General features: G+C 58.5%; 44 protein-coding genes (1 of these 44 running past the window's edge). 21 read left to right on the top strand and 23 right to left on the bottom strand.

Annotated elements, in window-relative coordinates; translation table 11 throughout:
• On the bottom strand, nucleotides 1-104 hold the 5' end (the start) of the coding sequence (locus tag EKD03_RS11420) for a Wadjet anti-phage system protein JetD domain-containing protein (protein ID WP_161569250.1). Its footprint begins 1,132 nt before the window's first position; the window shows 104 of its 1,236 coding nt (coding positions 1-104); the start codon lies at nucleotides 102-104; its stop codon lies beyond the left edge, outside the window.
• 275 nt (nucleotides 105-379) lie between these two features.
• Here EKD03_RS11420 and EKD03_RS11415 point away from each other — a divergent pair, with 275 nt between their 5' ends.
• Both EKD03_RS11415 and EKD03_RS11410 read left to right on the top strand, forming a co-directional pair.
• On the top strand, nucleotides 380-1,600 hold the full coding sequence (locus tag EKD03_RS11415; protein ID WP_129630683.1) for a DNA cytosine methyltransferase: 1,221 nt from the start codon (nucleotides 380-382) through the stop codon (nucleotides 1,598-1,600).
• On the top strand, nucleotides 1,591-2,658 hold the full coding sequence (locus tag EKD03_RS11410) for a restriction endonuclease (RefSeq protein ID WP_129630681.1): 1,068 nt from the start codon (nucleotides 1,591-1,593) through the stop codon (nucleotides 2,656-2,658). Before EKD03_RS11415 ends, EKD03_RS11410 begins: the two co-directional genes overlap by 10 nt.
• A gap of 25 nt (nucleotides 2,659-2,683) precedes the next feature.
• Here the strand turns inward: EKD03_RS11410 and EKD03_RS11405 are convergent, their stop codons facing one another.
• Nucleotides 2,684-5,947, bottom strand: coding sequence for an ATP-binding protein (locus EKD03_RS11405; RefSeq protein WP_129630679.1), 3,264 nt, complete (start codon nucleotides 5,945-5,947; stop codon nucleotides 2,684-2,686).
• Between the two features lie 18 nt (nucleotides 5,948-5,965).
• Nucleotides 5,966-6,193 (bottom strand): HepT-like ribonuclease domain-containing protein, encoded by a 228-nt coding sequence (locus EKD03_RS19105; RefSeq protein ID WP_420808800.1) that lies wholly within the window; start codon nucleotides 6,191-6,193, stop codon nucleotides 5,966-5,968.
• On the opposite strand from EKD03_RS19105, the gene EKD03_RS11395 reads away from it, so the two are divergent.
• The gene (locus EKD03_RS11395) at nucleotides 6,174-7,340 is read left to right on the top strand and encodes an RNA-guided endonuclease InsQ/TnpB family protein (protein WP_161569249.1); all 1,167 of its coding nucleotides are present in this window, start codon (nucleotides 6,174-6,176) and stop codon (nucleotides 7,338-7,340) included. The genes EKD03_RS19105 and EKD03_RS11395 overlap by 20 nt on opposite strands.
• Here EKD03_RS11395 and EKD03_RS11390 read toward each other — a convergent pair.
• From EKD03_RS11390 to EKD03_RS11360, 7 genes are all read right to left on the bottom strand, one after another.
• Nucleotides 7,323-7,646 (bottom strand): nucleotidyltransferase family protein, encoded by a 324-nt coding sequence (locus EKD03_RS11390; RefSeq protein ID WP_238613497.1) that lies wholly within the window; start codon nucleotides 7,644-7,646, stop codon nucleotides 7,323-7,325. The genes EKD03_RS11395 and EKD03_RS11390 overlap by 18 nt on opposite strands.
• 87 nt (nucleotides 7,647-7,733) lie before the next feature.
• Complete coding sequence (locus tag EKD03_RS11385) at nucleotides 7,734-8,366, bottom strand: DUF4194 domain-containing protein (protein ID WP_129630673.1); 633 nt, start codon at nucleotides 8,364-8,366, stop codon at nucleotides 7,734-7,736.
• Entirely contained in the window at nucleotides 8,363-9,751 is a 1,389-nt protein-coding gene (locus EKD03_RS11380; RefSeq protein ID WP_129630672.1) for a Wadjet anti-phage system protein JetA family protein, read from the bottom strand. The genes EKD03_RS11385 and EKD03_RS11380 overlap by 4 nt, the downstream gene beginning before the upstream one ends.
• Before the next feature lie 13 nt (nucleotides 9,752-9,764).
• On the bottom strand, nucleotides 9,765-10,592 hold the full coding sequence (locus EKD03_RS11375; protein WP_161569248.1) for an EFR1 family ferrodoxin: 828 nt from the start codon (nucleotides 10,590-10,592) through the stop codon (nucleotides 9,765-9,767).
• A gap of 86 nt (nucleotides 10,593-10,678) precedes the next feature.
• Entirely contained in the window at nucleotides 10,679-10,912 is a 234-nt protein-coding gene (locus EKD03_RS11370) for a hypothetical protein (protein ID WP_129630668.1), read from the bottom strand.
• A gap of 69 nt (nucleotides 10,913-10,981) precedes the next feature.
• The gene (locus tag EKD03_RS11365; RefSeq protein WP_129630666.1) at nucleotides 10,982-11,848 is read right to left on the bottom strand and encodes a hypothetical protein; all 867 of its coding nucleotides are present in this window, start codon (nucleotides 11,846-11,848) and stop codon (nucleotides 10,982-10,984) included.
• 15 nt (nucleotides 11,849-11,863) lie between these two features.
• A complete protein-coding gene (locus EKD03_RS11360; protein WP_129630664.1) occupies nucleotides 11,864-12,544 on the bottom strand; it encodes a hypothetical protein in 681 nt (226 codons plus the stop codon).
• Nucleotides 12,545-13,123: 579 nt separating this feature from the next.
• Between EKD03_RS11360 and EKD03_RS11355 the strand changes: the two genes are divergently transcribed.
• The 3 genes from EKD03_RS11355 to EKD03_RS11345 all read left to right on the top strand — a co-directional run bounded on the left by EKD03_RS11355 (nucleotide 13,124) and on the right by EKD03_RS11345 (nucleotide 18,266).
• The gene (locus tag EKD03_RS11355) at nucleotides 13,124-15,151 is read left to right on the top strand and encodes a sensor histidine kinase (RefSeq protein ID WP_161569247.1); all 2,028 of its coding nucleotides are present in this window, start codon (nucleotides 13,124-13,126) and stop codon (nucleotides 15,149-15,151) included.
• Nucleotides 15,144-15,824, top strand: coding sequence for a response regulator (locus tag EKD03_RS11350; RefSeq protein ID WP_129630660.1), 681 nt, complete (start codon nucleotides 15,144-15,146; stop codon nucleotides 15,822-15,824). The genes EKD03_RS11355 and EKD03_RS11350 overlap by 8 nt, the downstream gene beginning before the upstream one ends.
• Nucleotides 15,825-16,067: 243 nt before the next feature.
• Nucleotides 16,068-18,266, top strand: coding sequence for a GAF domain-containing protein (locus EKD03_RS11345; protein WP_129630658.1), 2,199 nt, complete (start codon nucleotides 16,068-16,070; stop codon nucleotides 18,264-18,266).
• 65 nt (nucleotides 18,267-18,331) lie between these two features.
• On the opposite strand, the gene EKD03_RS11340 is transcribed toward EKD03_RS11345, so the two are convergent.
• Complete coding sequence (locus EKD03_RS11340; protein ID WP_129630656.1) at nucleotides 18,332-19,060, bottom strand: response regulator; 729 nt, start codon at nucleotides 19,058-19,060, stop codon at nucleotides 18,332-18,334.
• A gap of 14 nt (nucleotides 19,061-19,074) precedes the next feature.
• Nucleotides 19,075-20,100: a sensor histidine kinase gene (locus EKD03_RS11335; RefSeq protein WP_129630654.1), complete on the bottom strand. Its 1,026-nt coding sequence runs from the start codon at nucleotides 20,098-20,100 to the stop codon at nucleotides 19,075-19,077.
• 199 nt (nucleotides 20,101-20,299) lie between these two features.
• Between EKD03_RS11335 and rpsO the strand changes: the two genes are divergently transcribed.
• From rpsO to EKD03_RS11315, 4 genes are all read left to right on the top strand, one after another.
• On the top strand, nucleotides 20,300-20,569 hold the full coding sequence (gene rpsO / locus EKD03_RS11330; protein ID WP_129630652.1) for a 30S ribosomal protein S15: 270 nt from the start codon (nucleotides 20,300-20,302) through the stop codon (nucleotides 20,567-20,569).
• A 278-nt stretch (nucleotides 20,570-20,847) separates the two neighbouring features.
• Nucleotides 20,848-23,088 (top strand): polyribonucleotide nucleotidyltransferase, encoded by a 2,241-nt coding sequence (gene pnp, locus EKD03_RS11325; RefSeq protein WP_129630650.1) that lies wholly within the window; start codon nucleotides 20,848-20,850, stop codon nucleotides 23,086-23,088.
• Nucleotides 23,021-23,965, top strand: a complete 945-nt coding sequence (locus EKD03_RS11320; RefSeq protein WP_238613496.1) for an alpha/beta fold hydrolase — start codon at nucleotides 23,021-23,023, stop codon at nucleotides 23,963-23,965. The genes pnp and EKD03_RS11320 overlap by 68 nt, the downstream gene beginning before the upstream one ends.
• Nucleotides 23,966-23,979: 14 nt before the next feature.
• Nucleotides 23,980-24,378, top strand: a complete 399-nt coding sequence (locus tag EKD03_RS11315; protein ID WP_129630648.1) for a MaoC family dehydratase — start codon at nucleotides 23,980-23,982, stop codon at nucleotides 24,376-24,378.
• Nucleotides 24,379-24,453: 75 nt separating this feature from the next.
• On the opposite strand, the gene EKD03_RS11310 is transcribed toward EKD03_RS11315, so the two are convergent.
• The 4 genes from EKD03_RS11310 to EKD03_RS11295 all read right to left on the bottom strand — a co-directional run bounded on the left by EKD03_RS11310 (nucleotide 24,454) and on the right by EKD03_RS11295 (nucleotide 28,745).
• Nucleotides 24,454-25,743, bottom strand: a complete 1,290-nt coding sequence (locus tag EKD03_RS11310; protein ID WP_129630646.1) for a DUF190 domain-containing protein — start codon at nucleotides 25,741-25,743, stop codon at nucleotides 24,454-24,456.
• A gap of 206 nt (nucleotides 25,744-25,949) precedes the next feature.
• Entirely contained in the window at nucleotides 25,950-28,229 is a 2,280-nt protein-coding gene (locus EKD03_RS11305; RefSeq protein ID WP_129630644.1) for a heavy metal translocating P-type ATPase, read from the bottom strand.
• 12 nt (nucleotides 28,230-28,241) lie between these two features.
• Nucleotides 28,242-28,460, bottom strand: coding sequence for a heavy-metal-associated domain-containing protein (locus EKD03_RS11300; protein WP_129630642.1), 219 nt, complete (start codon nucleotides 28,458-28,460; stop codon nucleotides 28,242-28,244).
• Between the two features lie 12 nt (nucleotides 28,461-28,472).
• Nucleotides 28,473-28,745, bottom strand: coding sequence for a metal-sensitive transcriptional regulator (locus EKD03_RS11295; protein WP_129630640.1), 273 nt, complete (start codon nucleotides 28,743-28,745; stop codon nucleotides 28,473-28,475).
• A gap of 604 nt (nucleotides 28,746-29,349) precedes the next feature.
• Here EKD03_RS11295 and EKD03_RS11290 point away from each other — a divergent pair.
• From EKD03_RS11290 to EKD03_RS11275, 4 genes are read left to right on the top strand one after another with little or no spacing between them, the layout of a single operon-like run.
• Nucleotides 29,350-31,269, top strand: a complete 1,920-nt coding sequence (locus tag EKD03_RS11290; protein ID WP_129630638.1) for a hypothetical protein — start codon at nucleotides 29,350-29,352, stop codon at nucleotides 31,267-31,269.
• On the top strand, nucleotides 31,266-31,637 hold the full coding sequence (locus EKD03_RS11285) for a response regulator transcription factor (RefSeq protein ID WP_129630636.1): 372 nt from the start codon (nucleotides 31,266-31,268) through the stop codon (nucleotides 31,635-31,637). Before EKD03_RS11290 ends, EKD03_RS11285 begins: the two co-directional genes overlap by 4 nt.
• A 26-nt stretch (nucleotides 31,638-31,663) precedes the next feature.
• Nucleotides 31,664-34,270 carry a response regulator gene (locus tag EKD03_RS11280; RefSeq protein WP_129630634.1) on the top strand — a complete coding sequence of 869 codons (2,607 nt, stop codon included), beginning with the start codon at nucleotides 31,664-31,666 and terminating at the stop codon, nucleotides 34,268-34,270.
• The gene (locus EKD03_RS11275; protein ID WP_129630632.1) at nucleotides 34,260-35,861 is read left to right on the top strand and encodes a response regulator; all 1,602 of its coding nucleotides are present in this window, start codon (nucleotides 34,260-34,262) and stop codon (nucleotides 35,859-35,861) included. Before EKD03_RS11280 ends, EKD03_RS11275 begins: the two co-directional genes overlap by 11 nt.
• A 3-nt stretch (nucleotides 35,862-35,864) precedes the next feature.
• Here the strand turns inward: EKD03_RS11275 and EKD03_RS11270 are convergent, their stop codons facing one another.
• Nucleotides 35,865-36,578, bottom strand: coding sequence for a cysteine hydrolase family protein (locus tag EKD03_RS11270; RefSeq protein ID WP_129630630.1), 714 nt, complete (start codon nucleotides 36,576-36,578; stop codon nucleotides 35,865-35,867).
• A 314-nt stretch (nucleotides 36,579-36,892) separates the two neighbouring features.
• Between EKD03_RS11270 and phoU the strand changes: the two genes are divergently transcribed.
• From phoU to EKD03_RS11245, 5 genes are all read left to right on the top strand, one after another.
• Nucleotides 36,893-37,552, top strand: a complete 660-nt coding sequence (gene phoU, locus EKD03_RS11265) for a phosphate signaling complex protein PhoU (RefSeq protein ID WP_129630628.1) — start codon at nucleotides 36,893-36,895, stop codon at nucleotides 37,550-37,552.
• 67 nt (nucleotides 37,553-37,619) lie between these two features.
• The gene (locus EKD03_RS11260; RefSeq protein WP_129630626.1) at nucleotides 37,620-39,272 is read left to right on the top strand and encodes a right-handed parallel beta-helix repeat-containing protein; all 1,653 of its coding nucleotides are present in this window, start codon (nucleotides 37,620-37,622) and stop codon (nucleotides 39,270-39,272) included.
• A 92-nt stretch (nucleotides 39,273-39,364) separates the two neighbouring features.
• Nucleotides 39,365-43,684 (top strand): adenylate/guanylate cyclase domain-containing protein, encoded by a 4,320-nt coding sequence (locus EKD03_RS11255; protein ID WP_129630624.1) that lies wholly within the window; start codon nucleotides 39,365-39,367, stop codon nucleotides 43,682-43,684.
• 4 nt (nucleotides 43,685-43,688) lie between these two features.
• A complete protein-coding gene (locus EKD03_RS11250; protein WP_129630622.1) occupies nucleotides 43,689-43,907 on the top strand; it encodes a Franean1_4349 family RiPP in 219 nt (72 codons plus the stop codon).
• A 73-nt stretch (nucleotides 43,908-43,980) separates the two neighbouring features.
• Nucleotides 43,981-44,271, top strand: a complete 291-nt coding sequence (locus EKD03_RS11245; RefSeq protein WP_129630620.1) for a nucleotidyltransferase family protein — start codon at nucleotides 43,981-43,983, stop codon at nucleotides 44,269-44,271.
• Nucleotides 44,272-44,398: 127 nt separating this feature from the next.
• On the opposite strand, the gene leuB is transcribed toward EKD03_RS11245, so the two are convergent.
• Nucleotides 44,399-45,469 (bottom strand): 3-isopropylmalate dehydrogenase, encoded by a 1,071-nt coding sequence (leuB, locus tag EKD03_RS11240; protein ID WP_129630618.1) that lies wholly within the window; start codon nucleotides 45,467-45,469, stop codon nucleotides 44,399-44,401.
• A gap of 154 nt (nucleotides 45,470-45,623) precedes the next feature.
• Between leuB and EKD03_RS11235 the strand changes: the two genes are divergently transcribed.
• Nucleotides 45,624-45,845, top strand: coding sequence for a hypothetical protein (locus EKD03_RS11235; RefSeq protein WP_129630616.1), 222 nt, complete (start codon nucleotides 45,624-45,626; stop codon nucleotides 45,843-45,845).
• Nucleotides 45,846-45,960: 115 nt separating this feature from the next.
• Here the strand turns inward: EKD03_RS11235 and EKD03_RS11230 are convergent, their stop codons facing one another.
• Nucleotides 45,961-49,482 (bottom strand): AfsR/SARP family transcriptional regulator, encoded by a 3,522-nt coding sequence (locus EKD03_RS11230; RefSeq protein WP_129630614.1) that lies wholly within the window; start codon nucleotides 49,480-49,482, stop codon nucleotides 45,961-45,963.
• Nucleotides 49,483-49,550: 68 nt separating this feature from the next.
• On the bottom strand, nucleotides 49,551-51,452 hold the full coding sequence (locus tag EKD03_RS11225) for a serine/threonine-protein kinase (protein ID WP_129630612.1): 1,902 nt from the start codon (nucleotides 51,450-51,452) through the stop codon (nucleotides 49,551-49,553).
• 146 nt (nucleotides 51,453-51,598) lie between these two features.
• On the opposite strand from EKD03_RS11225, the gene EKD03_RS11220 reads away from it, so the two are divergent.
• A complete protein-coding gene (locus EKD03_RS11220) occupies nucleotides 51,599-54,613 on the top strand; it encodes a transglycosylase domain-containing protein (RefSeq protein WP_238613495.1) in 3,015 nt (1,004 codons plus the stop codon).
• 77 nt (nucleotides 54,614-54,690) lie between these two features.
• Here EKD03_RS11220 and EKD03_RS11215 read toward each other — a convergent pair whose 3' ends face one another.
• The 3 genes from EKD03_RS11215 to EKD03_RS11205 all read right to left on the bottom strand — a co-directional run bounded on the left by EKD03_RS11215 (nucleotide 54,691) and on the right by EKD03_RS11205 (nucleotide 57,187).
• Nucleotides 54,691-55,461, bottom strand: coding sequence for a ferric reductase-like transmembrane domain-containing protein (locus tag EKD03_RS11215; protein WP_129630610.1), 771 nt, complete (start codon nucleotides 55,459-55,461; stop codon nucleotides 54,691-54,693).
• Between the two features lie 247 nt (nucleotides 55,462-55,708).
• Nucleotides 55,709-56,170, bottom strand: a complete 462-nt coding sequence (locus EKD03_RS18430; protein ID WP_161569246.1) for a hypothetical protein — start codon at nucleotides 56,168-56,170, stop codon at nucleotides 55,709-55,711.
• A 90-nt stretch (nucleotides 56,171-56,260) separates the two neighbouring features.
• On the bottom strand, nucleotides 56,261-57,187 hold the full coding sequence (locus EKD03_RS11205; protein ID WP_129630606.1) for a PepSY domain-containing protein: 927 nt from the start codon (nucleotides 57,185-57,187) through the stop codon (nucleotides 56,261-56,263).
• Nucleotides 57,188-57,671 lie beyond the last annotated feature (484 nt).

Raw genomic sequence — 57,671 nt, 5'->3', positions numbered from 1 at the left:
ACAAGACGCACCCGGATCACCTGTTGGCGCCCCGGCTGTTCGGCGCGATCGAGCAGGGTGTGGAGGAGCAGCGCGGCCACGGCGGGGAGGGGATTCTTGTGCATCACACTTCTCCTACGGGGCAGGGGCGAAACATCATTTGTCATATCGTGTACGTGCGGATAGAACGGTTAGCTGGTGAAGCGGCTTACCGCATTGCGATGAACTGAATGGGTCTCAGTATCCCGGTGAGAGAGAGGGGCAACTATTCCGCAATGTGGTACGTTAAACAGAAAGTTGGACTGTCTCAGCCCGAAATGACAACCCGGCTCTTGTCAGAAAACAGAACATATGTTACTATTTCTCAAGTAAGAGCATGGCATGAGGAGTATACAACTGTATGATGGATTCATCTTACACCGTCTTGGATCTATTCTCTGGAGCAGGAGGTCTGTCTCTTGGTTTTCAAAGAGTTGGATTTAAGATAATACAAGCGGTTGACAATTCCAAACCAGCAATTAGTACTTATAACTATAATCTAGGTTCTCATATAGAAAATCTAGATCTATCACAGGATTACCAATTTCCACATGTAGATGTTGTTATCGGTGGCCCTCCTTGCCAAGGGTTTTCTTCAGCGGGATTGCGAAAAATTAATGATGCTAGAAACAGTTTAGTCGAAAGATTTTCTCGGATTATCGCAGAATTAAAACCTCGTGCATTCATATTTGAAAATGTAGAAGGATTTTTAACATCAGAGCATGGAAATAAGGTTGTAGATTTACTAGATCCTCTTATAGAGGTGGGATATAAAATTCATCTCCGAAAAGTTAACGCTGCGAATTTTGGAGTGCCTCAACACCGAAAACGGGTTATTGCAATTGGTGGGTTAGGGTGGTCGCCATCGTTCCCAGAGTATACCCATACAGCTTATGGTGCGCCGGGAGCACACCTAGCTTCTCAAGAATTGCCATTGACCCCTTCTGTGATGGAGGCTCTAGCAGATCTCCCCGCTGCTAGTACTTCTGCTCCAGGCATAGTACAAGGGCATTTTTTTCGTAAACTTGAGGGGTTAGAATTAAAACGTGCTCTGTCATTAGCTCCAGGTCAAAGCATGAAAGATCTCCCAGAAGAGTTGCAGCATGAGAGTTTCCGACGCCGTGCTTTTCGCCGAGTAAAGGATGGTACCCCATCAGAGAAACGCGGAGGTGCACCATCAGGAGTGAAGCGGCTAAAACCTAATCAACCTTCAAAAGCCGTTACTGGTGGGATGCAAGGAGAATTTTTGCATCCTTTAGAGCATAGGCCGCTTACGATTCGAGAATGTGCTAGATTACAAACCTTTCCTGATGACTTCCTATTTTTTGGAAGTATAGCTGATCAAATGCAATTAATAGGCAATGCTGTTCCACCATTAATGAGTGAAATCATAGCTAGAAGTTTATTTGCTGATCTGCAAAAATATATGTTTAAATCAGATCTTTTTATAGAAGGGGAGATTTTAAGTTTTGTTCCAACTCTCTCTTCTGGTTTTAGCCCTGCTCTTAAACAAGTAATTGCTTTAGTGAAGCAGCGATATTTCAAGCAACCAATCATAGAAAGGCTACCTTTATGGGATTAACTGCGCAACAGCGAGCACTTATCACAAAGGCACGAACAGGAGGGGGAAGTGATCTTGCTGTATCGCTTGATGATGCGGTGTGCTGTTATCTGTTAGCGACAATTGTCAAAGACCTCAACTTAGAAGAGGAATTTCGTGATATTCCTCTAAATGTTGCTCCCTTTTTTGGATCCAAAAGCTTTCAAAATTTAAAGCTAGCCGGAGTAGCGTTCGAAAGTTTTTTTGAAAGGCTTATTGCAATAAAGACAGATGTTGATACATATTTTTTCTGTCTAGCTACTCTTCATAAAGCTCGATTAAAGTATGAAAGAATTCTTCAATCTCAGGCTATTCCTACTGTAGATCAGGTAGGGCCTCGTGGTCTGTTACAGTATGGAACGTTAAGCCCTTCCGCTCTCATTGCACTATTGTTTTGGCGCAAGTGGATGTACGATATTGATAATAGATCCGCTCAAGAAACAGGATATGTCTTTGAGCCAATTATTGCCTATGCAATAGGAGGTGTTCCTTATAGCGCAAAGAAGAGTCCAATAAAACGAGGTGGACAAGGAACAGCGGGTAGACAAGTTGATTGTATTATTAACAAGAAAGCTTATGAATTTAAGATTCGTGTTACTATTGCTGCTTCGGGTCAAGGTAGATGGGGAGAAGAACTCGAATTTCCAAGGGATTGTCAGTCGAGTGGTTATACACCTATATTAGTTGTACTTGATCCTACTCCAAATATGAAATTAGAAGAATTGAGTAGAGCATTTATATCAGTTGGTGGATCTGCGTATATCGGTGAACAAGCTTGGAAACATCTATCAGAAATAGCAGGGCCAACTATGTTTAGGTTTCTAGAACTCTATGTTCATGACCCATTATCAACTTTGGTGAAGGAAAGCCCAGAGCAATTGCCAAGCCTAACTTTAAGAATTGAGTCAGGTAAAATTGTCATGGAAGTAGGTAAGGAGTACATTTATATACAAAGAAATACTCCTGAGGAAATCCCCTCTACTGAAGATGGACTACCTGAAGATATTGAAGAGAGTGGCCCGACACCAGCCTCAGTCTAGCAAAGCTACTAGCCTCGTATCACCATCACATCCCCCCCTCCCCGCTCAGCCGCGCTGCGTAGTTGCGGTATGGCTCGACCCAGACGCCGTCGTCTACCGCTGAGAGCACGAGGCTGGTGCAGATCTTCGGTACGAGGTATTCGCAGCGCTCCAGGGGCGTCGCGGTGATGATCTGGAGGCCAAATTGCTGGAAGAGATCTAGGGTGGCACCGATGCGATCCTGATCCATCTTCGAGAAGGCTTCGTCGAAGGCGACGAGGCGGATGGTGGGGCGGTTCTGGCGCTCACCGATGTGGTAGAGTTGCACGAAGGAGGCCGCAATCGTCAGGTAGAAGGGGGTCTGGGTCTCGCCGCCGGAGGTCTGGCCCATGATGCGGCTCAGGCGCGAGACTTGGCCGTTGGGGTGGGTGATTTCGATGTCGTAGTTGAGGTAGCGGCGGTAATCAACCAGGCGCTCCTGCTCGCGCCGCTCGGCGTCCGACTGGGGAGTGCGGGTGAGCCGTGCATAGAATTCGTCGAAGGTGGTCTTGTGGCGCTGGTAGAAGTCGCTCGCGAAGAGCGAGCCACTACCGAGTAGTTGCGAGTCGTTGATCAGATCATAGAAGTGGCGTGCATCTTCAGAGGGTTGGGAGCGGAAGCGGTAGCGCTCGCCGTGGAAGGCGAGCCGTTCGAGTGCGTCGTTGATCCAATCCAGTTTGCTGCGGGCATGGATGATCTGCTCGCGCAGACGGTGGAGGACGTGTTCGCGCAGTTCTTCCTCGGCTTCATGCTGGGCCTGATCAATACGCTCGATATACTTGGGCAGTTCGGTCGCTTGTAACCGCTCAAGCTCGGTGGTATAGCGCCCTTCATCCACATTGCTCGGCAATGCCGCAAACTGGAAGCGCGTGTTGAAGGCGCTGGCCATCTCGATTAGGCGTTGGAGTTCGTTGTTGGCCCGCGATTCAAAGTTGGTGACGGTGCTCTCGGCGTTGCGCAGCGCCTCCGCCAGATCGCCCCGGGCAAGCCGTTCGGCCAAGCGCTCTTCGGCGGGGACGACGCGCTGCGGGTGGGCCACGCGCAGTTCCTCGGCCTTCTGTTCCGCCTCGGCGAGCCGGGTGGTGTTGCGCTGGATCTTCTCTTCCAACTGGGGTAGTTGGCTCTTCAAGCCTTCTTGGGCGCGGATTGCGGCCTGTTCAGCCTGTTGCTCGTGGTCGGCGAGTGTGCGCAGACGCGCAATCTCGGCCTCTAGCGCGGCTACCCCACTGGTGTCAAGTGCCTGCAACTCGGCCTGAGATTCCTGAATTTCGCTGCGCAACGGGCGCTCATCGAGGGGGGCATCGAGGCGCTGGCGTAGGTTGGAGAGGTTGCGCCCACGTTCAAGACGCTTCAGTTCGGCTTCAGCAGCGGCAAGTTGGGGAGTCAGTGCCAAGAGATCGGCGCGCACCGTATCCAGTTCGCGCTGGCGAATGTCGATCTGCGAACGCTGCGCCCGTTCCCCAATGAACCAGGGTTGGTAACGCTCCGGCGGGATGGCGCGTACTGTCCACTCGCTATAGACCAGCACCTCGGCGGTGATGGCGCGCCGATGGCGGCGCAGATCACGCGGGGCGGCACAGGTGATCACATCGCCCAGCAGGCTATCCACATACTTCTGGATGCGCTCGGCCTTCGCCCGCACCTGCTGGGCCAACGAGCCGGGTTGGGCCGGACGCGCCTCGTGCTGCACCTTGGCCAGATCGAGCAAGCCGACATCGTAGATCCGCTCGTTCGCCCGCGCACTGTCAAGCGTATCGAGGGCGCGTTCAAAATACTCCGGCGGCACAATGATGTTGAAGCGACGGGCACCGAGCATCGCCTCGACCGCATTCTGCCAACGCTCGTTGGGAATTTCGAGCAACTCGCACAGGAGCGGCGGGCGCTCGCCAACAATCGGGGTCAGCAGGTCGCGGAGGCGTTCGAGCGCCGGGGCGTAGGCCAAACGGCGGTTCTCACGCAGCCGCTTCAACTCCTGCTCCAAGGTTGTGGCGCGTTCCTCCCATGTGCGCTTGCGCAGCGTCAGTTCATAACGGCGCTCCTGGGTCGTCGGGAGCAAAGCATCGAGATCGACGACCGCCTGATCGAGCAGATCGGGCAGATCGGGGGCAGGCGGCACCTCCGGGGTGAGGCCACGGATCGCCGCGCACAACCCCACCACACTCGGCAGAGCCAGATCGCCCAGGGCGTCCGCCTCGCGCTGAAGATCCTCACGCAACACCTTGTAGACGTGGTGAATCTGATCGGCATCGCGGCGCAGGTGGGCGATACGCTTCTGCAACTCATCGCGGCGGCGCACCACATCCAGTTGGCCCAGGCGTTTGACCGCATCTTGCCACGCGGTCTCCGCGCCCTGGCGCGCCGCTGCGGCCTCGGTGCATGCCCGTTCCGCAGCGGCAATCCGCTGGAGCAGATCGGACCGCTGGGTCGCTAGGGTCGCCGCATACGAACGCGCATCCTCCAGCCGCAAAAAGGCCACCAGCAACAGGTACTCGGTATGCAGATCGCGCCGGTTACGCACCTCGGCCTGCTGGTTCTCAATCGCCTGCAAAGCGGCGATCTTCTCCTGCACCTCGCGAGCGGTCACCCGCAGTTGATCGAGCCGTTCGACCACCTTCTGCAACGCATCCACATCGAGCGGGCGGCCATCAAGGAGCCACTGTTCAACAAAGGTGTTGATGTTGCGGATCGGCTGGAAGGTGAGCGCACGCAGAAAGAGATCGAAGAAGCGCTCATGCAGACCGCCGAGGCGGTTGAGCAGATCGGCCTGATATTCACCCACCTGATCGTAGATGCGCATGCCGCGCCGCCCACGCTGAACAGCCCGCAGTTCGCGGCGCAGCAGCGGGCGACCCTCGACCACAAAGAGGCCCGGATCAATCGGTTCAAGCAGAATGAAGAAGGTGCGCTCCGGGGTCTGGCCATCAGTCGCCTCGATACACACCCCTAGCGTGATCTGGGTCTGGGCGTGGGTAAACTCTAGCGCAATATAGGCCACGGTATTGCCGGGGCGCAGGTAGCGATTCTCGCCGATCTTGCCGCGCACGTAGCTATCCAGGGTGCGCGCCGAGCGTTCTTGGGCCGAGCTGTTATAGCGAATGCGCTGCTGATCAGCGATCAACACAAACTGAAGCGCATCGAGCACCGATGACTTGCCCGATCCATTATGTCCAGCGAGATAGAGGCCATCCTGCACATCAATCAGGTGGTGATTGAAGCGGTGCCAGTTATGGAGGAAGATGCGCGACAAGGCCAGCACACCATTAGGCTTCATCCTGCAGCTCCCATGCTTTTATACCTCGTTGCCCGATTCGATAGCACTCAGGATGGGAACAAGGCTCGCTTTTAGTTGCGGAAGTTCCTCAATGATTGTTTTCCAGATAATCTGTAGATTGATAGCAAAATACCCATGAACGATGACATTCCGCATCCCAATCATCAGTGACCAAGGTACTAGCGCATACTTGCACGGGCGTTCTAATTGTGGTATACATGGTTTTATGACGCAGACGCTCTCCACACGAACCGTATGCTGCAAGCTGTCGCTTGACGCTGATGCCGCAGCCGCTCTTCAAGCCACGGCTGAAGCGTTCAACGCGGCAGCTACCTACTGCGCATCGGTCGCGTGGGAGGAGCGCATCACCAACAAAAACACGCTGCACCACATCGTCTACGTTCCCACCCGCGTCCAGTACGGGCTGGGGGCGCAACTGGCCTGTTGCGCCAGGGACAAGGCGGCTGAAGCGGTGCGAGCGGTGCGGGCGCATGGTTCGGACACATGTCCTACCTTTAAGCCGGATAGCGCGATCCGCTACGACGCACGCACCTACCGCCTGATGAGCCTCGACCGCGTGAGCCTGAACACCCTGACGGGGCGGGTCATGGGTCAACTGGTGTTGGGCGATTTTCAGCGACGCTACCTGTACGACACGAGTTGGAAGATTGGCGGGGCGGAGCTTGTGCAGCGGGACAGGCAGTTCTTCTTGCACATCACGCAGACCAAGGCCAACCCCGCGCCCGACGAGCCGACCGGCTTCCTGGGGGTTGATTTCGGCATCGTCAACCTTGCCGCCGATAGTGATGGTGAGACGTATAGCGGCGAGGATGTGAAGCGGGTTCGTGAACGGCGTTTCCGCCACCGTCAGCGACTTCAGAAAGCCAACACGCGTCGCGCCCGCTGGCGGTTGCGGAAGAACGCCCGCCGTGAGGCGCGTTTTCAGCGGGATGCGAATCACTGCATCAGCAAGAAGCTGGTGGCAAAAGCGAAGACGGAACGGAAGGCACTTGCGCTTGAAGAGTTGAGCCATATCCGCAAGCGCACAGACAATGGTTGTAGACGTTCGCAGCGTCGTCTTCGCACTAGTTGGGCTTTTCGGCAGTTGCGGAGCTTTGTCACCTACAAGGCGCAGCAAGCGGGCGTACTGGTGATTGCGGTAGATCCGCACAACACCAGCCGTACCTGTGCCGTGTGTGGTCACTGCGAGAAAGCCAACCGTCCCAATCAAGCCCATTTTCGTTGCCTCTCTTGCGGCCATACGGCTGCCGCTGACACGAACGCTGCCGTGAATATCGCCTTTCGGGCCGCACGTCAGACGGCCTATGGTGCTGCGCCACCTTTGGGTGGAGGAGCGAGCACAAGCCCAACAGCTTCAGCGTTGGGTATCTGACAATGGCACAACCTCACGAAGTATCCGCTCACCAATCAACGGTTTCAAATCGGGGCGATGCACCAGATCAACCGGCAGGTGGAGCAAATCAGAGAGAGTCTGTTGCAATTCTACATACGCTAATAGCCCTGGAATCTGATCAAATTCCACGAGCACGTCTAGGTCACTGGTGGCGGTTTGTTCATTGCGAACATAAGAACCAAATAGACCGAGCGATTTGATGTGATAGCGATGCTTGATCGCGGGCAGATGGTGCTGGAGCAGGTCTTTCACTTGCGCAATATCCATCACTGGTCGGGGGAGCATTGAAGACTCCTCTCACGCCTTATATATCTGTGTTTCAATTATAGGCCAAATGTCAAACCTTAAAACCTTTGCGCCTTAGCGTCAACATCACATCTCCCCCTCCTCCTCGCCCCGCCCACGCTCATACTCGCGCAGCCGCTCGGCCAGCGCAGTGATTCCCGCAGCCGGCACGATAATCTCCAGCGTGGGCAGTAGCTCGATCAGTTGTTCAGCCTGACCCGTGCGGATCGCACCGCCACCGGCGACACGCACCAGTTTGAGCGTCTGAAAGGTGCGCAACGCATCGGCCAGACTCGACCGTTTACGTACCTGTTGGCCGGGGAAGAACTCGGCATAGCGGCGCGCCACCTCACCGGTCTCGATCACCGGGTAGCGCGTCAGGATCACCTCCAGACGTTCGCGCTTCTCGGCATAGATCAGGCGCAAAAGCAGCAGCCAGATTGTCATCTCGCGGCTAAAGCGGCGGCGGTGCGCACCATCACGATGCACCACATGAAAGACCCCCACCTGCTCAGCGAAGCGCAACTCCCACCCCACCACCGCCAGATAATCGGCCACCAACTCACGGCGGCGGATGAGGAAGGCGTAGATCGAGCGATCCGCCTCATCTTCGCGCCAGATCAGGCCATCAGCAAGCAAGCGGCGCAGCGCATGGGCAAACTGGGCCTGTTCGGAACTAGCGAGTTGGCTATATTCTTGCGCAAACTGGAGCAGACTCATGAGCGTCGAATCATAAAATCGCGGAATCCAATTCCATCAGTTTCAACCCAAGCCCCATCGGGAAGATCCTCAACCCGATAGCCCAACGCACCATCACCATACTGGCGCAGGTAGATCAAGAGCGGCAGATTATCCGCGTCGGGATGCGCACACGCCCCCACCCGCACCTCGTTCTGCGCACCCAGCAGGTGTTGGGCATACCGCCGCACCCGTTCACGGCTGATACTGCGCTGAAGTTGTTCGAGCGTGCGCTGCTGCGCCGCCGCAATCGCCTGCGCCGAGGGCTGCACAATTGGTACGGGCACAGAGACAAACGGCGTCGCAGTGCGCCCCGGCGCAGCCAGCGATTCAGCATCGGGCCAGCTCAGCGCGAAGAGATCAATCCTCGCATCCAGATCATCATGCAGTTCCGCATCCGAATCAGCCAAGAGATGCGACAAGATCGCATGCAATTGGCCACTCGTGGTCGTACTCGCCGTCAATTGGAGTTCAATGGTGCGCACCGCCGAATCGACAAACTGACTATGACGCACATCAATCGCTTGCAGCAGATAATCGAGCAGTTCAAACTGATCGCGAATCTCGCGGATCTGCTCGTGCAGACGCGCCGCCGCTGCTTCAACACTCGGATCGAGGCCACTCGCACGCAGACTCTGCGCAATCTGAAGCAGTTGCTGATCGGTAGAGAGCTGCGTCAACGCCTCCAACACACCGGGCCGAAAGCGCGAAACATGGTCGGTGGTACGCAACTGATGATACGCCTTATCCATAACCTCGCCGTGATAGAGCGTAAAGACCTGCTCCAACACATCACGCGCCTGCAACTGGCGTAGCACCTGCTCAATATGCACACCGATATTGTGCTGAAGCTCTTTGAGGCCACTCATCAGGCTGGCCGTTTGGCGATGCGCCTCTGGCAGCGAGATATGCGCATTGCCCTCGCGCAACGAGGTTTGAAGCAGACTATAGATCGAAAAGATCAGCCCCTGGATAGGCAGCGGCTCATCAGAAGCAATCTCGTGGAAGACATTCAGCAGGCGGAAGGCATAATCGGGCAACGTATAGGACTGCGTAAAATCGCTCTGGGTCTCGATCCGCAACCACCCCGAACGCGCCAAATAGCGCAGAATCGCCCCGGCGCGCGCATTCAGCGGATCATCATCGGGCGGAGGAGATTCCTCCTCGGCATCCTGGGTCGCAGCGAGACCATCCTCAAGCACCAACAACGTCTCAGCCACGAGATGCAGCGCCAGATCACGCGAGAGTGGCTGCTGATGGCGACGGGTCTCCGCAAAGATCGCCAGCAGCACCCCCGCATAGACCGCCGCCCCCGGTGAGGCGAGGGGCTTAAAGAGGTGGGGCGGGATGGTAGTGAAGAGCGGCATGAACTAGATTGTACTACAGTTCGCCTGGTTTTAGATCACCAAACCAACGCTCAAACGTTGTATTATAGAAGGCCCAAACCGCCAGATTGCTCACCCGCCAATCGGCACGAAACGCATGCTGGGGACAGCCGTTCAGGCAGCGATAGCAGCGAATACACGCATCGCCCAGCGTTGGGTAGGGTTGCAGGCTGATAGTGTGAGTCGGGCACTCGTAGACACACCACTGGCATTGCGTACACAGAGCAGGATCAACATTGGGTTCCGGCAACGTCCGGCGCAAGAACGCATCCGTACTGATCGCCGCCACCAGATCATAGAAACCTCGTCCCGGTGTCAATACATCGGGGCGGTTCACGGCGATAGGGCCGGGGCGGTTCGCGGCGACATGCTCCATGACAGCGGTGGCAAAGTGTTGGGCGTGGGCCAGATCTTCGGCATTCGGGCGATCCGGCATGCGGCCATACAGACAGGGGGCTGGGTGGTGCGACACGCCCCGGACGAGTACGCCACCCACCACATCAACCGCTTTGCGTTGCAGCAGGTGGGCCAGATCGTAGAGTACGCGGCCAGGCGCACCGCCGGATGTCGCAAAGACGAAGGCACGCTTCTTATGCAACATTGGCAGGTTCTGGAGGAAGGTCTTGATCGGCGTAGGGGCTTGGCTAGAGAAACATGGTGTTCCTATCCCCAGCAGATCGCATGCGACAACATCCTGAGCAGACGCCTTCTTCAACGAAACCAACCGTGTGGTATGCCCCGCACCACGAAACACCTCAGCCATCGCCTGGGCAACCCGGCGGGTATTCCCGGTCTGCGAGAAGTAGATCAGCGTGATATTCATGGGGGCCTCCAGCATAGATACGACATGGATCACGAGAAGCCGAGTTTTCTGGTTCAGTGATGCGTCTATCGGAAACCCGCATCGCCTTACGCAGCGTGGAGCAACGCTTCTTGAATGCTTGGGGCAAAATCAACTGGAATGAAATACCCTTGGGGATACAAATAATCCTCACCGGATTCATCAATCACCCGCAACAAGTGCTGTGTTTCGGCACGATCATCCGGGAGCACTTGATAAATCTTCCGTCGCTCAAGAGCAACGGGATACTCGGTATTTTCAATACAAATAACAAAGCGCAGTTCAGGCTGTTCGTTTATCATCGAAACCTCCTTAATCAAACAGGTACTTGATTTTTACTTCCCTGCGACCTAAGCCCTTCGAGCAGTACATCACGAGAACATATCATAATCGTTAAGATTGGGTGCAACCGCAGTAATATACTTCTGTGCGTCTAATTCTTGAGACAATTTACTATTAAGCGGATTGATCTGAAGCGCACGTTCGAGACAATATTTTCGCTCTGGTTGCGTTTTTACAAGCAGCGACAACCATAACCAGCCAAGTTCGTATGATGGATCAGCTTCGCACACCGCTTTGATCAAGAGACCGGCAGCACGGCCAACCATCCCTTGATTATAGGATTCCACGGCACTTGCGGTTACATTAATCGCACGGGATCGCTGGTAGCGTTGCTGTGTTGATCCATGAAACGCTGTCGGATAGGGTACTACTTCATTTTTGAGGATGAACGCAACCCGTAGTGCGCCGCGTTGAAGGGTAACCGATTGCAGGGCTATATGTGATTCATCGGTGCTATTCGCATGTTTCGTTACTGTGTCGATCTGGATAGGAAGTTGGATGATTGGCTTGGAGAATAACTGCTGTACGAGGATATTTACTGCGGAGGTGGCAACTTTCTCGATAAGTTCCGCTCCTTGGATACGCACAACTCCCTCGCCTATTTGAACAAAAAGCTGTCCATCTTGCACCGTAAATGACACTTGGACTTCTGCAACCAGTGGTGCTCGACGCTCCGTAAGAGCTTTGTTCCAGACCTTTACTTGAAATCTACTCAAAACCGAGATAAAGAGTATCGCTTTATCTGATTGTATCTCTAATCGAATATCTTTACCCAGAAACGATACGCCAAGGCTCGTGAAATGAAAAACTTGATCAGTAAAATTCTCGGCGGTGTATGCTTCTAGCGCAACTTGGAGCATGGTTTGCGAGAGGACAATGACGATATCGTCGTGCATATACGAATCACTTTACTATATTACGAGGAAAAAATTATCCTGGCTTCTTAGGAATGTGTCTATCTCGCTGTTAATAGCGTGATAGTCGCGAAGAATCTCACCCTCTACCAACTGTGATCGTATAGCCTCCTGGCCATAGAGCAAAAAGGCTAATTCTGGCATAACATAATGAATAAATGCCAGTACTTGTGGCCAATTGAGCGCCAGTGGGTTTTGCGTCACAGAGACCTTACCGGCATTGATCAGTGTGGCAACACCGTGAGCCAACAAAAGTTGCCGCCTGAGTTTCAATGAGGAGTCCAACGGTGTTGCTTCGGTAAGGGTCTTTCCCTCACTGAGTGATTCAATAACATTTCCAAGTCTGATGATGATTTCTGTGACCATCACGGCTATTGAACTAGCCATAAAGTGACGGAAATCATAACCGCTACGGTACATTTGCCGAGCGACCTCGCCTATTGTGTACTGTTTATTGCCGATGGTTCCGAATTGAAGAAACAAGAGCAGGGGCGTTAAGGGGGCAAACCCGAGAGCGGCACCGGCACCAATGCCGCCCGTTGCGGCGAGGGCTTCATTGATTCCCTGGTCGTCTGATGTCACCCGTAACGGATCAGAGACTGCTGAACTAGCTTCTATGACCAACTTCTCGATGGGCTTGAGCGAATCGATATTCTTGTAGATTGGTTCTTGCCACATGCCGTTACTCCTTCAGAGCTATCTGATAATAAATTCAGTTCACTGTAGCCACATGAAATATACACTTCAACTATTACCAAGGCAAGTAACTTATTTTGGCATGTTACCAACTCCTATTCAACATCGGCGGCACGAACGTTCTTGCGCCACCCAACAAGATCATACGGCCTCTATATTTTAGCTAGATAGAGGCCGTAGATGCTGCTATAGAACGGTATAGCCCGATCATCAGTTCATTCAGGTGCTGGAGTTTCTCCCCCAACAAACTCATCGCGACAGGTAACTATTCACACTTGGGGTAAAAGAAACCCCATCATCACCGAGTAGGGGCGAAGCATCGCCCTTCCAACCTCGTTCGGGTTCCCCTAGCACATGGAGGGCGATGCTTCGCCCCTACACAATGATGTGGCCCTACCCCGTTTCTCCCTCCAACAGACTCATCGCGACAGCAATATCGGCGGGTGGGCCACTATATGGCCACGATGTAGCCAATACATCAACCCCGGTCGCTGCGTAGGCGGCGATATTGGTCGCATTCAGCCCACCCCCACCTGTGCTACACTAGTGACCATGCGCACCATGATCCGCACCACAATCGAACGCCTCACCCCCTACCCTCTGGCTCTCCAGGGGGTTGTTGCGCTGGTGTTGATCATGACCCCGCTGAGTGGCTTGAGCCTGCCCCATGTCGGTAGTTCCCACTATTGGGCCATGTGCCTGCTGGTCGCGCTGCACCTCCTCGCGACACTCACCCTGCCCGCACGCCGTATGCCGCGTTGGGGCCAGATGTTCTATCTCAGCCTTCAGGTTGGGGGCACGGCACTCGCTCAGATGCTCTTTCCTACGCCTCTATTTGATTATGTCTACCTCGTAATTGTCCTGCAAGCCCTGGTGCTCTTCACCCCCTGGCTGGCGCTGATCTTCGCCCTTGGCGTGTGGGCTGTCTGGAGTGGCGGGGTGATGATGGCCACCGCCAGTGCGCTTGCGTGGGTGCAGAGCAATCTCACGCTCGCCTTCCCGGCTACCTGCGCTATCATCGCCGCTACGATCTACCTGCGCCAGCACCGCCGCAGTGAGCAGGCGCAGCAGATGCTTCAGCAGATGCAGCAACGCTACGATAGCCTCTCGACTGCGCTGCGCGAGATGCAACAGATTGTAGCCCTCGAAGAGCGGCAACGCTTGGCCCAGATGATTACCTCTGAGGTGCAAGCGGCCCTAGCACGTACCGAGCAGAGTATTGCCACCACACTCGGTCAGGCGCAGCATAATCTGGCGTGGTTGCAGAGCGCAATTACCCAGACCCGTGATGCGGCGGGGACTGCGGTGGAACGCCTGCGCAGTGCGATCACGATGTTGCGCCGGAGTGAGGAGCTTGAACAGCCGCCCCGCGCACCGATCTTTGCCCTCCATTTCACGACTCCCTTCGATGAGTTGATCATTACCTCGCACTCCTACCGCATCCTCAATTGGGTGTTGCCGCTGATCTTTGTTGCGCTCTCGTTGTTGGTGACGCTGACCCAACATGCATTTACGTCCGAACTTATCCAGGGTTTGTTGCTGCTTGATGCCTTGCTCCTCCTGGCCTATATCTATACCCAGCGCGCACGCCACCCGCTCTTGCTTCAGATTGGCCTCACCGGTCAGACCTTAGCGGTGGTGGCGTTGGCGATCATGACTCAGGCGCTGCCGATTATGCTGGGGCTGTTGCTGGTGCTCTGGCAGATCGCGCTGCGTTTGCCGTTGGCTCAGATCATGCTCTTTCTGACTACGGCTTCATCCCTGGTGGGCCTGCTGCTGGTGCGCACTCAATCCCTGGCCCTCGATGCCACAAGCCTCCTGATCGCAGCCGTTGCGGCGGTGACGGTGCTGGGGCCGCTCTTGTTGGCCCGGCGACAGCTCGAACATCGCCACCAAGCTGAGTTGCGCGCTGCGCTTCTGGCGAGTGAGATTGAGCAACAGACCGCCCAAAACCGCTCGCTGGCCGTTGCTGCCGAGCGTTCGCGCTTGGCCCGTGAGTTCCACGATGATCTGGGATCGCGCCTCATGTTGATCAATCTGCAACTTCAGTTGGCCGAGGAGTTGATCAACGAGAGTTCGGATGAAGCACTGGCCCAACTCCAGGCCAGCCGCGACCAACTGCATGCAGCGTGGCGCAGTGTGCTGGCAGTGGCGGATGCGGAGTTGCCGCTCACTGGGGCGAATCTGCGTAACGCCCTCGAAGATCTGGTGGCGCAATCGCGCCAGGGAACCGCCGGAGAGGTGCGCTTGACGATCCACGCCAAGGTTGAAGATCTGAGTCCGCCGCTGGCCTGTACGATCTATCGCACCGTGCAGGAGGGGCTGACAAACGCATGGAAGCACGCTCGCCCCACGCAGATTACGATTGAGGTGCTTGAATCTGAGGCCCAGATCAGCGTGACGATCTGGAATGATACCCAGCCGGGAACGAGCATTTCTGATCATGAAGCCCGCTGCGGGAGCTATGGCCTCGTGGGGCTGCGTGAGCGCGCCGATGCCTTGCGCGGATCATGTGAAGCGGGACCGCTGGCTGAAGGCGGCTTTCGTCTGCGGCTGGTTCTACCAGTTGAGAGGGCACGCCATGAGTGAGAAGAAGATCCGGGTGCTGATTGTTGATGACCAAGCCCTGATCCGTACCGGTATTCAAACGTTGCTTAACCGCAAGGCCGATATGGAGGTGGTGGGGCAGGCCGCCGATGGTGCCGAGGCGCTGCGGATGGTTGCCACCCACAACCCCGATGTGGTGCTGATGGATGTGATGATGCCCGGCATGGATGGGGTTGAAGCTACCCGTCGCCTGTTGGCTTCGGGTGCCCAGGCAGCGGTGATCATCCTCACCACCTTCCGCGATGATGCATATGTCTTTCGGGGAATCGCCGCTGGTGCCCGTGGCTACCTGCTCAAGGACGTAGACCACCGCGCCCTCGCCGATGCCATCCGCACCGTCGCCGCTGGGGGTGCCTTGCTCAACCCGGAGATTACCGCCCAGATCTTGCCCTACCTCGGTCGTTTGGCCGACCAACCATCAGACCTGACTCCCCCACCGACCGCCTCCCCGCCCCCCGCACGCGCCGAACTCCTGACTGAGCGCGAACGCAGTATCCTTCAGATGTTGGCCAAGGGGTGCTCGAATCAGGAGATTAGCGATGCGTTGATCATTAGTGTCGGAACGGTGAAGAATCATATTAGTAGTATCCTTGGTAAGTTGGATGTGCGTGACCGTACCCAGGCCGCGCTCTGGGCAATCCAGAATCTTACCTGATACCCTATTCCGGGAAGTTTGAAGCTTCCCGAAAGCTCAAGAACCCGCCGATCCCCTTGCAGCCCCTTGCGCATCCCTCTATACTGTAGTGGGCCGCACTTCCACGAGTTGCAAACTCAAAGCAAGACCGCGTTCATCATTGTGATGAACTGTGTGCTGAGTACGAACCGTAGATACGGCCACCTGATAGGTCTGAGACAACCGAAGATCTGACCGGTGTATAGAAGAAGAGCGGACAGCAGCATGAGTGGAAGCAATTCACTAGAACATTCCAGTAGTGATCCCAGCTCCGATATGCGCACGAGCGCATTGTTACGGATCGCTTCGGTGATCGAGACGGCTGCGACGCTGGATGAGTTGCTTCTTCTTGGTCAGATAGAATTTGCCCAACTCCTCACTATTGCCTTCAGTGGTGTGCTCTTTGTGAGTGAAGATGGGGTGAGTGCGCGGCTGGTGAATGCTCATCCCCCGCGTGTCAACCTGCCCCCGGCGATTGATTTGGCCGAAGCACCGCTCTTACTCCAGGCGATCAGTGAACGGCGGGTGGTACAGATTACCAATATTCACGCGACCCCGCTGGTAGAAGTGCAGAGTGAAGCGGCGCACCTGCTCATGCAACTGCTTGATCAGGAGCATCTCTGCTCACTCCTCCTCTTGCCATTGGTGGCGCAGGATCGGGTCATCGGGCTGATCATCTTTGCGACGGTGGATCAGACACGCCACTTCAGCGAGCGCGAGGTGGCCCTGGCGCGACTGATGGCGGGGCAACTGGCAGCGGCGATCACCTCGTTCCGCATCACCGAGCAAGCCGAACGGCGTACCTCTGAACTGGGTACCCTGAATGAGATCTCGGCAGCGGTGACCTCTTCTCTCAATGCGCGTGACATCTACCATCTGGTGATGGAGAAACTGAACGAGTATTTTCAGGTTGATGCTGGTTCGCTCTTGATGATCGATCCCGAAACCGATGAACTGGTCTTTGTGATGACCCTGGAGGCGGGGGAGGAGAAGCTGTTTGGGGTGCGCGTGCCACAGGGCCAGGGTATTGTGGGCCTCGTCGCACAGACACAACGCTACGCGATCATCCATGATGCGCAGCAAGATCCGCGCTTCTACGCCAAGGTGAGCGAGTCGGTCAATTATGTCGTCCATACGATCCTGTGTGTGCCGATTATTGTTAAGGCGCGCACGATTGGAGTGATCGAGCTGCTCAACAAGCGCGATGGAGTCTTTACCGAGCAGGAGGCCGACCGGCTGATGCGTATGGCGGCCACGATTGGTGTAGCGTTGGAGAATGCCCATCTCTTCCAAGAGGTGACGACGGTGCGGGATCGCTTTGAAGCCATCCTCAATTCGACCAACGATGGCATTCTGATGGCCGATATGCATGGGACGGTGGTGACGGCCAACCCAATGGCGGCACAACTCTTTGGTTGTGGTAAAGAACTATTGATCGGTCGGCCCTTCAGTGAATTGCTGGCCGAACTGAAGTCCCGTGCGCATGCGGTGAGTAGCCCCTCGTGGCTGAATGATCAGAACGGTAGTGAACAGGTGGTTGATGTGGAATTGCCGCCCTCACGCTTCATTCGCCACTATACGCTGCCAGTACGCGAGGCGAATGGGGCCGAGATGGGGCGACTAGCACTGTTCCAAGACATCTCGAAGGAGCGCGAACTGGCCCAACTGCGCGAGGATTATACCGGTATGCTCGTGCATGATCTGCGTGCCCCGCTGACTGCGATTATGAACGGGATTATGATGGTGAAGCGCGGCTTGGGTGGGCCGATCTCCGAGCAACAACAAGAGTTGTTGTCCATTGCACATCAGGGTAGCCAAGCGATGTTGGAGATGGTGAATACGCTGCTCGATATCTCGAAGATGGAGCAGGGTCACATGGCCTTGGATGTTGAGCAGATCTCGCCCTATGCCCTCGTGGATCAGCCCTTAGACCGCTTAGTCGCCTCGGCCCGTAACCATAAAGTGTTCTTAGAACAACACCTGGCCCTCGATTTACCCCTGATCGAAGCAGATCGGGATAAACTGGTGCGGGTGCTCCAGAATTTATTAGATAATGCGATTAAGTTCTCTCCAACTGGTAAGACCGTAACCTTGGGAGGGGCGGTGTTGGAGATGAGTGATGATGTGTGGAGTAATCCGCACGTCCTCCCGATCCCGCTTGAAGTCCCGCCGTTACACCACGGTAAGTGGCTGATCTTCTGGGTGCAAGACCAAGGGCCAGGTATTCCGGTGCAGTATCACGAACGTATCTTTGAGAAGTTTGGCCAGGTGCGCGGGCGTAAGGTACGTGGTACAGGGCTTGGATTAACGTTTTGTAAGCTGGCGATTGAGTCGCATGGCGGGAAGATCTGGTTGCAGAGTGCCGAGGGCGTGGGAAGCATCTTTGCGTTTGCGTTGCCAATTACCACCAATCTTAGGGGGTAAGAAGTAGAGACGGCCCGGCGGGCCGTCTTCCGGGATGAGACAGCCCACCGGGCCGTCTCTACCCCCTACCCCTCAAGATTCTCATGCACCCGACCCTGTTCGGGGTAACCATAGCGCACCCAGCCGCGCTTGATCGCATAGATCACCGCCATGGTACGGTCATTCACCTGAAGCTTAGAGAGAATTGAAGTGATGTGGTTCTTGACCGTCTGCCCGCTGATATTCAGTTCATTGGCAATTTCTTTGTTGGAGAGGCCACGGGCAATACAATCGAGGATCTCAATCTCACGGCTGGTAAGCGGGGCGAAGAGCACACTCGTCTGCTCATCCTCGGTAGCAGCTAGTTCGCGGAACTGATGCAGGACACGGGTGGCCACATTTGGCTTGGCGAGAACGGAATCATTGATCAGATAGCGACCAGCCGCAACAGTACGAATGTAATAGAGCAGATCTTCGGGATTGACATCCTTCGAGGAATAGGCCGCCGCGCCAACCTTGATCGCCTGAAAGAGTTGATCGTCATCCTCATAGACACTCAGGACAACAATCCCGATGCGCGGGTCGCGGCGTTTGATCACCCGCGCCACCTCAAGGCCATTAAGGCCGGGGAGGTTAATATCCACCAGCACCACATCAGGGCTAAGGCGTTCGGTAAGCTTGATCGCCTCCTGCCCATTTTCGGCCTCACCGACCACTTCCATATCGGGAGCATCTTCCAAACTCCAACGAATACCCTGACGGAAGAGCGGGTGATCGTCAATAATCAGCACCTTGATTTTTGCACTTGTGGGCATAATCCATCTCACAATCATCGCCGTACCAGTGGCATCGTCACTGTGACCTCAGTACCGTGGCCAGGACGGGTCGTTACTACAAACTGCGCCCCCACCAACTCAGCCCGTTCGCGCATACTGGTTAAGCCCCAACTCTCACGGCCAGCGCGACGGGCCACCGCACGGGTATCGAAGCCCGGCCCCTCATCACGCACCGTTAAATGGAGTTGTCCATTGCGCGCACTGATGACTACATGAACGGGAGCACCACGTGCATGTTTGTGAGCATTTTGGAGTGCTTCTTGGACAATTCGATAGAGAACAATCTCCGTTTCGTTAGCGAGACGTGGTAGCGGATCGGCCTCAAACGTCACCTGAGCACTTACTGTATCGTGGTAACGGCGGACATACTCGGTGAGGGCACCATGTAACCCCTGTTCATCGAGCTTGCCGGGGCGCAGATCGGCGATGAAGCGCCGCACCTCGCGCAGACCCTCGCGGGCAGCTTCACTCAACTGGAGGAGTATTTCGGCCAGCCGTTCCATGCGCTGAGACTTGAGCAGATTTTGGCAATGTTCGAGACCCATCAACGCATTCGCCAAAACTTGGGCGGGGCCATCATGCACCTCACGGGCGAGGCGTGAGCGTTCATCCTCACGACCCATCACCACCTGCGAGCGCAGCGCCTGTACCCACGGGTCATCGGGTTCGTTCTCAGTATCGCCATTGAGGGTGGTGCTACTCATATCAATCTGGCGGATAAGCAGATCGAGTTGGCGCAAGGCGCGCCGCCCAGCCACATACTCGCGGTTGAGCAGATCATGCTCACTACGTAATTGCTGTTCGCGTTCAGCCAGCGCAGCGGCATTGGTCAAACCACGCTCAGCCGCAAAACGCAGTTGCATACTGGCCTCATCAAGCAGCCGCGCCGATTGACGCAGATCGGCCTCAACTTTGGCATGGCGCTGCTGTGCCACCTGATGCAGTTCGCGGAGGCGCGTCAACTGCTCGGCAATGATCGCATGGGCGGCATCGAGCAGCGCTGATGGCTCGGCGCTCATGGGGATCTCTCCGTCTTCTTGATCTATGGTTCGCCCTGTTGGGCAAGTATAGCATAGCGTTTAGGCAGGCGGCAAGGTGGGCATCACAGCCGCTCCCCCCCTCACAAGGCTCCTCAAAATTATGGTATAATCAGCCAACCATATTATCAGAACGCCAGGCTGCGCCGGCCTGTGCGCGATTACCGAAGGAGACACTCCTGTGGCGCTTGAAAAAGATGAGAAGGGTTCGATTATCGGTGACTATCAGGTACACAGTACCGATACCGGCTCCCCTGAGGTTCAGGTAGCGCTGTTGACCGAACGAATTAACCAGTTGATTGACCACCTGCGCACCCATATTCACGATCATCACTCCCGGCGTGGTCTGTTGAAGCTTGTTGGCCGTCGTCGCCGCCTGCTAAACTACTTGCAGAGCCGTGACAAGGATCGCTACCGTAGCGTCATCGAGCGTCTCGGTCTGCGCCGCTAACATTGGATCATATGCCCAGCAACTGCGGATGATGCAAGAGCACTGGCGAATGCTGTCGCCGGTGCTCTTGCGCGTTTGAGCATCCCATCTGCTATTGAGCTTCCGGGAAGCTAGGCATCAGGGTCGGAGGGTGAACGTTCGGGATTGGAGCGTGCAAAGAGTGACCCGCTGTTTGTAGGCTCCAGTGCCGAACTCCCCTCCGACAACGGCCAGACGACATGGGTCGCTGGCCCGGCCATACTGGCCGAACATTGTGCTATGTGGAGGATTGTATTCAGATGACCGAGCATCAAGTCTATACGGTCAGCGCCGAGATCGCTGGCCGAACTCTCACCCTGGAAGCAGGCCGGTTTGCCGAGCAGGCCGATGGTGCCGTAACGGTACGCTATGGCGATACCGTCCTGCTGGCCACGGTAGTCGCGGCGAAGGAGCCGCGTGAGGGTATTGATTTCTTCCCGCTCACGGTGGATTATGAGGAGCGGATGTATTCGGCGGGGAAGATCCCTGGCAACTTCTTTAAGCGTGAGGGCCGCCCAACCACAACCGCGATCCTCACCTCGCGCCTCACCGACCGCCCGCTGCGCCCACTCTTCCCCAAAGGCTACTACAACGAAGTCCAGGTGATCATCACCACCTTCTCGATTGATATGGTCAATGACCCCGGCCCTATGGCGATCATTGGGGCCTCGGCGGCACTGGCGATTAGCGACATCCCGTTCAAGGGGCCAGTCGGTGCCGTGCAGATGACCCACCTCGATGGCGCACTGGCCGCCAATCCGCCTATGTCTGAATTGGAGCGCAGCCGCCTCGATCTGGTGGTGGCGGGAACCAAGGACGCGGTGTTGATGGTTGAGGCGGGAGCCTATGAACTGACCGAAGATGAGATGCTCGATGCGGTCATGCAGGGGCATGCCGTCTGTAAGCAGCTCTGTGAGTTGCAAGAAGAACTCGTGCGCTTATGTGGCAAGCCCAAGCGGGAGTTTGTGCCCCCGGCGATTGATACCTCCTTGGAGGAGACGATTAGTTCGTGGATGGGCAAGCGCCTGCGCGAGGCCGTGCGCAGCAAGAGCAAGCAGGAGCGCGAGGAGCGCACTGCGGCGCTTAAGGCCGAGGTGGTGGCCCACTTTAGCGCCGATGAGCCTGAAGAGGAACTGCCCACCCGGATTAAGGATGTCAGTAAGGCGTTTGAGAAGTTGCTCAAAGAGGAAGTCCGCAACGCGATCCTGGATGAAGGTATCCGCGTTGATGGCCGTGCTACCACCGAGATCCGTCCGATTAGTGTGGATGTTGGGGTGATCCCGCGTGTCCACGGTACTGGCCTCTTCCATCGTGGCCAGACTCAGGTTCTGACGGTGACGACGCTCGGTTCGCCCGGTGAGGAGCAGCGCCTTGATGATCTGGGTATCGAGACCAGCAAGCGCTATATCCATCACTATAACTTCCCGCCCTTCAGCACCGGCGAAGCCAAGCGCATGGGGTCGCCGCGCCGCCGCGATATTGGCCACGGTGCCCTCGCCGAGCGCTCGCTCTATGCCGTTCTGCCCTCCCTAGAGGAGTTCCCCTATACCATGCGCCTCGTCTCTGAGGTGCTCTCGTCCAATGGCTCTTCCTCGATGGCCTCCGTCTGTGGCTCCTCGCTCAGCCTGATGGACGCCGGTGTGCCGATTAAGCGCCCCGTCGCCGGTGTCGCCATGGGTCTGATCACCGACCCCGATGGCCGCTGGACGGTACTCACCGACATTCAGGGGCTTGAAGATGCCCTGGGTGATATGGACTTCAAGGTTGCCGGTACCTCCGAGGGTATTACCGGCCTCCAGATGGACATTAAGACCACTGGTATTACCTACGACATCATGCGCCAAGCCTTCGCCCAGGCTCGTGATGGCCGCCTCTTCATCCTCAATAAGATGAGTACGGCGATCAGCAGCCCGCGTGCGGAGCTTTCTTCCTTCGCACCGCGTATCATCACCATGCAGATCCCGGTCGAGAAGATCGGTGCCCTGATTGGGCCGGGTGGGAAGACGATCCGCAGCATCATTGAGGCCACTGGTGCCCAGATTGATGTCGAGGACGATGGGCGCGTCTTCATCGCTACCGCCGATGGTGAGGCGTCGAAGAAGGCCGTCGCAATGGTCGAGGGGCTTACCCGCGAAGCCAAGATCGGCGATGTCTTCCTTGGGAAGGTCGTTAGCATCAAGCCCTTCGGTGCCTTCATCAACATTATGCCCGGTAAGGACGGGATGGTGCATATCTCCGAACTGTCCGAGAACCGGATCGAGAATGTTGAGGATGTCATTCAGCTCGGCGATGAGATCAATGTCATGGTGATTGATGTTGACCGCATGAGTGGCAAGATTAGCCTCAGCCGCCGCGCCATCCTGACTGGCGAGTCGGCGGATGATCGCAAGGCGGCGGGTGCTGCTCCACGTTCGCGTGAGGGCGGCCCGCCGCGTGATCGGGGTGAGCGTAGCGACCGTGGTGACCGTGGCGACCGCCCGCGTCCGCGCCGACGCGATTAAAGATGTGGAAGGCGCAGCAGACCAAGTCTGCTGCGCCTTTTGTATCACTATGCAACACTTCCTCGATTTTGGCGGTACTGGCCCAACCATGGCGCTGGCCCCCGCCAATGGCTTCCCCCCCGAAGCCTACCGTCCACTCGCAACCGCCCTCAGTACCCAACTACACGTCATCGGCTACCGCCCACGCCCGCTCTGGCCGGGTAGTGTCCCTGCCGAGGTGACTTCGTGGCGCGATCTGGCCGTGGATCTGCTCAGCGATCTGCACGCCCGGAGCGATGGCCCCTTCATCGCAGCAGGTCACTCGCTGGGGGGCATTCTGAGCCTCTATGCCGCTGTCCACCAACCCGAACGCTTCCGGGGGGTGGTGCTGATTGACCCAGTGGTGATGCCACGCCACATGCTCCCCCTGCTCTGGGCGCTACGCCAGATCGGCCAACACCACCGCTCACCCCTCGCCCAAGGTGCTGCCCGTCGCCGCGACCGCTTCACCAGTACGCATGAGGCGCGCTCGCGCTATACCGGGCGCGGCATCTTTGCCGACCTTGACGCCGCTGCGTTGGAGGGCTACCTGGATGGTGGCCTCAAACCCGATGGCGACGGGGTAACGCTGGCATGGCCGAAAGCCTGGGAAGCGCACATCTTTAGTCTGGTGCCGGTGGATACCTGGCACGCCCTCGAATCCCTGCGCTTGCCGCTGCTGATCATCCGTGGGCGGCGCTCCGACCTCATGGTTGACCGCTCTTGGCACCAACTCCAGCGCCGATTCCCCCAAGCGCGGTTCGTTGAATTGGATGGCGGACATATGGTACCGCTTGAACAACCTGCCGCGATGGCACACGCCATTCAGCAGTGGGTGATTGATCATCATCTAGCCTAACGGAGAAGAATGCGATGCGCGAACTCTACATTGGACAAAAGGCCAGCATCCGTAAGACCATCACCGAGGCTGATGTGGTGCTCTTCGGCTGTGTCACTGGCGACATGAACCCACTCCACACCGACGACATTACCGCACGCGACTCACGCTTTGGCAAGCGCATCGCCCATGGCATGCTCGCCGCCGGACTCATCTCGGCGGTGTTGGGCATGCAACTGCCCGGCCCCGGCACGATCTACCTCAAGCAGACCCTGACCTTCCGCCGCCCGATCTTCATCAACGATACCGTTACAACAACCGTGGAGGTGAAGGAACTGCGTAGCGATAAGCCGATTGCGACGCTCGGAACCACGATCACCAACCAGGATGGGGAGGTGGTCTTGGAGGGCGAGTCACTGGTGATGTTGACGTAGAGAGGCATGCGTTTTTTGACGCAAAGGCGCAAAGACGCAAAGATTTGTATAACTTTGCGTCTTTGCGTCTTTGCGTCAGAAACTGTTCGGGCTACTCAACGCGGCCAGCAGCCCTGAACGATTCACCATGCCCACAAATGCGCCATAGGCATTGATCACCGGCAGCGACTTGACCTTGTGCGCCATCATCAGGCGCACCCCCTCAGCAACCGAGGCATCGGCACGAATCGTGATTGCCGGACAACTCATGATCTCCGAGGCCATACGATCATAGCCCTCGACCTGGATCGCGGCGGGAGCCTTACTCACACTCAACCAAGCCACCAAGCGCCCCAAAGCACTCGGCTGCATGCGCCGCGAGGCGCGCCGCAGCACGTCGCCATCGGTGATGATTCCCTGCACCGTATGGTTGGAATCCAACACCACCACCCGCCGTAGTGGCGAGAGCATCAACGCATTGAGCACCTCCACCACCGGGGCATCGGTCAAGACGGTGGCCGAGGTGGTGATCATCAGATCAGCTATCGTAGCAGGTGCCCCTTCAGGCAGGTGGATCGCCTCTTCGGGATGCTGACGCATCCCCTCAGCCACCGTCTTGAGCAGATCGTAACGACTGACCATCCCCACCAACACGCCACCCGGCCCCACCACTGGCATGCGCTTGCGATCATGGCCCGACATGACGGTAGCCGCTTGCGCCAAGGGCATCTGTTCGGGCAACGTCTCAGGGTTGGGCGTCATCAGATCGGCGGCGGTCTGCGGATGAGTCTCCAAATCAGTCGCCTCAGTCATCTGCATAGTCAAGGGCAGACAGCGTTGCAACCGCACCGACAAACCCTGCGTCCCCCGGTTGAGCAGGTCGCCATCGGTGATGATGCCCACGACCCGGCGTTCGTTGTCAATCACCGGCAATGCACGCAACCGCCGTTCGATCAACAGACTCACAATCGTACTCAGCGAATCATCGGGGTAGACACTCACCACCGCCCGGCTCATCACATCCCCGACCATCAAGTGGCGCGGGAAGGGGTCACGCTCGCGGTGACACACATGCACCACCTCCACCGGAGTGATCGTGATCATGCCATCATGCACCAACGCCCGCAGCGTCGGTAAGACCTGCGCAATACGTTCGGCGTGGTCAATCACCGTAATCACCAGCGGCAGATGGCTGGCCACCTCAATCGCCAGTTCGCTGTGCAGAACGTGATGCCCACCATACCCCGCCACGCCCCGCAAGACCGTTGCGCCGGGGCAACCAGCCTCCCGTAGCGCCTCAATGATCTGCATAGCGGTCGAGCGGCCACGGTGAGTATCACTCTCGGTAATGTAGATCCAGAGTTGTTGGGAGGGTGGGATGTTCATGGGAAGGCTCCACATGGTAGGGAGGACGCTACGCCTCCTTCCATGCTACCACAAGCGGTGGGGTACCCCGATCATCCCGTAGGGGCGAAGCATCGCCCTCCATGGAGCAAGGGAACCCGATCAAGGTTGGTAGGCGATGCTTCGCCCCTACAATGTACCGAACGTAATGCCCATGCGGCTTGCCGCCCCCGAACACCCACCGCAGGTCAACGTGCCCCCAAAGCCCAGCGCAGCCGCAGACTATTACTCACCACAAAGACCGATGAGAAGGCCATCGCCGCTGCGGCCAGGATGGGGCTGAGTTGCCAACCCAACAAGGGGTAAAGTACACCCGCCGCGACTGGGATCAGAACCACATTGTAGAGGAAGGCCCAGAAGAGATTCCAGCGAATCGTGCGCATGGTGGCTTGGCTGAGCCGAATGGCTTGGGTAATGCTGTGCAGGTCGCCGCGCATCAGGGTAATATCGGCGGCCTCCATGGCCACGTCCGCGCCGGTACCAATGGCGATCCCCACATCGGCCTGAGCCAGCGCGGGCGCATCGTTCACCCCATCGCCGACCATCGCCACCACCACGCCCTCGGCCTGCATGCGCTTCACCTCGGCGGCCTTCTCGTGCGGCAGCACCTCGGCGAGTACCCGATCCACCCCCACTTGGGCCGCAATCGCCTCGGCGGTGCGGCGGTTGTCGCCGGTGAGCATCGTCACCACAATGCCCTGCGTGCGCAGTGCGGCGATGGCGCTGGGCGAGGTGACCTTGATCGTGTCGGCGACGGCGATCACGCCGAGCGCCTCCCCATCCAGCGCCACCAGCATAGCGGTTTTCCCTTCAGCCTGAAGCCGTTCGACATGGGCCGAAAGATCGCCGAGTGCGATCCCATGCTCCTGGAGCATGCGCAGCGTCCCGACCACGATCTGGCGCTCCTCCACCGTCGCCACCACCCCAGCACCCGCCACCGCCATAAAATGGGCAGGGGCCACCAACGCCACGCCCTGTGCCCGCGCTGCGGCCACAATCGCCGCCCCCAAGGGATGCTCGGAGCGACTCTCGGCGCAGGCGGCCAGCGCGAGCATATGCACCTGCGCCTCCTGGGCAATCTGGAGCACATCGGTAACAGCCGGTTGGCCCTGAGTGATCGTGCCGGTCTTGTCGAGAATCACCGCCTGGATGTGCGCGGCCCGTTCGAGGCTCTCGGCGTTGCGGATGAGAATCCCGCGCGCCGCGCCGGTGCCCGTGCCGACCATGATCGCGGTGGGTGTGGCCAGACCGAGGGCGCACGGGCAGGCAATCACCAGCACCGCCACCGCAAAGAGCATCGCCTGGGTCGCCCCCACCCCGCCGATCCCCCACCACACCCCAAAGGTGAGCAGCGCTAGGCCGATCACCGCCGGCACAAAGATCGCTGCCACGCGATCTACCAGGTGTTGCACCGGGGCACGCGAGCCTTGCGCCTCTTGCACGAGGTGGATGATCTGGGCCAAGGCGCTCTCGTTGCCAATGCGTAAGGCGCGCAGTTGGAAGCTGCCACTGCGGTTGAGCGTGGCCCCGATCACCTGATCGCCGGGGCGCTTCTCCACCGGCAGGCTCTCGCCCGTCACCATACTCTCATCAACTGCCGACTCGCCGCTGATGATCATGCCATCCACCGGGATCTTCTCACCGGGGCGCACAATGACGATCTCGCCCTTGCGTACCTCGGCCACCGGCACATCCACCTCCTGGCCGCCACGCAACACCCGCGCCAGCTTGGGCTGTAGCCCGATCAGCGCCCGGATGGCCGCGCCGGTTTGGCTCTTGGCGCGTGCTTCAAGGTACTTCCCCACCAAGATGAGCGTAATGATCATCGCGGCGGTCTCGAAGTAGACATGCCCCGGCGCACCACTCAGCAGCAGCAACAAACTGTAGAGATAGGCCACCGAGGAACCCATGGCAATCAGGCTATCCATGTTGGCCGTGCGGGCGCGCAGCGCCTTCCAGGCATGCACATAGTAGTCGCGCCCACTATAGAACTGGACGGGCGTCGCGAGCACCAAGAAGAGCCAGTTGAGCAGATCATTGCGGGCGGGGAGCGACTCCATGGCGGAGTGGCCAGCCATACTGGCCGCAGCCCCGATCCACCACGGTTGGAGCAGGCCGAAATCACGGCTCATGGAGAGCAAGAAGAGCGGCAGACCAAACGCCACACCCACCACCAGTTTGCGGCGCTTGTCGGCCAACTCGTGCGCCCGCGCCGCCGCCTCGACATCCTCCGGCGGGCTGGCATCAGTCGCACTAGTCTCGATCACCCCATACCCGGCACGTTCAATCGCCGTCTTGATCTCATCCGGCCCGACATGCTCCGGCGCAAAGGTGATGCTCGCCCCCTCGGTACTCAGATTGACCCGCGCCTCCAAGACGCCGGGAACCTTCTTTAAGGCCCGCTCCACCCGCATCACACAGGAGGCACACGTCATCCCGGTGACAGGAATGTTGATCTGCTCAGACATAGAAAGCCTCTGTCACGCCTCAAGCCGCTGCACCTCATCATAGCCCGCCTCCTGAATGGCGGCGATGATCGTTGCTGCCTCCAGATCCTGATCATGCTCAACCGTGACGATTTTAGTCGCCAGATCCACCTCAACCCGCTGCACCCCCGCCAACGAACTTACATCGGTGGTGACGGCGCGGACACAGTGCTGACACGAGACGGCGGGCACCAGAAACTTGGCACTGATCATGGGGCAACCTCCTTACTGCAACTTCTCAAAGACCTGTAACAACTCGTTGACGACCCGTTCACGTTCACTGATCGCATCGCTCCGAATAGCCGTGGTGACACATGTGCGCAGGTGCTCGGCCAGAATAATACTGTCGAGCTTGGCCAAGGATTGTTGAATAGCGCGTGTCTGTTTGAGCAGATCGATACAATAGGTATCGGCATCTACCATTCGTTGCACACCACGCACATGACCCTCGATGGTCTTGAGGCGATTGATCAGGTCTTGTTGGTGTTCGCTGCGCATCGGGTGGCTCCTATACCCCTCCCCTGGGGGGAGGGGTATAGTATAGCACAAAAAGATCTTTGTTAGCGCGAAGAAGTTCTGGGGTAACTATTCACACTTGGGGTAAAAGAAATCTCGTATTGACGCAAAGGCGCAAGGACGCAAAGGTTTTGTTGCAGGCTTTGCGCCTCTGCGTCTTTGCGTCAAAAACTGGAAGCTAGGAGAAGTGTGAACAGTTACGTTCTGGGAGGGTGTGACGTAACGTTGCACGGAACCGTCCATGCGTGCGCGGTGGGCGGCCCTCACCCCCTAGCCCCCTCTCCCACTGCGTGGGAGAGGGGGGGATCGAACCCATCGCGCTGCGGAATCACCCCTCTCCCGCGTGCGGGAGAGGGGCCGGGGGTGAGGGCATCGGGCGGCAATGAGTCACATTGCGACGAACCTTGTCTTCGCTTAGGGATGCATGGGGCGCATCACGATGCGCCCCTCCATGTTCCTTACTGGGCAATGCGTTACCGCAAAACGTTACGTGACACCCTCCCGAAAGCTCACTATGGTATAATCTGGGCATCCTACTACCCCCGGCGGTTATTGGACACCGTCATTACGTCTGCACTGATGTTCTATGACACACGTCCTTGAGCAACTGAATCAACTGCTCTCCGCAGCAGTCTTGATTGTCACCTTCTCACTCTTAGCCTACATCACACTGCAAAACTGGCGTAACGATATAACTCGGTCGCTTCTGCTGTTACTGAGTGGTGTGGTGGTTGTCTATGGCGGTGACTTACTGATCAGCCGGGCGAACAACGCCGCCACCACACTCTTTCTGGGGCGGAGCCAGTGGTTCGGCATCACGATTGTACCCGCCGCCTACATCCATCTGGCCAGTGCGCTGCTTGCCCTCAGCTCGCACCGCGAGATCGCCATCCGGCTGCGCTGGTTGGTCTGGTTCGCGTATGCCGGGAGTGCCGTCTTTTTGGGTCTAGTGCTGCTCGGTACCGATCTGATTATTAGTGGTGAACTGCCCAGTGGCCCGGTTGCCCAATTCAGTGCTGGCCCGCTCTTCTGGTCGTATACGCTCTTCTTTCTGATCGGGATGGTCAGTACCCTGCTGGCGGTGATCGACTCGTGGCGCAGCGCCCTCACCCCGGCCCAGCGGCGACGCATGACCTACCTCGGAGCCACCTTTGCCGCTCCCGGCATTGGGGTCTTCCCGTTCCTTGTCTTTGGGATTCCCGCCATCCTGCCGGAGAGCATCATCATGATCCTTCAGGCCATCGCCAGCCTGATCGTGATCGTGATGATCACCGTGATGACCTACAGCGTCGCGTTTCACGGCGTGCTCCTGCCGGACCGCCTGATCAAACAGGACTTCATCCGCTGGTGGCTCTATGGCCCCTTCGTCGGCATCATGATCATTCTCTTCATCCAATCTATGCCCGTCTTTGAGCGCTTACTAGGACTCCCCCGCGATACGCTGCTCACCTTTGGGGTAATGATCATGACCGTACTCATGCCGATCTTTGTGAGTCGCATCCGACCCTTGTTGGATGCACTAGTCTATCATCAAGACCATGACGAGATTGACTACCTGCGCAATCTGCCGCGCAGCACCTTTACGCGCGCCGATCTGCGTTCACTGCTTGAGAACTCGCTGGTGGCGATCTGTGGAGCGCTGCGGGTCGAGACGGGGTTTGTGGTTGCGCCCGGCAATGATGGTTTTACGGTTAAGGCCATCTCTGGCTCACGCCGCGAGGTGAAGCGCTTTGTTGGCGAGCATCCCCTCGATACGCTGGTGCCCCAGATCGAGCGCCTGCCTCCTCACGATACCGAGGGGCTACTACCAACCGACGCCTTTCTCGACTGTAACAACTTCTGCCTGATGCCGCTGCGCAGCCCCGATGGAGCCTTCTTGGGAGCACTCGGCATCGCCTTACCCCCCGATCAGATGCGTCAGGCAAGTACGATTGATCCCAGTGTGCGCCACCTGATCGGCGTCTTGGCCCACCAGATGGAGTTGGCACTCTCGACCGTGCAGATGCAGCAACTCATCTTCGACGCCCTGCGCGGGCTTAGCCCGGAGATCCAGTCGCTGCAACAGATCTCCTCGCGCATTGAACAGGCAACTCCGGCTGAGTTGGCCAAGATTGATAACGATCTCATCCTTAATCCCGACTTCGCGCAGATGGTCAAGGATGCCCTAACCCAGTTTTGGGGCGGCCCCAAACTCTCCGATAGCCCCTTGCTCGGATTGCGCACCGTGCAACGCCTGCTCCACGAACAAGGCGGCAGCCCGACCCGTGCGCTCCAAGCAGTATTACGTCAAGCAATCGCCAACCTGCGCCCGCACGAACAACTCGATCCCTCAGCCCAGGAGTGGTTGCTCTATAATCTGCTTGAGGGTCGTTTTTTGCAACGCAAGACCGTGCGGGATGTCGCGCATCGCTTATCCATGAGTGAGTCGGACTTCTACCGCAAGCAACGTATCGCGGTCGAAGAGGTCGCTCGCCAACTCACGCTGATGGAGGGCAGTGAATCATGAGAGTACTCTTGGCCGAAGATGAACCCGACATCCAGATGATCACCCGCATGGCCCTCGAAGATGGCGGATGCACCGTCGTGGCGGTCAGCGATGGTCAAGCAGTGCTTGAACGGGTTCGTAACGAAACCTTTGATGTGATCTTGCTGGATGTGATGATGCCACGGATTGATGGCTTTACCGCTTGTGCGCGCCTACACGCCGACCCACAAACCTGCCACATACCGGTGATCTTCCTCACCGCCAAATCGCAGGAACTTGAGGTTCAACGCGGCCTGGAGATAGGCGCACGCGGGTATATTGTCAAGCCCTTTGATGTTTTTAGTCTCGTTGATCGAATCAGCGCTATCCTCGGAAACCACAACCCATAAGCCGTTCCAACACGGGCCAACCTACCATGATCATTCCACCACGTAGCCCATCAGAGGGGTGTGGGGGTGGCGACCCTGAATGGGTCGCTAGCCTCGACATCCTCGAATCAGCCGCCCTCCGCACACTCTATGCGTCCAGTCGTCAATTTGCCTGCGCTACCAACCGCAGCGAAATTCTCGATCTGCTCGTCCATGGGGTGTATGCACTCACCGGCATGCCGAATGCGATCTTTGCCTCTACATCAACATCCGAGCGGCTGCGGCGCACAGCGGAATTCCATCTCCCTGCTGGTGCCCACACCGAAATTGAACTCGCCCCCCACATCGTGGCCATGCTTGATGTTCGTGGTGCGCTGGTAGCCGATGAGCGTTCGCCAGAATGGGCCACCCTCGCCACAAGTATGTGCACGAGTGGGCCATGGCTGATATTGCCAGTAACGATCCCGCCCCAACCCCACGCTCTGCTGATCGTCGCCCATACCAAAGGGCCACTCGCATCCACCCAACACGCCGCCTTGCTGAATCTGGTGAGCGATGCCTGTCGGGCGCTGGATCGCATCGCCCGCGCTGAAGCGATCTGGCACGATACCAACCTGAGCCACTCTAACCGCATTCTCGCAGCGGTCAATGCCGTTACCGATATCGGCCTGCTTTACAGTAATGTCATTGACCAAATGCTCAATGCGATCCTGAATCAGATCCTCAATGCATTGAACCTCGCCGCCGGGGCCATCCTGCTCTATAACGATGAATCGGAGGATCTGGAGGTCGCCTCGGCCTTGGTGAGTAGCCAGCATGGCCAGCATAGCGACCTCATCACCCTCTGGCAAGCGGCGCTCCTCCCCACCAGCATCGCCGAGGCCCGCAAGGCCGCCAACCAAGGCCAGGTCTTGGTGAGTAGTAGTAGCGATCTGCAAGGCTTCCAGTGTCATCTAGGAGTGGCCCAGTTGATCAGTGTGCCACTGCTGGCCGGCGGCTGGCTCACCGGGGTGTTGCAGGTGGTGACGAATGATCATACCTCGATCAACCAGTATCAGTCCCAGATCCTCCATATTCTGGCCCGCCAGACAGCGGTGGCGATAGAGAATGCGCGCCTCTTTGCCCAGACCCGCAACGATCAAGAACGCACCAGCGCTGTGGTTGATGCAACTAATGATGCCATCCTGATGCTCGATGAGCGCCGCCGGGTCATGATCATCAACCGGCGGGCGCGCTTCTTCTTTGGGATCGCGGAGCGCGAGTTGCAAGAGAAGGATCTCGACCAACTGAGTGTCATCTTCAATCGGATCTTTGAAGACCCGCCACGCTTCCATGGCTGGCTACGCCAACTGTTGCGCTCGCCTACCGAGCGCGTGGTCGCCGAGTTCCGTATCGTCCGCCCCGAACCACGCCTGCTGCAATGCTTCTCGGCCCCCGTTATGGATGTACACGACCGCTACCTGGGGCGGATCTTGGTCTTCCGCGACATCACCCGCGAACGCGAGGTGGAACGCATGAAGAGTGAGTTTGTCTCGAATGTCTCGCATGAATTGCGCACACCGCTGACGAGCATCCAGGGTGCCCTGCAACTGGTGTTAGGGCCAAAACGCACCGGCAGCGAGGGCTTACCACAACGTGCCCGCGATCTGCTCAGCGTCTCGCTCAATAATACCGAACGGCTGATCCGGCTGATCAATGATATTCTTGATGTGGCCAAGATTGAACAGGGCCGCATCGAACTGCGCCGTGAAACCCTGTCCGTGGATGAACTCTGTCGCGCTGCCGCCGCCGAGATGCACGCCTTTGCGAATCATCGCGGGATTAGTATTGATATTGACCTGCAACCTGGGATACCCAGTGTTCTCGCCGATCATGACCGCTCGACCCAAATCCTGATCAATCTGCTCTCTAATGCGATCAAGTTCTCATCCAGTGGCCAGTCGGTTCTGCTCAGTGCGCGCACCGATGGGAGTATGGTCTATTTCTCGGTACGCGACTGGGGGCGCGGGATTGATCTTGCGAATCAGGAGCGGATCTTCCATAAGTTCGTGCAGATTGATAGCTCGGCCACCCGTGATGTGGGTGGGACAGGGCTGGGCCTCTCGATCTCCAAGGCGCTGGTGGAAGAACAGGGCGGGCGGATCTGGTTAGAGAGTAACCTCGGCCACGGTAGTACCTTCTCCTTCACCCTGCCGGTCGCCCCTGGCATCTCCACCCATGGTGATCAGATCATCCAAGAGGCGTTGGCAGTGGTTGCCACCCGACAATTGCATGTTCTTGTGGTCGATGATGACCGCTATGTGCGCCCGGTGCTGGTGCGGCTGCTCCAACGCCACGGCTTGCGCGTCACCAATGTGGCTGATGGCCTGACCGCTCTGACGATCATTGAGCAGGCCCGCCCCGATGTGGTTCTGCTCGATATCAAGATGCCCGGTATTGATGGTACCGAAGTCCTGCGCCGGATCAAGGAGAATCCGCTGACGGCAATGACACGAGTGATCATCCTGACCGCCAATGACCTTGGCGAGTCGCTTCAGTCACAGGTACTGCGTCTGGGAGCCGACGGCTATCTGGAAAAGCCAATCACCTACGAGCGGCTAATCAGTATGGTGATGTCGCCTCGGATGCCCGACGAGGACCACCATGAACTCTAGCTCGGTCGATCTAGATCGTTTTGTCCATACGCTGATCTCACCGCTTACGGCACTCCAAGGGGCGGTAGGCTTATTGCGCCGCTCACGCGAAGATGAGCAGCGTGCGCTCCTGCTCTTGGCAACCATTGAGCGCAATATTGAACGTCTCCGCCTCGCTTGTGATCAGATTCTGACCCACGCGCAGATCGTGGATAGCCACGTCCGCATCGAGTTGCCAACGGGGATGATCGGCAAGACGCATAGCCCAACCAACCCGGTACAGCCGCCAGCAACACAGCGCAGCCCGGTTGCGACCCACTACCATGGCCCGCTTGCGACCCCTAACCAGCCCTCACAGCACCAGAATCTGCTCCTGATCATGAACCCGACCAGCATCTCTGCGAACCTGATCATGGAGCTAGAGGTGCGCGGGCACCACCTGATCTGGGCCAACGAGACCAGCGCCGGGATCGATCTGGCGCGCCAAGTACGACCGGGGATCATCATTCTCGATCCGCATCTGGATGCCCAAGCTAATCTGATCGGCCAGATCCTCAACGAAGATCCCGAAACCAAGATGATCCCGCTCATCTTGCTGCCTGATACGGCCACTAGACCAAGCAACGATGATACCTGGCTCCTCGAACAGATCGAGATCTGTCTTCACCTCACCTGTAACCATCGCCATAGTATGCCCCACATCCTGATCGTTGAGGATGAACCCGACATCGCCTACCTGATCGCCGCGCAGTTCTCTAGCGAAGGCTACATGACGACGGTGGTGAGTAGTGGTGCCGAGGCGTTGCGGATTGTGCGCAAGCAGCAGTTTGATCTCATACTGCTCGATCTGTTGCTGCCCGATATAGATGGCTTTACGGTGCTAGGCGGTTTGCGTGTCCAACCCGAAACCCAACTCACCCCGATCATTCTGCTGTCGGCGATCAATTCACCTGCCGACAAGGTACGCGGATTGCAGCTTGGAGCCGATGATTACATCACCAAACCCTTTAGCGATGTTGAATTGAATGCGCGCGTCCAAGCCGCGATGCGCCGCAGTGAACGCGAAGGTGGCGCGAATCCCTCCACCCGCCTACCGGGGAATATCGCCATCGAACGTGCGATTAGCCAACGGATTGAGCAGCGCGATCCTCCTTTTGCCGTCTGTTATTGCGATCTGGACAACTTCAAAGCCTATAACGACACCTACGGCTTCCTCAAGGGCGATGCGGTGATCCAACGCACCGCCCAGATCCTGCTCGATGCCGTGCGCGAGTTTGGCAACCCCGACGATTTTGTTGGCCATATTGGCGGTGATGATTTTGTGGTGATCACCAGCCTTGATCGGCTTGAGACGATCTGCCACAACGCTATCACTCGTTTCGATACCACAGCCCCGCTCTTCTACGACCGCGAGGCACGCCAACGCGGCTATATCAGTGGCCACGACCGCCAGGGCCATCCTAGCATCTACCCGCTCGTGAGCATCTCGATCATTGCGGTCAGTTCGCGCCTGCGCCACCCCAGCCACCCCGGCGAAGTCGCCCAGCGCTCAGTCGATCCAAAAAAACGCGCCAAACACATGCCGGGGAGTATCTTCATTATTGAGGAGTAGCGCCTACAGGCTCGCCACTACCTCAACCCCGTTCTGGGCCATCGAGTGCAGGAAGAGCGCATGGTGCAGATCACCATCATGCGCCATGATCCCCAACTGCTGCGCCACCTCCACCGGCGTATCAAAGGTGTCTACCACTGCGGCTGCAACGATCACCCGCCGCTGGAGGTTGAGCGCATTCGCCTCTAGGCGCAGGTGCATAGCCGCACTAAAGACACACAGATCGGTACAATCCCCCACCACCACAAAGGTATCTACCGCTGAATGCGCCGCCATCCATGCGCCAAGGGTTGTGCCGAGGTGCGAACTGAGCGAGTTCTTGGCAATCGTGGTGATCTGATCCGCAAAGGGTAACGCGGCTAACTCAGCGACCGTCGCACTCTCCGGGGTTCCGGCGAGGCAGTGTGGGGGGTAACAGGCAAACTCCGGTGCCTGCGGATCGTGGGTATCCTGAGTGAGAACAAAGTTACGCACCCCCAACGCATAGGCGCGGGTGAAGAGATCAACCACGCCGGGAATCAGCGCCGCGACACGTGGCCCAGCCAATGGCCCAATCGTGCAGAAGCCGTTGATCAGATCAATCGAGAAGATCGCCACCCGCTCCGGCTGATCGCCAACCAGAGTAGCCAGATCCCCGGCGGGCAAGTTGGCGTACCAAGCATCCACGTAGGCCAAGAAGGGTAGCGCGGTGCGGCAGAGGTTGAGTTCGCGGGTCATAGGAGCCTCCGATTGATTTTAGTGTATTATTGACACTAATTATAAATCCCCCAACGGTGGTTGTCAAGTTCCTATTTCGGGGCATATGCAACGTTGTTGGGGCAAGCCCCAGGCCCCAATTGGTGGCGTGTTTTGGTGGCTTCGCCGCCAAAACACACCACCAAAGATCTTCGGGGCGGCGTCGCCACCCCCCGAACCCCACCGGAGGTGACTTTGCGCATGCCCTACTTCTGGGAAGCTTGAAGCTTCCCGGAAGCACAGAAAATGTGCTATCCTATGGGCATACTTCTCGTTGAGTTTGAGGAGCAACGCCCATGGTGCGCGAGCGCTACACCCGGCAGATCAGCAGCCTACGCGAAGACCTGCTGCGTATGGGCAGCATGGTCGAACAAGCCCTGCTGCGGGCCATCACCAGCCTAGATACGTGGGACTCGACGATAGCCACGCAAATCATCCACGATGATGCGCAGATCGACGAGGTCTGGCGTTCGTTAGAAGAACGCACTATCCATCTGCTGGCCACCCAGCAGCCGATTGTCGCCAGCGATCTGCGGCTCATCACCGTCGCCAACGCAATTGCGAGCGAGTTGGAGCGGATTGGCGATTATGCCAATATTATTGCCCGCCGCGTCCGCCGTGCAACCCGTCGTCCGGTGCTAGTCACGCCACCCCCGGCGATCAAGGAGATGGCTACGTTGGCCATCCAAATGCTCAATACCAGCCTCGAAGCCTTCATCCGTCAGGATGTGGCCCTCGCTCACAGTCTGGCGCAGAGCGATGAACGGGTTGATGAACTCGAAGATCAACTGCGTAGTGAGATTATCGGCCTCGTCAAGGCTGATCCAGACAAGGTCGAAGCCGCAATTGATATGCTTGATGCCATCCACGCCCTCGAACGTACCGCTGACCGAGCCACAAACATTGGTGAGCGGGTGATCTTTTTGTCTACCAATAGTGTTGAGGATCTGAATTAAGGCAACCTCCTAGCTTCCGAGAAGCTTGAAGCTTCCCGGAAGCTCAGCCGGACAAAGGAAAGTCCCCGTGTCTGATGAAGAGACGCCACCACCAAATCCATCCTCCACCCCACATATCGGCCGCGAACGGTTGATCTTGATCGGTGCGCTGGTCTTTCTCTTCTTCTCATTGGGACTGACCTTCTTCTTCACCCCTAATCTGAGTACCCCACCGATCCCGCCAACGAGTACGTCCGGTGGGCTGGAACCGTCGAGTGTCGCCCTGATTACGCCCACCGATCCAGGAATGGCGGGGCTTACCCCCACATCAACTGATCTGGTCTATCCTAGCCCGGTCAATCCTAGCCCGGTCAATCCCAGCCCGGTCAATCCCAGTGCAACGGTCAGTGCTTACCCAGGGTTGGATGCAACCACGAATGCGGCCCTCGCCACCTCCAACGCTCTCGAGTCGCCAACGAGTAGCACCAGCGCGTACCCCATTGTGGAACCCGAAGGAACACCGCCAACCCAGCCGACGCTGCGACCTAGCCCGACGGTTCTGCCGGTGCCAACCCAGGCACCTGCGCCGACTCGGGTGGTTCAACCGACAAGCCCGCCACTGCCGACCAATCCGCCCACCCCTACCCATTCGGTGGTCGCCGCCGACGCTCCCGCCAATACGCCCATCCCCGCCGATCCCAAGGAGCCACCACCCACCCGCACGCCCACATCGGTGCTGCCCACAGCCATCCCGGCTGATGTGGTGCGCGGGGATGTCCACTGGCAAACTGGGCAAAGCCCGATTACGCTACGTCGCGATGTTCAGATCCCGCCCGGCGCTGAACTGGTGATCGAGCCGGGGGTTGAGGTGCGCCTCGATCCAGGGGTCTCAATTTATGTTGATGGCGGTCGCCTGTTGGTGATGGGGACGGCGCAACAACCGGTACGCTTTGTTGGTACTACCCGCGCCCGCTGGAGTGGTATCTTCGGTCGCCCCGGTAGCTACCTTGTGATGGAGTATACCCAGATTAGTGGCGGGGGAGCGGGCGGTACGCTGATGGCGGTTGAGTCGGGCAGCCTGACCTTGCGCAACACGCGCATCACCGAGAATGGCGGCGGGGTGTTGGTGAATGACTCCCAGTTGGAGATCAAGGATAGCGAGATCGCCGGGAATGATGTGCCGTTTGGTGCTGCGCTTGATGCCAGCTATAGCCTGGGTACCAATGTCACCCTGCACCGCAACCGCATCGCCGGGAACCGGCTGAGCGATGGTGCGCCCATGGTGCGGATCGCGAACCAGAGTACCTTTAGTGCCCTGTTGCTCGATCTTGCTGGCAATCTGGTACGCGGTGGGACGCCCAATCTGCAACTGCTCACCAATGGCCCGATCCAGGGGAATGTCACCTGTAATACCCTGATTGGTGATGGCCTCGGCTTTGGGCTACGCACCCAGACCATTCAGGTCGCGCCGAATGGTGTGCCGACCTTCGGGCAACTGAATGTGATCAATAACCTGCTTGATGAGCACGTTCCACCCATCGAACCGGTCTATCTCAAATATGGCCTGGGCCGGGGGGCGACCAGCGAAGTGCTGCTCGATATGCGCAACAACTGGTGGGGCGATTCCTCTGGCCCCTATGAACCCGATGCCAACCCAGAGGGTCGCGGCGATTCGGTGGGCAGTAATATCCTCTTTGCCCCCTGGCTGACTGAAGCGCCTGCCTGCGCCCCGCCCCATTAATCACCTATAACAGCGAAGCATCGCGCACCATAGGTTCTGGGGAACACGAACTGGGTTGGTGGGCAATGCTTCGACCCTGAGGAAGTTGCCTGATGCCTGAGAATGCCCACATCACGACTTCCCCTTCACCCGATGTCTTGCGCCGCTACCTCGGTGCTGATCTGGCGGATCGGTTGCTCAGTGGTGCCGCCCGCGACCAGGATTTCTTCGCTGCGGTGGCCCATCTGGCGAGTGTGCGCTATGCCCTGACGACCTACCTGCCCCGTCGTCTGCTCCAACACCAACTCCACGATCAGTGTGCGCAACCCTGGCTCGAATGGGTTGAGGGCACGCTGCTCTTTGCCGATGTGAGCGGCTCAACTGCGCTCGCCGAACGCCTCTCGACCCTGGGCCGCGAGGGTACCGAGATTGTCACCGATACGCTCAACTCCTACTTCGGCACGATGATCCGCAGTATCCAGCGCGCCGGGGGCGATCTGATCACCTTCGGCGGTGATGCGCTGCTGGTGCTCTTTGAGGGTGCCAACCATACCCAAGTTGCAACCGCTACCGCCCTGAATCTGCTGCATGAACTGAGCGACTTCCAACGCCATGTTCCGGGTATCGGCACCTTCCCCCTCAGTATGCACATCGGTGTCGAACGTGGGCGGATCGCCCTGGTGAGCGCTGGCCAACCCCAAGCCCTACGCTACAGCGCAATGGGCCATACCGTCAATTGTGTGGCCCTCGCCGAAGGCTACGGCGGTCGGGGCGAACTGGTGCTAGGCCCACTCGCTTGGCCCATCGTCGCTGCCGAGGCTCAGGGCGAAGAGGTGTACCCCGGCTATGTGCGCGTCCACCACTTCCAGAGTGCGCCAACGATCACGCCTGCTCCCCTGGATGAGCCGATCACGAGCTTCGATATGGCGGCGATCACCCGGCTCATGAGCCAGATTGACCAGATTAGCCCCTACTTGCCCCCTAGTCTCATGCTGCGTATCCTCGCCGACCCGCAGCGCCCGGTGATCGAGGCCGATCTGCGTCCGGTGACGGTGCTCTTCGCTCAGGTGATCGGCTTGAGTGATCTGGTGGAGCAACTCCCCGCCCACCATGCCGCCGCAGTGGTGGATGCCTTCCTCCAGCCACTTCAGGCTGCGGTGCAGCAGTATGGCGGGTTTGTGAATAAGCTCGATCTGGCCGATGAGGGCGATAAGCTGTTGGCGATCTTCGGTGCCCCAATTGCCTATGAAGATCACGCTGAACGCGCCGCCAGGGCGGCGCTGGCAATGCAGGTCGCGCTGCAACATGAACATCTCACCAAGAGTGTCCTCGGCCAGTTCCCGCCCTTGCACCTGCGGATTGGCCTCAATACGGGCAATGTCTTTGCCGGGAATGTCGGTACCGCCGAACGCAAAGAGTATACCGTCATGGGCGATGCGGTCAATGTCGCTGCGCGCGTGATGGTCAAGACGGCATGGGGCGAGATCCGCTGTTCCGCTGCCACCGCGACGCTGATCAGCCATACCTTGCAGTGCGAAGATCCGCAGCATGTTGCGGTGAAGGGCAAAGCCGAACCACTCGAACTCCTGCGCTTGGTGGGTGAGCGCGGCGTGGATGCCGATCAACTGGAGGTGCGAACACCTCTGGTGGGCCGCGAACGGGAGTTGATCTGGCTACGCGAACATGTCGCCCAGATGCTCGCCGGTAGCGGTCGGGTGGTGCGGGTAAGTGGCGAGGCCGGTATCGGCAAGACCCGCCTGGTGAGCGAACTCTTCGATGATCATCCGCATCTGCACACCATCCATGTGCGCTGCCTCTCCTTCAATACCAATACGCCCTACACGCCATGGGCCGATCTCCTGAGCACCATCTGTGGGGTTGAACCGACTGATGACCACACCACTCGTATCGCCCGCCTGAGCAGCGCACTTGAAGCCAGCAATATCCCGGCTGAGGATTGGTTGCCCCTTCTCGCTGAATTGCTACGCATTGAGGTTGGGGACTCGGCGATCATCCGGGCGCTCGATCCCCAACAACGCCAAGTGCGCCGCTTCGAGATCATCACCAGCCTCGTGCATACGGTGGCCCGTACTGAACATGGGGTGCTGATCACCTTCGATAACCTGCACTGGGCCGATCAGGTCTCGCTTGATCTCTGGCAGTACCTGGCCGCCAATCTGGACTCCATGCCGATCATGCTCCTCGGACTGCATCGCGGCGAACTCAACTGGGGCGGTGGCCCCCAAGGGGATGCCGCCGACGAATTGGATCTGGGGCGGCTCGCCGATGCCGATTGCGCTCGTCTGCTGGCGAGTCTCGCCCGCGATCATACCTTGAGTGATGATCTGCGCTACCAGATCATTGCCCGTGCGGGTGGCAATCCACTCTTCCTCGAAGAGTTGCTCCACGCCCTACGCAGCAGTAATACGGCCCTCGATGCCCTCCCCGATAGCCTGAGCGGGCTGCTCCTAGCACGTATTGATCGCCTGAATGAACGCGCCCGCGCCCTCCTGCGGGTGGCCGCAGTCATCGGCCAGCGGTTCCCGATCAGTGTGCTGCGTGCCGTCTACCTTGAGGAACAGAGCGTTCTGCTCAACCAATTGGCGAACCTTGATGCACAAGAACTGACCCGTCTCGAACGCGAGTTCCCTGATCACATCCACCTCTTCCGCCACGGGTTGATGCAGGAGGTGATCTATCAGAGCCTGCTCTATTCCCGGCGGCGCGAGTTGCATCGCCGCATCGGGGAATACCTGGAGCACCAGTACACACATGAGTTGGCCCAGGTACGTGCCGAGTATGGCGATGCCAGCCGCGAATACCTCGTGCAGATCGGGCGCAATGGTTCACTCCTCAGCCGGGCCGCCCGCGCCAATGGGAATGCGATCTTCCTGCTGGCCCACCACTACCGCAATAGCGACCGCCCCGACCGTGCGGTGCCCTACTTGCTGCTCTCTGGCCATATCGCCCGCGATGACTACGCCAACGAACAGGCACTCCAGTTCTACCAGTGGGCACTCGAAGCCCTCGGCGACAAACGACACGACCCGCAGATGTGGGAAGCCCGCGAGGCGATGGGCGATGTCCTCTGCACCCTAGGCAACTACGATCAGGCCCAGCGTGAATATGCCGCACTCCTCGTGGATACCGGCACGCCCCTGCCGCCCGCCGTCGCCGCCGAGGTGCTGCGCTCCTGGGGCGATGCACTGGAGAAGCAGGGCAGCTATGCCGAGGCGTTGGAAAAGTTGCGCCAAGCCGAGTCGCTCTGTCAACAGGCGCTCAATACCGTACCACCCCTGCTGCTCTCGGCGATCTATGCCGATATGGGCATGGTGCTCTTCCGCATCGGTGAGTATGAGCAGGCGCTGAGTATCTGTCAGACCGGGCTGGCCAAGATCCGCAATAATCGCCGCAGTGCCGAAGATGAGCGGATTGAGGCCGATCTGCAACGCCAGATCGGCACGATCCACGCCATGCGTGGCCAGTATGATCAGGCGCGCTTCCACTTTGAGAATGCGCTGGCCGCCCAAGAAGAGATTGACGACCTCTTCGGATGCAGCCGCTCCCACAACAACCTGGGCTATCTGGCCCAGTTGGAGAGCGACTATGCACGCGCTGTTGGCCACTACGAGCAGGCCCAAGAACTAGCCCGCAAGGTGCAATCCAAGTATGTATTGAGTAGTGTCCTGCTCAACCTCGCCGATTCCTACTGCCGCTTGGATCGCTACGCTGAGGCCGAGTATACCTGCAAAGAGGCGCTGGCGCTGTTTCAAGAGATGGGCGACCGTGATGGGATCGCCAAAGTGTACGATACCTTGGGGTTTATTGCCGATAGTCGGGGCGAATATAGCCAAGCCCTCACCCACTACCAGACCGCGTTAGGATTGCACCGCGAACTCGATAGCAGCTACCAGGAGGGCAATACGCTCGCGCTGATCGCCAGTATGCGCAACGCGCTCAACAGCCCAGCCGAGGCCCGCGAACTGGCCCAACAAGCCTACGCGATTGGCGAGCGCATCCAAGCGCCCCAACTCCTCGTCGAGGCACTCATCGCCCTCGCCGAGGCTGATCTGCGCAGCGCCGCGCTGACCGCAGCGGTGGCGCAGGCCACCCAAGCCGCCACGCTCGCCGAACAGATCGGCAGCCGCGCCAACTACGGCACAGCCCGCCGTCTGCTCGGACAGATCGCCGCCGCCCAGAACCTCCCCGCAGACGAACACTTCCTCGCCGCCGAACAGACCTTCCACCAGATCCAGAGCCGCCTGGAACTGGCCCGCACGTGGGCAGCCTATGGTGCCTATCTGAGTTCCTGCAACCCGGCGGCGGCAACGACGTATCTTATACAAGCCGAAGAAACCTTCCGCCGGATTGAAGCCAACGCCGAACTACATCACTTAATCGCGTACCGTACTACCCAGCAGAGACAGGAGTAACCCCATGTCACAAGAAGCCGTCCAGCAGATCATTGGCCGTGCCGTCACCGACGCAGCGTTCCGCCAGCAGCTCATTGACAATGCCAAAGCGGCATGCAAAGGCTACGATCTGACCCCCGAAGAGTTGGAGGCGCTCGAAGCGCTCGATGCCGAGAGCCTCAAGGTCTTCGCCGGCAGCCTTGATGTCCGTATCACCAAGACCGCCGGTAAAGGATTCATTTAGACATTTTGGTGGTATTTGGCGGCTGCGCCACCAAATACCACCAAAGAAGATTTTCTCAACACCGGAGGATGCAATGGAGTATAGCGAACTGCTCAGTGCTAAACGGAGCGAAATCTTCGCCATCGCAGCCCAATATGGTGCTTCCAACCTACGCATCTTTGGCTCGGTTGCCCGTGGCGAGGCTGGACCTGCGAGTGATATTGATCTGCTTGTTGCATTAGCCGACGACCGGAGCTTGCTCGATCTTATTGGCCTCTGGCAAGATCTTGAAGATCTCTTGGGGTGCAAGGTTGATGTGATTACTGAACGCGGGCTGCATGTGCGTATCCGTGATCGCGTCCTGAGCGAAGCGGTAGCATTATGACTGATGACCGCACCTATCTTGGCCATATCATTGATTGCATTCAACGAATCGAAGACTATACTCGTGATGATTTGGCTTTTGTGGCAACACCGGCTAGAAGCCGGTGTTGCCACAAAAGCCCCATTAGTTAGATCCGACTCGCCACCGCGCTACCCACCTCAACCGTACTATGGGCACGCTGCGCACCACGGGTAATATCGCCGGTCACGATCCCGGCCTCAAGCACCGCACTCACCGCCGCCTCAACCGCCCGCGCCTCTTGCTCCAAGCCGAGCGAGTAGCGCAGCAGCAGCGCCGTACTCAGGATAGTCGCCAGCGGATTGGCCTTGCCCTGGCCAGCAATATCCGGCGCACTGCCGTGGATCGGCTCATAGAGGCCCATCTTGCCACTACCCAGCGAAGCACTCGGCAACATGCCCATCGAACCCGCCAACATCGAAGCCTCATCAGTCAGGATGTCGCCGAACATATTCTCGGTGACAATCACATCAAAATCGCTGGGGCGGCGCAGCAGGTGCATCGCACACGCATCCACCAACATCCAGTCATACTGCAAGTCGCTAAACTCCTCGTGCATAATGCGGGTCGCAATACTGCGCCAGAGGCGGCTCGTCTCCAACACATTCGCCTTATCCACCAACGTCAGATGGCCATGGCGCTGCCGGGCCAAGCCTGCCGCGAGGCGCACAATCCGCTCCACCTCAGCCTGAGTATAGACACACAGATCGCTGGCCCACTCGCCCTGAGCATCATGGTCGCGGCGCTTCTCACCAAAATAGATCCCGCCGGTCAGTTCGCGCACCACGAGCAGATCCACATCCACCAGGCGCTCCGGGCGCAACGGCGAGGCATCGAGCAACAAGGGGTGCAGCGTCACCGGGCGCAGGTTGGCATACAACCCCAACGCCTTACGGATACCGAGCAGACCCTGTTCGGGGCGCACCTTGGCGTTGGGGTCATCCCACTTCGGGCCACCCACCGCCCCTAGGAGAACCGCATCACAATCCTGGCACGCCGTAATCGTCGCCTCAGGCAGTGCGGTACCGGTCTGATCAATCGCGATCCCACCAATCAGCGCCTCACGGATGGTGAAGGTGTGCCCATAGCGCACCCCCACCGCATGCAGCACCTTGATCGCCTCAGCCACCACTTCCGGGCCGATCCCATCGCCCGGTAGGGCGGTTATTGTGTAATCCACGTCCTCAACCTCTCAGTTCAAGCCGAATATCAGCCCGATGATACCACACGATCTCTTGTGGTAACGAACGGGTAACTTTTACTAGGTATACTGCGAACACAGGAAACAACTACGCTGTAGCGTATAGAACGAGCCGTACCTAAAGAGGAAACCCATGGCAACGCGACGGATCGAGTCGTTTCTTTTACGGATTGTCGTCTCGGACGAATCACGATCCGAGCCACCCCAGTGGCGCGGACGCATCCAGCATGTTGCCAGTGGGGCTGAGCAGCAGATCAACGAGCTTGCTCAGGCGGTAACCTTCATCTCCAACCACCTCAGTGGCCATGGTGGTACACGTGAATTTACCTTCGAGCCGACACGAACGGCTGAATGAATGTATGGTTGTGGTGATTGTTAGCAGGTAGCCATTTCATCCCCAGGTCTATGCTATCCCCGCCCCTTCGCCTGCCCTCGTACTCCTTCTTTGGTCCTCGGCTACCTGCTACGATCTACGTTCGCAAAAGATCACCCCCGGCTTTGATCTGCGCGTAGATCGCCACCGTCTCTGGCAGCGGCTCCACCCCCAACTCCTGCTCCAATGCCGTCACACAGCGCGCATAGAGACGCAGGGCCGTGCTGCGTTCGCCCAAGCCCCCATACGCACGCATCAGTAATTGATACGCCTCCTCCTGGGCCTGATCATACTCCAGCACCCGCCACGCCAATCCAATCGCCTCATGGGGTTGGCCATCATAGAGCAGCAGGTTGCCTAAGCGGATTGAGGCTTCGGTAAAGAGCAGACTCAGGCGTTCACGTTCCACCACCGACCAATCCTCATAGAGACAATCGGGGAGGAAGGTACCACCATAGAGACTCACCGCACGCTGGTAGAGGGGTAGGGACTCATTGTGCCGACCTTGGTGGTAGGTACTACGGGCCTGTTCAACTTGGGCCGAGAAATCAGCCGCATCATAGCTATGGTCGCTCTCGATATTGAAGCCATACGTATCGCCCTGCTGCACCACATAGTAGGTCGGCGCACCCTCAGGGCGATTAGGCTCAATCGCTTTGGTCAGCCGCGAGAGAGTAACGCGCAGATTATTCGCCGCCGCCTCCGACTCAAGGCCGGGCCAGAGCATATCCATGATGCGGTCGCGGGGCAACATACGGCCCCGCTCGACCAAGAGCAGTTGGAGCAATTGGCGCGCCTTGATACTCCGCCAATCCCGGTCACGGATCTCGACATCACCGCGCCAGACGCCAAAGCCGCCTAAACTACGAATATGCAGCGTATAGGCCGGACGGTAGACGAGGCGTTCAATCGCTTGTTCGGCGGCCAGCCGCACCGGCCCGTGGCGATCCTTGAGCATCGCCCGCAGCGCCGGGTAGGCCGAGGCCGCTCCGGCATCACCGAGCAACTGGGCAATGCGCACCCGTGCATTCGGGCCTGGCCCTGTCTCTAACATCCGCATGAGCAAGTTCGGAGCTTCGGTGGGCATATGACGGCGCAACACATCCCCCACCGCACGGGTGGCGATGCCGAGACGCAGGTTGTGTTCTGCTGCGACCTCAATGGTTGCGGCGGGGAGGAAGGGCAGATAGCCAAAGCCATACTCATCGCAGATCTGCCAGCCATTCTGCATATCCTCATCAACCATATTCAGCTCGTTGCGGCGTTGATTAAGTGCGGCGCGGTAGAAACGCGCCAGCGCCAGGAAGAGACCATCGCCACGTACCGCCATCGCCGCGACAATATCATCAGCCAGCAGTGCCGCCCGATCCAGTTCACCACCTTCACCCAATCCAATCAACAGGAGCAACTGCATCCAGAGATCATGGGTGGACATGGTATTGAAGGGCGATTCAGCATCTTCAGAATGATCATGCCATGGTGGCTCGATGACCGTCTCAGCCGCACTGCTCCGCATCCGGCGCAACATGTGCGAGGCTGCTGCTGCGGCCTGGGTTGGCTGCTCCGTCTTAAGAAGCGCGTAAGTATCGAGTACCTGCACCCGCGTCAGCAACGCCCCCGTACCAACCCGATTAGCGACCGATCTTGCCCGTGCCAAATAGGTTGCGGCCTCTTCCGTGCGGCCCTGATCGAACATCAGCAACGCCAAGAAGAGCGCACTGCGCCCAAGCACGCCCTCGTTGGTAAAATCGCCCAGACGACGATGCACATCCAGCGCCACCCCGGTCGCCTCCTGCAAATGGCCCTGGAGATAGAGTGCCATCGCTTGGAGGCGCAGCAGATTCTGGCGCATGCGATCATCACGATCAATCTGCGGACTTTCTAGTGCAGCAGTGATGGTTGCCAAGGCCGCCGCCGGGTAGCCCTGTTCAATATGGATCGAACTGACGATCATGGCCAAGAGCCACTGCCAAAAGAGGCCACGCGGATGGCGGGCAGCTTGGGTAGCAACCCGCAAGGCCGCTGCATAGCGCCCCTGGTTGTAGAGCAGCGCCACCACACTCGCCAGCGCCGCCCCCCGCGCCCATGCATCACGGTCGCGGTTGGCAGCCCGTACCGCCCGAATACAGATCGCGGCAAACTCGGTGGGCCGATCCTCCCAGAAGATGAGCGCCGCCATATCACTGAGTGCCCGCAATTCGCGCTGCGGGTTGCCCTGCGTCTGGTAGATCTCGGCAGCCCGACTGATCGACTCCATCGCCTGCCTGCGGCTGGTCACCGCAAAGCTCTGGCCCCACATATGCAGCAACTCTGGATCACGATCACGGATCGCGGTAGGTAGATGCTCGATCCAAGCCCGGATGCTCTCGCGCTGGGGCGTGTTGATCAGCGGCCAGGCATGGCTACGGATGGCATACGCAATCGCCGCATGATCCTCGATCTGCACGTAGTGGCTGATCGCGGCTTCAAGGTTGCCGCGTTGCTCAAAGGCGCGCCCATAGCGCTGATGCAGCGCCACCAACTCCTCACGCGAGGAGATCTGTACGGCACGTTCACGGAGCAGCCGCTGCCAAAGCGGGTGCAGACGGTAGTTGCGCACGGGGCATTCGCTTGTCTCGACCACCGTGATCGGCAAGCCGAGTTGGACACAGCGCCCCAACATCTGCTCGGCATCTGGCATCGGCAATGCCTCCGCCAAGACATCGCTCTCCATGTGGGCCGCCAGTGCGGCGTGGGCAAGAAAAGCGACCAGTTCAGATGGAAGGTCGGCCATCACCTCGGAGGCGAGGTAATCAAAGAGATGTTGCTGGTTGTTGTCGAGCGCGTGTAGGTAGGCCGAATGCTGCTCCGGGGCTTGACGAGCTAAGGCACGAGCCGCAAGTTGCAGGCTAAGCACCCAGCCTTCAGTGCGATTGAGCAAGAGTTCCAGATCCACCGCATCCAGTTCAACCCCATTCCGCGCCAAAAGGTCGGCCACTTCCGCATGAGTAAGCGAGAGATCGGCCCGTTCAACCTCCACCAACTGGCCCTCAGCACGCATCCGTGGCAAGGGGGCCATACTCAATGGGCGGCGCGAGGCGATAATGATATGCAGCGCGGGTGGCGCGGTGCGCAACAAGTAGCCGATCAGCGCCGCCGTGATCGGCCCATCGGCAATCTGGTGAAAGTCGTCAATCACCAGAAAGGTTGGGGTTGTTAGGCTGCTCTGGAGATCACTCAGCAGCGCACTCGCCACCAATGGCCAATCACGGGTGACATTGGCCGCACTCTGCAAAAAGCGCCATGCCTCAACACCCACCTCTGGTAAACGACGCTGAACGGTGTTGATCAGGTACGCCAAGAGAAGCGCGGGCGCACTATCGCCACTATCCAGGCTCAACCAGCAGACATCAGCCCCGGTAAGCGTCAAATCGGCCACCCACTGCGTCAGAAGGGTGGTCTTCCCATAACCGGCGGGTGCCGTCACCAGAGTTGCCGGACGGAGGCGCACCTCAGCCAGTAACGCATGGAGATCGGGGCGTAATAGAACCTCGCTGCGCATAGGCGGCGGGGTGAACTTGAGTGGCAAGAGCGCCATTCGCGACTCGGCCACACTGCTGTGCTGAACAACCTCAGTCATAAGAAGTCTCTGCCCTGGAATATTCCTAGTAGTTGGCGGGCATGCACTACCCACGCAGAGCTATCTGACTATGGGTCATTATACCGTTCAAACCCCTCATCTGTATAGAGTATAAAGATGGCTTTGGTGCCTGAACCGGGTTGTTGGTAGATTGGGGTGAAGATCATGGTGCCACCTTCAAAGAACTGGATCACGCCCTGATTCGTATCCTTCAACTCAATCTCAGCGCTACGCCAGTTCCCCAACGCCTCAGCCACGCCCGCTTTGCCAAAATAAACGCGGCCAAAGCCACGCACCGGGTAGTTTGGAGTCGGTTCTGGGGTAACATCGGGGTAGGAAGCGGCTTCGGTGGCCGGGACCAACGTGTAGTCACCGTTATTCAAGCCATAGAAGACGACAATCGTATCTTTCATCTTGGTCGGGTTGAGTCCCCAATAGAACATGGTGCCGCGTTCAAAGAACTGGATCGCGGCATGGCCGCCCTGTTCGCCCGCCAAGGGGCAACCCAAACGGGTACGGATGCTGACCTCCTCGCGGTAGAGCCGCCCAAAACCGCCCTGAAGCATGCCCTCGGTACAATCCACCGTCGGCGTGGGCGTGGCGCTCGCGGTTGGGGTTAGTGTAGCGGTCGCGGTGGGCGGAATCGGCGTGGAGCTAGAGGTCATACTGGGGGTTGCCGTCACCACCACCACTACCGGCGCAGCCGTGGGCAGCGGGGTGGTGGTGGGCATCGCACTAGGGATTGGACTTGGGCTTGGGCTAGGCGGCTCAAGCACACCCGCCGGTACGGGGGTCGGTTCGAGGGTTGGCACGGGAGTTGATTGGGGCGTGAAGCTCGCCGTCGGCGTATCCACCACGGCCACACTCGAAGGCTCCGCCCTCGGCGGTGTTCCCACGATCATCCCCATGGCCACCGCCAAACCACCCGCCAAGAGCGCGAGGATGATCGCAATGATCCAGGGCAGATTGCTACTGTGCCGCACCTCCGCGAGTGGTGTGGGGGTTACGGGGATCTGGGGTGACGGGGATGAATCCGCAGTGGCCAGTGGCCGCACCACGTTCCCCAGCGTTGGGGCGCTGTTGATCAGTGCCGGAGCCGCTGGCAGCAATGGCGGAACCCCCACCGCCGTGGATTGCCCCACATCAAGTGCCGCGAGGGCGGCCACAAAGGCGCTGGCAGTCGGGAAACGGTTGGCCGGATCGGTAGCGACCGCGCGCATAATAATCGGATCGAAAGCTGGATCAAGCCCCGACACGACACTACTCGGCGCGGGCGGCATCTGGTAGAGATGCGCCAGCAAGATATCCTGGGTACTGCCCTCAAAAGCGCGCCGCCCGGTAAGAGCGCGAAAGACGAGCATCCCCAACGCATACACATCGGTGCGCGCATCCACTGGTTGCCCAGCGATCTGCTCTGGGGCCATATAGTCGGGGGTGCCCAACAGTGAGCCGGTGGTCGTCAGGCCGGGGGCGTCGAGGCGTTTAGCGATCCCAAAGTCGGTGAGCATCACCTGGGGTGGCCCGGCGGAGGTCGCGCAGAGGAAGATATTCCCCGGCTTAATATCGCGGTGAACCACGCCGCGACAATGCGCGTAGTCGAGCGCAGCGGCGACGGGCTGGAGCAGGGCGCAGATTTCGGCGGCGGGTAACGCACCAGCCCGTTGCAGAAGATCCTGAAGCGTCTCGCCGTGGAGCAACTTCATAGCCATATAGGCCATTCCGTCATGCTCGCCAACATCATAGACCGGGACAATATGCGGATGCTCCAAACTGGCAGCGATCACCGCCTCGCGGCTAAAGCGCTCGATCAGCGTCGGATCATCGCTATACTGCGGGTAGAGCACCTTGAGCGCCACCGCCCGTTGGAGCAACGTGTCGGTCGCAGCATAGACCGCCGCCATCCCACCACGACCAAGGAGCGCAGTGATCTCATACCGACCGAGGCGCTGATTGATGAGCGAATTCAGCATAGGTGGCGTTCAACGTTAAGGCTCACACCCTCACACCCGCACCAATTGGTATTGTAACATACCGCCATGGTATACTCTTCTCGTGTAACAATACGGATATCGTCGGTGTCAGGCGCAGCCTGTACCCGACCCTCGCACATACTCGCATGTCACTACCGCGTGATCGCTTCACCCGCCGCACCTATGGCGGACACCCGACACCCCGCCGCCCCGCCTATCCTCGGCTGTTGCGGCCCAAGCCGCGCCCACCGGCTCGGCTGCCCCGCATTCTGGCCCAACTCTTCGTCGCACTCACGCTCTTGGTTGTCCTGATAATAAGTGGCGTCTTGGGAGCGGCCTATAGCGCCTACGCGCAGACGACCGCCAGCCTCAAGCCGCGCCTCGATGCGCTCAATGAGCGCGATCTCTTCCAAACCTCGCGCATCTTCGACCGCAATGGCACGCTGCTCTATGAGTTCTTCGATGCTGGTAAGCGCACTAACGTCAGTATTGATCAGATCTCGCCGCTGTTGATCCACGCCACCGTGGCGATTGAGGATAAGACCTTCTTCACCAACCAGGGGATTGACCTCAACGGGATTGTGCGTACCGCGATGAGCAGCCTGCAAGCGGGTGAAGAGACGGGTGGGGCTTCGACGATCACCCAACAGGTGATCAAGAATTATGTCCTGACGGGTGAAGAGCGTGATCCAGAGCGACGCTACGAACGCAAAGTCAAAGAGATTCTGCTGGCCCAAGAGCTAGATAAGCTCTATACCAAAGAGGCGATCCTCGAACTCTACCTGAACGAGAACTTCTATGGCAACCTCGCCTATGGTATCGAAGCGGCCAGCGAGGTCTATTTTGGGGTGCAAGCCAAAGACCTAACCCTCAACCAAGCCTCGCTCTTGGCCGGGTTGCCCCAACTCCCCAGTGTCTACAACCCGATCAACTATCTGGAACGCGATGCTGAGGGCGGCTTCCTGCCCGGTGTCTACCTGAGCGAGGGCTGGGAGCAACCCGACTACCCACTGCCCGCCAATCTGAGTGCCCCGCGCTGGCGCCAGATTTCCGTGCTGCGGCGTATGGTCGAGGATGGCTATGTGAATGCCGATCAGGCGCGGATCGCGGTCGGCCAACCGCTACGTTTCGCAGCCCAGGAGGTACCGCTCAATGCGCCGCACTTCGTCTTCTATGTGCGTGATCTGGTTCAGGAGCAGTACGGCCAGGCGGTGCTTACCGGCGGTGGCTTGCGCATCACCACCACCCTCGATCTCGATCTGCAAATGATGGTGCAACGCACTGCCGCCGAGCGCATCGCCGAGATCCGGGCGCGCAACATCCATAATGCAGCCGTGGTGGTGATGCAGCCCAACACCGGCCAGATCTTGGCCATGGTGGGTAGTATTGACTATAACGCGGTCGAGACGACCCGCACCCCCGGCGAGAGCGGCAATGTGATTGATGGCCAAGTGAATGTGGCCACCCGCGAGCGGCAGCCCGGTTCGGCGCTCAAGCCCTTCACCTACTTGGCGGCGATGGAGCAGGGGATCAGCCCCGAAACGGTGTTGTGGGATGTGCCCACTGAGTTCCCACTGAGTGGCGGTGAATGGTACGCCCCGCTCAACTACAACGCCAAGTTTAATGGCCCGGTGCGCATGCGCAATGCCCTCGCCAACTCGCTCAACATTCCCGCTGTACGGGCACTGAAGCTGGCGGGCATTAGCAACACCCTCGATCTGCTTGACCGCGTAGGGATCAAGAGCGGCCTCAAGCGTGGCGAGTCCTTCTATGGCCTCTCGCTCACGCTGGGAGGCGGCGAGGTGACGCCGCTGGAGTTGACCACCGCCTACAATACACTAGCCAGTGGTGGGCGCTACTATGCCCCCAGCGCTATTCTAGAGATTAGCGACGCAACGGGTGAGGTTCTCGAACACTTCACGCCCAGCCCCGGCCCGCAGGTGGTAGATAAGAGCCTCGTCGCCATCATCACCGACATGATGAGCGACGACCGCGCCCGCGCACCCGTGTGGGGGCTGAACAGCCCGCTCCAACTCAGCCTGCCAGCGGCGGTCAAGACCGGAACCTCCAACGACTGGCGCGATGCCTGGGCAGCCGGATTCACGCCATTTGTCACCGTGGCGGTCTGGACGGGCAACAACAATAACGAACCGACCGAAAAGGTGGAGAGCCTCACCGGCGGCGGGATCATCTGGCGCAATGTGATGGAGGAGATCTTCGTCTGGATCGCCGAAAAGCCGCGCTACCAGCAACTCTTCGCCGCACCCTTTGACGGAGCCGCGATGCCGACCAGCTTCAGCCTACCCGATGATGGCTCGATCATTCGCAGGCCAATCTGTGCGCTTCCAGGGCCATTTGGGGGCTATAACGAAGAACTCTTCACCAAACCCATGCTCACCGCACTGATCACCCCCACCAACACCCTCGCCCCCGGCCCCGCGTTGGATGCGCGCCTGAACAGCATCCAAATCCCATGTAGCGCCTTCACCAAGGCCGATGTGGTGCGTATTCCGAGTGAAGAAGAATGGAGCGACGACGGCATCTTGCAGATCCAGGTTCCCAGCAGCGATGAGAACAATAGCGTTGCCGATATGAGTATGCTCAGCCAGGGCAACTACTGTCGTCCGGTGGCCGGACAAACCTACCCTGACGGACTGCGCAAAACGATCTACATCTGGAAGATTCCCCCGCCCGATCTGAATGAGCGGGTGCGCTACGTCTGGAGCGGCGGATCGGCGGCCTCAGGCGGCATGAGCCTCTCCGGGCTACCCGAATGTACCCCGGACATGTTCGAGCCACCCGTGCCCATACCACCCGTAGCCGGGGCCATCCTCATGCCCAACCTCAAAGGTCTGGGTGAGAACCAAGCCAAGGAAGCCCTGGCAGCACTGGGCATCCCCAGTTGGCAGATCTATGTGGACTACCAGACCCGCGAGCGCATCCCCAGCGACTATGACCGCTTTGTACCCTACGCGGTGGTAAGTACCTTACCGGCAGCGGGCGACTGGATCATACCAGGGACGACGGTGGTGCTGGGGATTCGCGCCCCCGACACGGCTCCGGCCCCGGCTCTACCCACAGCGGAACCGGTGGTGCCAACACCACCCCCGAACGATCCGTTACCCTTCCCGGCACCTCCACCACCACCAAATAGTTGGTAGCGCCGCAAGATGGTGCGGCGCAATCTACCGCCGCACCATTTTGCGGCGGTAGATTGCGCCGCACCATCTTACGTCGCCTACCGTCGCGCCACCAACACCCGATAGAGCGTGAGGAAGAGCACACTCCCGCCGGTGCCCCAATACAACTGCTGCGCCCACAGTGTGTTGCTATCGCTGCCACTCCATACCCCGTGGGCCAGTGCGAGGGCAAACAGCGCGAAGCTGAGCACATGGATGACGCGCCATGCCGTGCGCCCCAAGATCCCTTTGAGGTAGAAACTCAGGCTGACGATCAGCATCAGATAGAAGACCACCTGCCCTAAACCCACCCAGAACGGCTGATAGCTCGTATAGGCAAACGGCACCAGCAGTTGCCGCAGATCAGCCTGAATGTAGTTATCACCGAGCAGAATAAGTGCGTGAAAGAGCGCAAAGGCCAAACCGAGCAGACTGGCATGCTGATGCAGATCGAAGGCGACTGGCCCACCCGGCCAGAGCCGCGCAGCGCGGCTGGTCATCAGCAAGCCAAAGATCATCGCCAGCCATAGCAGGCCATAGGAGACAAAGGCACTACTGCGCGCCAGATACCAGTAGGCTTTCGGCTCAGCACTCAATAACGAAGCCGTCAGACCGGGCAGCCATAGCGGTACGAGCACCACGGCCCCTAACGCCCCTGCGCCAACCGCCAACAGCATCAGCAGCAGGGTAGGGAAGGACATCGCGGCCAGATCCTCATCAACCATTGGCGCTGCGTCCGGAGGCGGCGCAACAATCGCGGCTGGCTCGGTTTTGGCCGCCGCCTTCGCGGCGCGGATGGCTGCCAAGCGGGCGGCTTTCTCTTCGGTCATCGAGCGATCCTTTCAGTATTGGTATCCATTCACGCTTGGGGTAAACAGAAACCACATATTGATGCAAAGGCGCCAAGACGCAAAGGTTGGTAACTGTTCACACTTGGGGTAAAAGAAACCTCGTGTTGACGCAAAGGCGCAAGGACGCAAAGGTTTTGTTGTCGGCTTTGCGCCTCTGCGTCTTGGCGTCAAAACCTGGAAGCTAGGAGAAGTGTGAACTGTTACAATACCAGAGCAGTGGGAAGTGTTAGCGCGACGAGCGCGTATTGGTTGCCGGAGCCGGAGCCGCCGGGGGCGGGACAGCAGGCCGCGCCGTCGGTACGGGTGGTGGGGCCGCCTCACGCAACGCCGGGGCTGGTGGAGCCGCTGGGGCGGCGGGGGCGGCTGGAGCCGCAGCCGCCGGAGCCGCAGCCGCCGGGGCGGCAGCCACCGGTTCCTGACGCGGCAGCGTGATGACCGGAGCCGCACCCACCGGGCGAACCGTCGCTACTGGTGGCGGCGCAGCAATCGGCGGAGCCTCCAACAACCACGCCGGGGGCGGTACTGTCGTCGGGGTTGCCACGACCTCTGGCAGGGTTGCGGCCTGAATGTTGGTGGTTCCGGAACTCAACGTCGCCCAACCAGCAATCGTCGCCGCCAGCGCAGTCGTCGTCACCAGAGCCTTTATCCCAGGTGTACCCTTCACACGGGGGTTACGTTGCTGTGCCATCGTTCTATGCTCCTTCAATAGGGGCGAAGCATCGCCCGCCCGTGTTGTTCGTATTCCCCACGCACCATGGTAGGCGATGCTTCGCCCCTACTAGTGGTCGCGCTCGCGCTCTTCGTGCTCGCGCTCTTCGTGATCATCCTCGTGCTCACGCTCTTCGTGCTCGCGCTCTTCGTGATCATCATCATCTGCATACTGCGGCGCAGGCGGCGCAGGCGGAGTACGGATCTCGGCATACACCACCTGGCCATTCAGCGCATCAACATAGATCTTGCTACCATCGCTAAAGATGACCACATAAGTCTGTGCGCCGCCCTGATCCTGCTGCAACTGCACACTCTGCACAGTTCCGCCGCCCATATATGCCTGAGCCGACTGGGTCGCCTGCTCTTGGCTGATCAGCTTAGGCGCAACTGCCTGATTAAGCAGCACCGTGCCACTCTGCGCATCCACATAGACCACGCCCTTATCGAGCGTCACCTCATAAGCCGCAACCCCCTGGTAGCTCACCAATTCGGGTGCCTTCACCAAGGTTGCCCCAGCATCGGCCACACTCAGCGCAATATCACGCGCCTGATCGGCAGAGACCGCATAAGTTGGGGCTGCTGGAGCCGGTACGGCGGTGGGAGGCACAACCACAGTTGGTGCCGCCACCGGAGCCACCACCACCGGGCGGCTCGCCACCGCCACAGACTGCGAGGCTTGATCGGCAATCGCTTGGCGGCTCTGCTCCAAGGTACCAATCTGGTCATTCGCCTGGGCAATCTGGTCATTGGCCGCATTGAGGCGCGCATTGGCTTCATCAAGCGCCTGCTGGTAGGCGGCCTCACGCTGCTGGATCAGCGCCTCAACCGTCGGGTCAAGGCTCACCAGTGCGGTTGGTTCGAGGGTACTTATGGTCGTTGGGGTGACATCGGTGGCCCCAACATTACTCGATAGACGACTCGCCAAGCCCCCCGCAAGCACGAGCAGAAAGGCGGTGAGGGCGGCGGCAATCAGTAGAGCGCTGCGTTGATTCATCGGGAATGCTCCTGTCGTATCCTTACCTGATGGGCTAAGGATAGCAGGCATTCCTTAGAATTTGTTTGGAATGGGTGTGAGATCTTTTGAAGATTGGAGGGAGGTACGCTTTATCCGCAGATGACGCAGATTGCGCAGATTGCGCAGATTGTTTTGTTAGTCCTGGGATGCGCCGTTGGCTTCGGCAGGCTCAGCCAACGATGCGCTGGCGTTGGCTGAGCTTGCCGAAGCCAACGCCACACCACCCCTGGGCGCGTCGCGACGAAGCCCCTACGCCATTGGGATGCCCGATACCCCATCCGTAGGGGCGCATCGTGATGCGCCCGCTAAGCACAATTCACACCAAAGGGTAACTAACCGTATGAGATAGCAACCCTAACGAGAAAGAGAGCCACCCGATGAGCACAGGGTAGGTGTATGCTTAATGGTGGTCGGACGTTGGACTTGAAAACATGAGCGGATCGGGGCATACGTTCAGTGTCTA

Source organism: Candidatus Oscillochloris fontis (genome assembly GCF_004138135.1).
Taxonomy (GTDB): domain Bacteria; phylum Chloroflexota; class Chloroflexia; order Chloroflexales; family Chloroflexaceae; genus Oscillochloris; species Oscillochloris fontis.
This window is presented reverse-complemented; position numbering and strand designations above follow the sequence as displayed.

Excerpts from the sequence above, each read along its gene's own strand:
- EKD03_RS11415 (WP_129630683.1), top strand. The coding sequence starts at position 380 with ATGATGGATTCATCTTACACCGTCTTGGATCTATTCTCTGGAGCAGGA.
- EKD03_RS11410 (WP_129630681.1), top strand. The coding sequence starts at position 1,591 with ATGGGATTAACTGCGCAACAGCGAGCACTTATCACAAAGGCACGAACA.
- EKD03_RS11405 (WP_129630679.1), bottom strand. The coding sequence starts at position 5,947 with ATGAAGCCTAATGGTGTGCTGGCCTTGTCGCGCATCTTCCTCCATAAC.
- EKD03_RS11395 (WP_161569249.1), top strand. The coding sequence starts at position 6,174 with ATGACGCAGACGCTCTCCACACGAACCGTATGCTGCAAGCTGTCGCTT.
- EKD03_RS11390 (WP_238613497.1), bottom strand. The coding sequence starts at position 7,646 with ATGCTCCCCCGACCAGTGATGGATATTGCGCAAGTGAAAGACCTGCTC.
- EKD03_RS11385 (WP_129630673.1), bottom strand. The coding sequence starts at position 8,366 with ATGAGTCTGCTCCAGTTTGCGCAAGAATATAGCCAACTCGCTAGTTCC.
- EKD03_RS11380 (WP_129630672.1), bottom strand. The coding sequence starts at position 9,751 with ATGCCGCTCTTCACTACCATCCCGCCCCACCTCTTTAAGCCCCTCGCC.
- EKD03_RS11375 (WP_161569248.1), bottom strand. The coding sequence starts at position 10,592 with ATGAATATCACGCTGATCTACTTCTCGCAGACCGGGAATACCCGCCGG.
- EKD03_RS11370 (WP_129630668.1), bottom strand. The coding sequence starts at position 10,912 with ATGATAAACGAACAGCCTGAACTGCGCTTTGTTATTTGTATTGAAAAT.
- EKD03_RS11365 (WP_129630666.1), bottom strand. The coding sequence starts at position 11,848 with ATGCACGACGATATCGTCATTGTCCTCTCGCAAACCATGCTCCAAGTT.
- EKD03_RS11360 (WP_129630664.1), bottom strand. The coding sequence starts at position 12,544 with ATGTGGCAAGAACCAATCTACAAGAATATCGATTCGCTCAAGCCCATC.
- EKD03_RS11355 (WP_161569247.1), top strand. The coding sequence starts at position 13,124 with ATGATCCGCACCACAATCGAACGCCTCACCCCCTACCCTCTGGCTCTC.
- EKD03_RS11350 (WP_129630660.1), top strand. The coding sequence starts at position 15,144 with ATGAGTGAGAAGAAGATCCGGGTGCTGATTGTTGATGACCAAGCCCTG.
- EKD03_RS11345 (WP_129630658.1), top strand. The coding sequence starts at position 16,068 with ATGAGTGGAAGCAATTCACTAGAACATTCCAGTAGTGATCCCAGCTCC.
- EKD03_RS11340 (WP_129630656.1), bottom strand. The coding sequence starts at position 19,060 with ATGCCCACAAGTGCAAAAATCAAGGTGCTGATTATTGACGATCACCCG.
- EKD03_RS11335 (WP_129630654.1), bottom strand. The coding sequence starts at position 20,100 with ATGAGCGCCGAGCCATCAGCGCTGCTCGATGCCGCCCATGCGATCATT.
- pnp (WP_129630650.1), top strand. The coding sequence starts at position 20,848 with ATGACCGAGCATCAAGTCTATACGGTCAGCGCCGAGATCGCTGGCCGA.
- EKD03_RS11315 (WP_129630648.1), top strand. The coding sequence starts at position 23,980 with ATGCGCGAACTCTACATTGGACAAAAGGCCAGCATCCGTAAGACCATC.
- EKD03_RS11310 (WP_129630646.1), bottom strand. The coding sequence starts at position 25,743 with ATGAACATCCCACCCTCCCAACAACTCTGGATCTACATTACCGAGAGT.
- EKD03_RS11305 (WP_129630644.1), bottom strand. The coding sequence starts at position 28,229 with ATGTCTGAGCAGATCAACATTCCTGTCACCGGGATGACGTGTGCCTCC.
- EKD03_RS11300 (WP_129630642.1), bottom strand. The coding sequence starts at position 28,460 with ATGATCAGTGCCAAGTTTCTGGTGCCCGCCGTCTCGTGTCAGCACTGT.
- EKD03_RS11295 (WP_129630640.1), bottom strand. The coding sequence starts at position 28,745 with ATGCGCAGCGAACACCAACAAGACCTGATCAATCGCCTCAAGACCATC.
- EKD03_RS11290 (WP_129630638.1), top strand. The coding sequence starts at position 29,350 with ATGACACACGTCCTTGAGCAACTGAATCAACTGCTCTCCGCAGCAGTC.
- EKD03_RS11285 (WP_129630636.1), top strand. The coding sequence starts at position 31,266 with ATGAGAGTACTCTTGGCCGAAGATGAACCCGACATCCAGATGATCACC.
- EKD03_RS11280 (WP_129630634.1), top strand. The coding sequence starts at position 31,664 with ATGATCATTCCACCACGTAGCCCATCAGAGGGGTGTGGGGGTGGCGAC.
- EKD03_RS11275 (WP_129630632.1), top strand. The coding sequence starts at position 34,260 with ATGAACTCTAGCTCGGTCGATCTAGATCGTTTTGTCCATACGCTGATC.
- EKD03_RS11270 (WP_129630630.1), bottom strand. The coding sequence starts at position 36,578 with ATGACCCGCGAACTCAACCTCTGCCGCACCGCGCTACCCTTCTTGGCC.
- phoU (WP_129630628.1), top strand. The coding sequence starts at position 36,893 with ATGGTGCGCGAGCGCTACACCCGGCAGATCAGCAGCCTACGCGAAGAC.
- EKD03_RS11255 (WP_129630624.1), top strand. The coding sequence starts at position 39,365 with ATGCCTGAGAATGCCCACATCACGACTTCCCCTTCACCCGATGTCTTG.
- EKD03_RS11250 (WP_129630622.1), top strand. The coding sequence starts at position 43,689 with ATGTCACAAGAAGCCGTCCAGCAGATCATTGGCCGTGCCGTCACCGAC.
- EKD03_RS11245 (WP_129630620.1), top strand. The coding sequence starts at position 43,981 with ATGGAGTATAGCGAACTGCTCAGTGCTAAACGGAGCGAAATCTTCGCC.
- EKD03_RS11235 (WP_129630616.1), top strand. The coding sequence starts at position 45,624 with ATGGCAACGCGACGGATCGAGTCGTTTCTTTTACGGATTGTCGTCTCG.
- EKD03_RS11230 (WP_129630614.1), bottom strand. The coding sequence starts at position 49,482 with ATGACTGAGGTTGTTCAGCACAGCAGTGTGGCCGAGTCGCGAATGGCG.
- EKD03_RS11225 (WP_129630612.1), bottom strand. The coding sequence starts at position 51,452 with ATGCTGAATTCGCTCATCAATCAGCGCCTCGGTCGGTATGAGATCACT.
- EKD03_RS11220 (WP_238613495.1), top strand. The coding sequence starts at position 51,599 with ATGTCACTACCGCGTGATCGCTTCACCCGCCGCACCTATGGCGGACAC.
- EKD03_RS11215 (WP_129630610.1), bottom strand. The coding sequence starts at position 55,461 with ATGACCGAAGAGAAAGCCGCCCGCTTGGCAGCCATCCGCGCCGCGAAG.
- EKD03_RS18430 (WP_161569246.1), bottom strand. The coding sequence starts at position 56,170 with ATGGCACAGCAACGTAACCCCCGTGTGAAGGGTACACCTGGGATAAAG.
- EKD03_RS11205 (WP_129630606.1), bottom strand. The coding sequence starts at position 57,187 with ATGAATCAACGCAGCGCTCTACTGATTGCCGCCGCCCTCACCGCCTTT.